The sequence below is a fragment of the Agromyces sp. NPDC057865 genome (genome assembly GCF_042796995.1).
Classification (GTDB): domain Bacteria; phylum Actinomycetota; class Actinomycetes; order Actinomycetales; family Microbacteriaceae; genus Agromyces.
Genome location: NZ_JBHVMJ010000007.1, coordinates 1 through 47,454, shown reverse-complemented (window position 1 = coordinate 47,454; position 47,454 = coordinate 1). Strand labels below are relative to the sequence as shown.

Below are 47,454 nucleotides of genomic sequence, written 5' to 3'. Positions count from 1 at the left end.
AAGGAATCCCACCAGGCCAAAACCTGGACGGGGTTCAAAAATTGGCATTGAACATAGTGCACGCTGTTGAGTTCTCAAGGAACGGACGCACCCGACGTCAGGACCCTTGGGGCCGATCAGTCGGAGCTGTTTCGTTCTCAACCGGTCATCCCATGAGGACGGATCCGGGTGCTTCGAGCTCTACGAAGAGATGCTCTTCGAGGCTCGGGATCTTCGTGCCGCTTGAGGCCGAGAGGCTGTGGTTCTGATGAACCCTGCCGCTCTCTCGCTCCTGTGGGGCAACAGATGAATACATTACGTCGATCGCAGAGGTCGTGCAACTCGGCGTTGCATCCCGGGCGTGTCGCGGCTCGGAACCCCGGATTTCCGCGGATCCGGGCACTCGACCCGGAGAACGACGAAGGCCCCGATCGGTCCACTTGCGTGGAACGATCGGGGCCTCCGGCCGAGGCATCCGTCGGCTATTCGACGAAGACGCCGGCGAGGGTCTTCTTGCCGCGGCGGAGCACCGCCATGCCGCCGGGGGGCACGCGCCCCTCGAGGGTCGCGGTCTCGTCGTCGACGCGCACGTTGTCGAGCGAGACGCCGCCCTGCGCGATCGCGCGTCGGCCCTCGCTCTGGCTCGCGACGAGTCCGGTGTCGGCGAGCAGCTGCGCGATCGAGGCGTTCGGCGACGTGGTCGTGTTCGGCAGCTCACGGAGCGCCGACTCGAGCGTGTCGGGATCGAGCAGCGTGAGGTCGCCCTGGCCGAAGAGCGCCTGCGAGGCCGCGAGGACGGCCGCCGTGGCATCCGGCCCGTGCACCAGGGTCGTCACCTCATGTGCGAGCACGCGCTGCGCCTCGCGCTTGAACGGCTCGCGCTCGACGAGCTCCGCGAGCTCCTCGATGCGCGCTCGACTCAGGAAGGTGAACACCTTGAGCCGCGAGATCACGTCGTCGTCGTCGGTGTTGAGCCAGAACTGGTAGAAGCGGTAGGGGCTGCACATCGCGGCATCCAGCCAGATGGCGTTGCCCTCGCTCTTGCCGAACTTGGTGCCGTCGGAGTTCGTGATGAGCGGCGTGCCGATCGCGTGCACGTGCTCGCCCTCGACGCGATGGATGAGGTCCGTGCCGCTCGTGAGGTTGCCCCACTGGTCACTGCCGCCGGTCTGCAGCCGACAGTCATAGAGCCGGAAGAGCTCGAGGTAGTCGAACCCCTGCAGGATCTGGTAGCTGAACTCGGTGTAGCTGATCCCGGCGTCGGAGCTCAAGCGGGACGCGACGGCGTCCTTCTTGAGCATCGTGCCCACGCGGTAGTGCTTGCCGATGTCGCGCAGGAAGTCGATGGCGGAGAGTCCGGCCGTCCAGTCGAGGTTGTTGACCATGCGCACGGCGTTGTCGCCCTCCCCTGAGAGGAAGCGGCTGACCTGCCCGCGGAGGTAGCCGACCCACTCGGCGACGGTCTCCTTCGTGTTCAGCGTGCGCTCCGCGGTCGGGCGTGGATCGCCGATCAGGCCGGTCGATCCGCCGACGAGGCCGAGCGGCTTGTGGCCGGCCAGCTGGAGGCGTCGCATGGTGAGGATCTGCACCAGGTTGCCGAGGTGGAGGCTCGGCGCGGTGGGGTCGAACCCGCAGTAGTACGTGATCGGCTCGCCGGCGAGGAGCTCCTTCAGCGCAGCCTGGTCGGTCGAGACGTGCACGAGGCCGCGCCAGACGAGCTCCTCCCAGACGTCTTCGAATGAGGCGTCGTTCTGCTGGGAAGCGAGGATCTCGGGGTCTGACACGCCAGCAAGGCTATCAGCGGCATGGGTACCGACGACTTCAAGGCACATCTTTGATTTTCTGCTCTCAAGTCTGTATCCTTGATCACACGAAGTTCAGGTCGAGTCATTGATCGCCCCGATTCAAGCCCGCGACCTGAAGGCCGTCGAGAGGAGGCCTGAAGTGTTCGTCATCACCGCCGACCAGGTGGCCAGCCGACGCGACGCCGATCGCACCGGCGCGCTCGTGCAAGTGCTCACCGAGCGGTACGGCGACCAGCTCGTGCTCCCGGCCGACCAGACCGCCGGCGACGAGATTCAGCTCGTCACCCGCTCCGCCGCTACGGCCCTCGCGATCGTGCTCGACGCCACCCGCACCGGCCGATGGAGCGTCGGGCTCGGCGTGGGCGCCATCCGGATGCCCCTCCCCGACGCCGCCCGCAAGGCCTCCGGCTCGGCGTTCATCGCGGCGCGCGAGGCGGTCGGCACCGCGAAGCGCGCCGACGGCCGGTTCGCCCTGCGGGCCGAGGGCGACCCGCGAGCGGCCGCCGACCTCGAGGCCCTCGTCCGGCTCCTCCTGCTGCTCCGCGAGCGCCGCACCGAGCCCGGCTGGGAGGTCGTCGAGCTCATGCGCGCCGGCCACCAGCAGAAGGAGGCCGCCGCGCTCCTCGACGTGAGCCCGGCCGCGGTGAGCGCCCGCCTGAAGGCCGCCATGTGGCGGGCCGAGGAGGAGGCGCGTCCCGTCCTCGAGCGGCTGCTCGCCGAGCTCGACGCCGAGCTCGATTCCGGCCTCCCCACCGACCTCGCCGGCGAATCGGGAACCGCCGCGGCGGAGTGACCGCGGCATCCGGCGGTGCCTCGCTACACTGCTCGAAGCCGCGGCCTCCCGGTCGCCGCTCGGAAGGAGCACCGTGAACCTCGTCGCCGTCGCCGATGCCATCTCCTGGTCGGCGCTCCTGCTGTTCCTCACGGCGGCGACGGCCCTCTCGGTGCTCGCGTTCCTACGTCCGCGGCCCGCGTTCGTGTGGTTCGCCGCGGGCGCGCTCGGCGTCGCACTGCTCGCGGCCGCCTCGATCTCCGAGCCGACCGGGCGCACCGGGTTCGGGCCGCTCGTGACGATCCTCGCGTTCACGGCGGCCGTGTTCGGCGGCAGCCCCGCCGCGGCCACGGCCCTGAACCTCGCGATGGGCGGCACGGTGGCGCCCGGCATCCACGGCGGCATCATCGTCGCCGAGCGGCCGACCCCCGCGGAGCAGCGCCAGGGCGTGACGACGGGAGCGCGCCGCGAGGTGCTCCGAGGGGGACTCACGATCGGCATCCTCGAGCGCATCGCGACCGCGGGCACCATCATCGCCGGGTTCCCCGAGGGCCTCGCGATCGTCGTCGCCGTGAAGGGCGTCGGCCGGTTCACCGAGCTCGAGGCGCCCGAGGCGCGCGAGCGGTTCATCATCGGCACGTTCGCGAGCCTCATCTGGGCGTGCGCGGCCGCACTCGTCGTGCACCTCGCGCTGCGCTGAGCCGTTCGGCGGCGGAACGCTCCGCGGCGTCAGTCGTCGGAGCGGGCGTGCCGCCGGTACGGCGAGACGCCCGGCTCCCCGGGAATCCAGAATCGCCACGGGAACGCCGCTCCCCCGCCGGCGCCGCTCACGCCCGTGCGCGGGCCCGACTCGAACGGCTGCGGCTGCGTCGGCACCGCGAGCGCGTAGGGCGGCGCGAGCAGGTCGTCGCCGCTCGCCGACAGCGGCACGCCGAGCGCGACCGCGAGCCGGGCCGGTCCACGAGCCAGGTCGCGGTCGGATGCCCCGGGCCGCCGCAGCCGCGCGAGCTCGATCCCCTCGACCACCGTGGCCCCGCGCAGCAGCACGGCCGACGACGACCCCGGATGCCCCGCGACGACGTTGAGGCACGTGTGCATGCCGTACGTGAAGTACGCGTAGAGGTGCGCGGCCTCGCCGAACATCACCGCGTTGCGCCGGGTCATCCCGCGGAACGCGTGCGAGCCGGGGTCCTCGCCGACGCCGCGATACGCCTCGACCTCGGAGAGGCGGATGGCGACGCGGCCCTCCTCGGTGTCGTGCGCGAGGACCGCCCCGAGCAGGAGCGGCGCGAGCTCGACGGAGTCGCGCGCGAACCAGTCGCGTCCGACGGCGACGAGGGCGTCCGACATCCGCTCGCTCAGCGACCGCGCCCTGTGGCCGGCAGGCCGGCGACGAGGTGCCGCACGCGGTCGGTGAGCCGGGGGAACTGCTCGTCCACCCGCACGGGCGCCGTGCCGCCGATGCCGTCGCGGCTCGCGACCGAGCCCTCGACGGTCAGCACCTCGCGCACGTCGGGCGTCAGGTGCGGCGAGATCGCCGCGAGCGCGGCGTCGTCGACGGCGTCGAGCTCGAGGTCGTGCTCCTCCGCGTAGCGCACGAGTGCCCCGGTGATCTCGTGAGCGTCGCGGAACGGCACATGGCGCTTCACGAGCCACTCCGCGACATCCGTCGCCAGCGAGAAGCCGGCGGGCGCGAGCTCGGCCATGCGGTCGGTGTGGAACTCGAGCGTCGCGATCATGCCCGTGCAGGCGGGCAGGAGCACCTCGAGCGTCTCGACCGAGTCGAACACCGGCTCCTTGTCCTCCTGCAGGTCGCGGTTGTACGCGAGCGGCAGCGCCTTGAGGGTGGCGAGGAGGCCCGTGAGGTTGCCGATGAGGCGGCCCGACTTGCCGCGCGCGAGCTCGGCGATGTCGGGGTTCTTCTTCTGCGGCATGATCGACGAGCCGGTCGAGTAGCCGTCGTCGAGCGTGACGAAGCCGAACTCGCGCGTGTTCCAGAGGATGACCTCCTCGGCGATGCGCGAGAGGTCGATGCCGATCATCGCCGCGACGAACGCGAACTCGGCGACGACGTCGCGGCTCGCGGTGCCGTCGATCGAGTTCTCGGCCGGCGCCGCCAGGCCGAGGTCGCGGGCGACGGATGCCGCGTCGAGGCCGAGCGTGGACCCGGCGAGCGCTCCCCCGCCGTAGGGCGACACGTCGGCGCGCTTCGTCCAGTCGACGAGCCGTTCGAGGTCGCGGGACAGCGCCCAGCCATGCGCGAGCAGGTGGTGTGCGAGCAGCACGGGCTGCGCGTGCTGGAGGTGCGTGCGGCCGGGCATGACGGCGGTGCGGTGCGCGTCGGCCTGCGAGGCGAGCGCGTCGACGAGGTGCACGAGCTGCTGGCCGATGACGGCCGCGTGGTCCTTGAGGTAGAGCCGCACGAGCGTCGCGATCTGGTCGTTGCGGCTGCGGCCGGCGCGGAGCTTGCCCCCGAGCTCGGGACCGACGATGCCGATGAGGGCCGCCTCGAGCGCGCCGTGCACGTCCTCGTCGGACTCGGCCGCGACGATCTCGCCCGACGCGACCCGAGCCTCGAGGGTGTCGAGGCCGGCGAGCATCGTGCCCAGCTCGTCGTCGTTCAGGTAGCCCGCCGCGGCGAGCGCGCGGGCGTGCGCGCGCGAGCCTGCTAGGTCGTAGGGCGCGAGCTGCCAGTCGAAGTGCGTCGACTTCGAGAGGCGCGCGAGCTCGGGCGACGGGCCGCTGGCGAAGCGGGCGCCCCAGAGGGCCCCCTCGTTCGTGCCGTGCTCGGCGGTGCCGCCGTCGGGGCCGCTCGCACCGCCGGTGCCGGGTGCGTCGGTCATCACGCGTCCTTTCGCTCGAGCAGCCACACGAGCAGCGCCTTCTGGGCGTGCAGGCGGTTCTCCGCCTCGTCCCAGATGATCGACTGCTCGCCGTCGATCACGTCGGCGGTCACCTCGTAGCCGCGGTCGGCGGGCAGGCAGTGCATGAACACCGCATCGGATGCCGCGAGGGACATGAGCTCGCGATCCACCCGGTAGGCGCCGAAGGTCGCGACGCGGTGCGCCTTCTCGTCCTCCTTGCCCATCGAGACCCAGGTGTCGGTGACGATGACGTCGGCGCCAGAGGCCGCCTCCGCGGCATCCGTGTACAGCGTGACGGAGCCACCCGTCGAGGCGGCGATGCGGTCGGCATCGGCCACGACGGATGCCGCGGGCGCGAACTCCTCGGGCGAGGCGACGCGCACGTGCATGCCCGCGGTCACGCCCGCGAGCACGTACGACTGCGCCATGTTCGAGGCGCCGTCGCCGAGGAACGTGACGATCAGGCCCGGGAGGTCGCCCTTGTGCTCGCGGATCGTGAGCAGGTCGGCGAGCAGCTGGCACGGGTGGAAGTCGTCGGAGAGCGCGTTGACGACGGGGACGGTGGTGCCGGCGGCCATCTCCTCCAGGCCGGCCTGCCCGTAGGTGCGCCAGACGATGGCGGACACCATGCGCTCGAGCACGCGGGCCGTGTCGGACGGGGTCTCCTTGCCGCCGAGCTGGCTGTTCGCGGTCGAGATGATGAGCGGGGAGCCGCCGAGGTCGGCGATGCCCACCGCGAACGACACACGCGTGCGGGTCGACGACTTGTCGAAGATGACGGCGACGGTCTGGGGCCCGGCGAGGGGTTTCGTGCCCCAGCGGTCGGCCTTCAGCCGCTCGGCGAGGTCGAGGATCTCGGCCTGTTCGGCGGGCGTGATGTCGTCGTCGCGGAGGAAGTGGCGGGTCATGCGGTTCCGTTCGTGTCGGGTCGGGGAGGTCAGTGACGCGACGCGACGGCGTCGAGTGCGAGGGAGAACTTGTCGGCGAACTCGTCGACCTCGGCGTCGCCGATGTTGAGCGGCGGCGCCATGCGGATGGTCGAGTCGTTCGCGGCGTTGACGATGAGGCCGGCGCGCATCGCCTCGGCGGCGAGGGGCATGGCCACCGGCTCGGAGAGGGCGACGCCGAGCAACAGTCCGCGGCCGCGGGTGCCCGTGACCAGCGGCGAGTCCATGGCCTCGACGCGCTCGCGGATCTGGGCCCCGCGCGCGGTGGCGTTCTCGACGAGCCCGGTCGTCTCGATCTCGTCGAGCACGGCGTTGGCGACGGCCGTGGCGAGTGGATTGCCGCCGAAGGTCGAGCCGTGCTGGCCCTTCGAGTACAGCGACGAGGCGCGCCCGAACGTGACGAGGCCGCCGATCGGGAAGCCGCCGCCGATGCCCTTCGCGACCGTGATCGCGTCGGGCGTGATGCCGGCGTGCTGGAACCCGAACCACTGGCCGGTTCGTCCCGCCCCCGTCTGAATTTCGTCGACGACGAGGAGCGCGCCGTGCCGCGCGGTGAGCTCGCGCGCGGCCTCCATGAAGCCGTCGGGCAGCTCGACCACGCCGGCCTCGCCCTGGATCGGCTCGACGAACAGCGCGGCGACCGACTCGTCGATCGTCGCCTCGAGCGCCTCCACCGTCGCGGGAATGTGCTCGACGCCGCCCGGCAGCGGCTCGAACGCCTCCCGCATGTGCGGCTTGCCGGTGAGCGCGAGCGAGCCCATGGTGCGGCCGTGGAAGCCGTCGACGAGCGCCACGACTCGCGAGCGGGCGCCGCCCGAGTTGTTGAGCCGTGCGAGCTTGAACGCGGCCTCGTTCGCCTCGGCGCCGGAGTTGCCGAACCAGGCGCGGCCGTGCTCCCCCGCGCCGGCGAGCCGGATGAGGCGCTCGGCGAGCTCGAGGGCGGGCTCGGTCGTGAAGTAATTGGATACGTGGGCGAGCCGCGACGCCTGCGCGGTGACCGCCTCGACGAACACGGGATGCGCGTGGCCCAGCGAGTTCACGGCGATGCCCGCGAGGAAGTCGAGGTACTCGTGCCCCGTGTCGTCCCAGACGCGAGCGCCCTTCCCATGGTCGAGCTTCGCGAGCGGCATGCCGATCGAGCGCATGATGCGCCGGTCGAAGCGGCCCTGCCAGTCGTCGAGCACCTCGATGTCGGTCATGCGGGCACCACCTCCGTGCCGATGCCCGACTGGGTGAACACCTCGAGCAGGATCGAATGCGGGATGCGTCCGTCGATGATGGCCGCCTTCGCGACCCCGCCCTCGACGGCCTCGAGGCACGCGGTCATCTTCGGGATCATGCCCGACTCGAGGTGCGGCAGGAGCGCGATGAGCTCCTGGACGTCGATGACCGACACGAGCGAGTCGCGGTTCGGCCAGTCGCGGTAGAGGCCGGCCACGTCGGTGAGGATCACCAGCTTCGCCGCGCCGAGGGCGACCGCGAGGGATGCCGCGGCGGAGTCGGCGTTCACGTTGAGCGACTGGCCGGGATTCGCGGCGTCGGGTGCGATCGACGACACGACCGGGATGCGTCCGGCGTCGAGCTGCGCGTGCACGGCCGCGGAGTCGACCGCGACGACGTCGCCCACGAGCCCGAGGTCGACCTCGGCGCCGTCCACGACCGCGCCGCGCCGGCGTCCGGTGAACAGGCCGGCGTCCTCGCCGGAGAGGCCCGCCGCGAGGGGGCCGTGCCGGTTGATGAGCGAGACCAGCTCGCGATTCACCTGTCCCGAGAGCACCATGCGCACGACGTCCATGGCCTCGGGCGTGGTCACCCGGTAGCCGCCGCGGAACTCGCTCTCGATGCCCAGCCGCGAGAGCATCGACGAGATCTGCGGCCCGCCGCCGTGCACGACCACGGGCTTGATGCCCGCGTACCGCAGGTACACCATGTCCTCGGCGAACGCGCGCTGGAGCTCGGGGCTCACCATCGCGTTGCCGCCGAACTTCACGACGATGGTCTCGCCGTGGAACCGCTGCAGCCACGGCAGCGAGTCGATGAGCACCTGCGCCTTGGCGTGGGCGCTGTCAGCGTCGAGGGTGTCGTCGGGGACCTCGGTCCCTGAGCTCGTCGAAGGGTCGGTCACCGAGCGTGTCGAAGGGTTGGTCCCTGAGCTCGTCGAAGGGTCGGTCATGCTCAGCTCGCGTAGGCGCTGTTCTCGTGCACGTAGTCGTGCGTGAGGTCGTTGGTCCAGATGGTGGCGGATGCCTCGCCGGCATGCAGCTCGATCAGCACGTGCGTCGCGCGCGGCGTGAGGTCGACCTGCTCGCGCGGCGCATCGGGCCGACCGGCGTGACAGACCCGGACGCCGTTCATCGACACGTCGACGAGGTAGGGGTCGAACGGCGCCTGCGTCGTGCCGATCGCGGCGAGCACGCGGCCCCAGTTCGGGTCGTTGCCGAAGATCGCCGCCTTGAACAGGTTGTTGCGGGCGACGGAGCGGCCCACCTCGACCGCGTCGTCCTCGGTCACGGCCCCGTGCACCTGGATCGCGATGTCGTGGCTCGCGCCCTCGGCGTCGGCCTGCAGCTGGAGGGCGAGCGACCGGCACGCCTCGGTCACCGCCTCGGCGAACGCGGCAGGTTCGGGCGTCACGCCCGACGCCCCGGATGCCAGGAGCGTGACCTGGTCGTTCGTCGACATGCAGCCGTCGGAGTCGAGCCGGTCGAAGGTCACGCGGGTCGCGGCGCGCAGCGCCTCGTCGAGGCGGGCGGCCGGCACGACCGCGTCGGTGGTGAGCACGACGAGCATCGTCGCAAGCCCCGGCGCGAGCATGCCCGCGCCCTTCGCGATGCCGCCGACGCGCCATCCGTCGCCCTCGACCACCACGGTCTTGGGCGTCGTGTCGGTCGTCATGATGGCGCGCGCCGCGTCCTCGCCGCCCTCCGCGGTGAGCCGGGCGATCGCCGAGAGCACGCCCTCCTCGACGACCTCGCCGTCGAGCTGCTCGCCGATGAGCCCCGTGGAGCAGACGAGCACGTCGCCCGACGAGACGCCCAGCGCGGCGCCCGCCGCCTCGGCGGTGCGGTGCGTGACCTGGAAGCCTTCGGGGCCGGTGAAGCAGTTCGCGCCGCCGGAGTTCAGCACGATCGCGGCGACCTGCCCGTCGACGATCGCCTGCTCGGACCACAGGATGGGGTTGGCCTTCGCGCGATTCGACGTGAAGACCGCCGCGGCCGCGTTGGACGGTCCGCGGTTCACGATCACGGCGAGGTCGAGGGCGCCCGAGCGCTTGATGCCGGCGGCGATGCCCGCGGCCTCGAAGCCGGCGGGTGCGGTGACGGTCACGGTGCGACTCCGTTCACGGGGAGGCCGGTCGACTCGGTGATGCCGAGGGCGATGTTGGCCGACTGGATCGCGGCGCCCGCGGTGCCCTTGACGAGGTTGTCGACGGCCGCGACGACGACCACGCGTCCGGCGGCCTCGTCGACCGCGAGCCCGAGTAGGGCCGTGTTCGCACCGAGCACGTCGGCCGTGCGCGGGAACTGCCCGGGCGGGAGGAGCTGCACGAACTGCTCGCCGGCGTACGCGTCCTCCCACGCCGCACGCACCGTCGCGGCATCCGTGCCGGGCACGATGCGCGCGGTCGACGTAGCGAGGATGCCGCGGGACATCGGCACGAGCACGGGCGTGAACGAGATGGTGGGCTCGGACGCGCCCGCCCAGCGGAGCGCCTGCGCGATCTCTGGGATGTGCCGGTGCACGCCGCCGACGGAGTACGGGTTCGCGGAGCCGAGGATCTCGCTCGCGAGCAAGTGCGCCTTGAGGCTCTTGCCGGCGCCGGAGGGGCCGACCGCGAGCACCGACACGAGGTCGCGGTCCTCGATGACGCCCGCGCGAATGCCGGGGGCGAGCGAGAGTGCGACGGTCGACGCGTTGCAGCCGGGGGCCGCGATGCGGCGGGCACGCGCGAGGCGGTCGCGCTGCGTGCCCGACAGCCGCGGCAGCTCGGGGACGCCGTAACTCCAGGCGCCGTGGTGGTCGCCGCCGTAGAAGGCCGCCCAGTCGGACTCGCGCTCGAGCCGGTGGTCGGCGCCGCAGTCGATGACGAGCGTCGAGTCCGGCAGTTCTGCAGCGATCGCACCGGATGCCCCGTGCGGAAGCGCGAGGAAGACGACGTCATGGCCGGCGAGCGTCTCGGCGCTCGTCGCCTGGAGCGTCAGGTGCGTGTACGCACGGAGGTGCGGCTGCACCGCGACGAGCGGCTGGCCGGCGTTCGCGTGCGCCGTGACGGTGCGCACTTCGAAGTCGGGGTGATCGGCGAGGAGACGGAGGATCTCCCCTCCGGCATAGCCGGACGCGCCGGAAACGGCGACGGAGTACGTCATGAATCCACCTTAGGGTCTGCGGGGTCGGGGCGATGGTCCGGCGACGCCCCGCGAGACCGGCCGCTCAGGCCGCTGCAGGGGTCGCCGGGATTCGGCGGACGCCACGACGTCGGAGGCCGCGCTCGACGCCACGCGCGAGGCGTGTGGAGCGGTCGATCCGAGTGGTGGACATGCCCACGACCCTATCGAGCGGCCCCGCGTCGAGGCAATTCGACGCGTCATCGGGTGACGCGCACCGGCACCGCCGGCCCGCGGCGCCGATTGGACGATCACCGACCGTGCTGCAGCTGAGACTCGCCTAGGCTCGGGTCGACGACCGCGTCGGCGTCGTCGGTCTCGTCGGACGAGGAGGACCCATGTCCCTGCGCGTGCTGTTCATCGGCGGCAACGGCATCATCAGCTCGGCGTCGAGCGCGCGCGTGATCGCCCGCGGCGACGAGCTCACCCTGCTCAACCGCGGCACGAGCACGACGCGGCCGCGCATCGAGGGCGTGCGGCACCTCACGGGCGATGCCGGCGACCCCGCATCGATCGCCGCCGCGATCGGAGGCGAGACGTTCGACGTCGTCGCGAACTTCCGCTCGTTCACGCCCGACCAAGTCGCTCGCGACCTCGAGCTGTTCGAGGGGCGCTGCCGCCAGTACGTCTACATCTCCTCGGCATCCGCGTACCAGAAGCCGATCGGGCACCTGCCCATCACCGAGTCGACACCGCTGCGCAACCCCTACTGGCAGTACTCGCGCGACAAGATCGCGAGCGAGGACCTGCTCGTCGCGGCCTACCGCGAACGCGGCTTCCCGGCCACCATCATCCGCCCCTCGCACACCTACGACGCGACCCTCGTGCCGCTCCTCGGCGGCTGGACGGCGATCGACCGGATGCGCCGCGGGAAGCCGGTCGTCGTGCAGGGCGACGGCACCAGCCTCTGGACGCTGACGCACACGCGGGACTTCGCGGTGGCCTTCACCGGCCTGCTCGGCAACGAGCGGGCCGTCGGCGAGGCGTTCCACATCACGTCGGACGAGGCGCTCACCTGGGACCAGATCGGCGCGGTGCTCGCTCGCGCGGCCGGCGCGGAGTTCCGGCCGGTGCACATCGCGAGCGAGGCGATCGCTCGCGAGCTCCCCGACGAGGGCCCAGGTCTCGTCGGCGACAAGGCTCACTCCGTGGTCTTCGACAACGCGAAGGTGAGGTCACTCGTGCCCGAGTACCGTGCCGTCATCCCGTTCTGGCGCGGCGCGCAGGAGATCGTGGACTGGCACGACGCCGACGCGTCGCGTCGCGAGGTCGACCCCGAGCTGGATGCCGCGTTCGACCGGCTGATCGACCGCCACGGAGCCTGAGCCCGGGGGTCGAGGAGCGCAGCGCACTTCCCCTCGCTCGCCTTGACGCGCCTGGTCTCGCCGTCTTGGATCGTCGGCGCGCCGACATCCTCCCGATCATCTGGACGGCCGGTGGTCGCAGGGCCTCATCGGCAGGGATGGGAGTTCCCCTCCGCAGAATCGGTGAACCCGTCAACTCAGCGACAAATGAACCGGGCGACAAATCAACTCCTCGACAAGTCGACAAGTCGACAAGTCGACAAGTCGACAAGTCGACGAGTCGACAAGTCGTCTCATCGACAGGTCGACGAATCCACCGATTCTGCGGAGACGTACTCTCCCGGGGCTGCTGCGAGCTCTCCCGGGGCTGCTGCGAGCAACCGCGGGCGTGCAGGCGCCGCCCGCCCGCTACTCCCGGATCGCGGCGCCCGTGCGCTCTCGCGCGACCGCTGCGCCCGCGAGCTTCGCCTCGCTCGCCTCGGCGGCCGTGAGCGTGCGGTCGTCAGCGCGGAACCGCAGCGCGAACGTCAGGCTCTTCGACCCGTCGGGCACCCCGGCACCGCGGTAGTCGTCGACGAGGTGCAACTCCTCGAGCAGCCCGCCTGCGCCCTCGCGGACCGCACCCGCCACGGCCGATGCGGGCACGTCCGCGTCGACGAGGAGCGAGAGGTCCTGCGTCGCCGCCGGGTACGTGCCGATCTGCCCCGCCTCGAGACCCGGCTCGGTGAGCGCGATGACCGCGTCGAGGTCGAGCTCGACGACGGCGACGACGCGCGGCAGGTCGTTCTCCTCGGCGACCGACGGCAGCAGCTCGCCTGCAAACCCGACCGACCGTCCGGCCACGCGCAGCTCAGCGGTGCGACCCGGGTGGAGCGCCTGGTGCGAGCCCTGCGCCACCTCGATCTCGGCGCCGACCGCGAGCGCGACCTGGCGCACGACGTCGAGCGCGTCCACTACGCCGGCGGGGACCGCGGCCTGACCGGGCTGCTTCGTCACGACGTCGCCCACGAGGAGCGCGCCGATGTGCCGTGGCTGCGGCGGGATGCCCGCCTGCAGCGCCTGGAGCTCCGCCTCGGTCGGACGACGGTCGCCGACCGGCAGCTCGGCGCTGCCGTAGGTGACGCCCGCTTCGGGCAGGAACACGAGTCCGAGCTCGAACAGCGAGACGTCGACGAGCCCGCGCGAGCGGTTGCGCTTGGCGGCGGCGATGAGCCCCGGCAGCAGCGAGCGCCGCATGAGCGCCGTCGAGGCGTCGAGCGCGTTCGCGAGCTTCACGGATGCCACGGCGGAGCCGTCGGCGCTGCCGAACAGCGCGTTCTCGTCCTCGGTCGCGAAGGGGAACGAGAGCACCTCGGTGGACCCGGCCGCGGCGAGGGCGTCGGCGACCCGGCGGCGGATGCGCTGCGAGCGCGTGAGGCCGCGCCCGGGCGGGGCGACGGGCAGCACCGACGGGATGCGGTGGTACCCGGCGAGGCGCGCCACCTCCTCGGCGAGGTCGGCCTTGCCGGTGAGGTCGGGGCGCCACGACGGCGGCACGACCTCGAACCCGTCGGAGGTGCGCGTGATCGCCCCGCCGATCTCTGCGAGCGCGTCGTGCACCTCCTCGTCGGTGTACTCGACGCCGATGAGCTCGGTCACGTAGCCGTCGGGCAGCAGGATCGCCTCGCGCTCGGGCGCCTCGTGGATGAGCGAGCCGCCGGCGTCGGCGGTGCCGCCCGCGAGGTCGACCATGAGCTGCGCGACGCGCGTCGCCGCCGCGGCGGCGATCTGCGGGTCCACGCCGCGCTCGAACCGCTTGGACGCCTCGCTCGGGAGCTTGTGGCGCCGCGCCGAGCGCGCGATCGACACCGGGTCGAAGTTCGCGGCCTCGATGAGCACGTTGCGCGTGGCATCCGACATCTCGGTGTCGGCGCCGCCCATGACGCCGGCGATGCCGATGGCGCCGCGGTCGTCGGTGATGAGGAGGTCCTCGGGGTCGAGCCGGCGCTCCTTGCCGTCGAGCGTCGTGATCGTCTCGCCCGGCGTCGCGCGGCGCACGACGATCCCGCCCTGCAGGCGGTCGAGGTCGTAGCCGTGGATCGGCTGGCCGAGCTCGAGCATGACGTAGTTCGTGATGTCGACGAGCACCGAGAGCGAGCGGATGCCGGCGAGCTTCAGCCGCGCGATCATCCATGCCGGGGTGGGCCGGGCGGGGTCCACGTCGCGCACGATGCGCGTCGCGAACACCGAGGAGCCGACGCGGCCGCGGATGGGCGCCTCGTCGCGGATCTCGACGGGGAACACGTCGCCGGAGGCACCTTCGGCCGGCTCGGGGACCCCCGCCGGGCTCGACAGCTCGACCGGGTCGCGGTAGCGGGCGCCGGTCGCGTGCGCGTATTCGCGGGCGACGCCGCGGATGGAGAACGCGTAGCCGCGGTCGGGCGTCACGTTGATCTCGACGGCGGCGTCGTTCAGGCCGAGCAGCTCGATGGCGTCGGTGCCGACGGGCGCGTCGATGCCGATGGTCGACAGGCGCAGGATGCCCTCGTGGTCGTCGCCGAGGCCGAGCTCGCGCGCCGAGGCGATCATGCCGTCGGACACGTGCCCGTAGGTCTTGCGCGCCGCGATCGGGAACGGGCCGGGCAGCACCGCACCCGGCAGCGTCACCACGACCTTGTCGCCGACGAAGAAGTTGCGGGCGCCGCACACGATGCCGTGCACCGCGTCGCCGCCGTCGGCCGCCGTCTCGCCGTCGGGCGCGACGCGCACCTGGCACCAGCGGATCGTCTTGCCGTTGGACTGCGGCTCCTCGGTGAACTCGAGGACCTCGCCCACGACGATCGGGCCCTCGAGCTCGAACGTGTGCACGTCCTCCTCCTCGAGGCCGACCTGCACGAGGGCGGCGTGCACGTCTTCGGGCGTCGAACCCGGCACGAGCTCGACGTATTCGGCGAGCCAGCTGAGGGGCACTCGCATCGGTCAGACCACCATTCCGAACTGCTGGGAGAACCGGACGTCTCCCTCGACCATCTCGCGCATGTCCTGCACGCCGTTGCGGAGCATGAGCCCGCGCTCGATCCCCATGCCGAACGCGAAGCCCGTGTAGACCTCGGGATCGATGCCCGCGGCCTTGAGCACGTTGGGGTGCACCATGCCGCACCCGCCCCACTCGATCCAGCGCGGCCCGTCCTTGAAGGTCGGGTGCCAGAAGTCGAGCTCGGCGCTCGGCTCGGTGAAGGGGAAGAAGCTCGGTCGCAGGCGCACCTTCGCCTCCTCGCCGAAGATCGACTTGACGAAGTGGTCGAGGGTGCCGCGCAGGTGCGCCATGGTGAGGCCCTTGTCGACGGCGAGGCCCTCGAACTGCATGAAGACGGGCAGGTGCGTGGCGTCGAACTCGTCGGTGCGGTACACACGTCCCGGCGCGAGCACGTAGATCGGCACCTCGCGCTCGAGCATCGAGCGCACCTGCACCGGGCTCGTGTGCGTGCGCAGCACGAGGTGCGCCTCGGGCGGGTCGACGAAGAACGTGTCCTGCATGGCGCGCGCCGGGTGGTCGGCGTCGAAGTTCAGCGCGTCGAAGTTGAACCACTCGCTCTCGACCTCAGGGCCCTCGGCGATCTCCCACCCCATGCCGGTGAAGACGTCGCACACTCGGTCTTGCAGCAGGGCGAGCGGATGCCGCGCGCCGGCCGTGTACCGCGACGGCAGCGCCGTGACGTCGACGGTCTCCGCCTCGAGCTGGGCGGCCGCCTCGGCCTCGAGGATCTCGGCCTCGCGCACCGCGAACGCCTGGTTCACGCGACCGCGCGCGCCGCCCACCAGCTTGCCGAGGGCGGCCTTCTGGTCGTTCGGCACGTTGCGGAGCTCGGCGTTGAGCTGCGCGAGGGTCGACTTCTCCCCCGTGTGCTCGGTGCGGACCTGCTTCAGCGCGGCGGAGTCGCCCGCCGCGGCGATCGCCGCGAGTGCGGCGTCGACGGCCGCCTGGACGGCCTGCTCGGTGATTTCACGGGGCTCGGACACAAGGAACGAGTCTAGCGGGCGGGCACGCGCGGTTCCGGCCCGGCCGCGGCCGGATCAGGGAGGGCCCCCGCCGGTGCCGCGTGCCTCGGCACGCGCCTCGGTGAGCAGCATCCCCTGGTTCGGATCCTCGGGTGCGGGTCCGCCGCGCTTGGCCCCCGTGCGGTAGCGGCGGTCGCCGCGCCGGGCAAGCCAGCGGGCGAACCACGACAGGCTGAGGTTCATCACGAGGTAGATGAGGAACGTGATGAGCCACAGCGGGAAGAGGTAGCGGTTGCCGAAGAAGCTCGAGAGGTTGTTCATCGTCGTGCGCAGCAGTTCGGGGTAGCCCACGATGAAGCCGAGCGACGTGTCCTTCAGGAGCACGACCAGCTGGGCGACGATGATCGGCAGCATCTGCCGGAAGGCCTGCGGGAACTCCACGAGCATCTTCGACTGCAGCTGGCGCATGCCGAGGCTGAGCGCCGCCTCCCGCTGCCCGCGCGGCAGCGCGGCCAGGCCGGCTCGAAGGGCCTCGCCAATAAGCGCGCCGTTGTAGATGGCGAGCGCCGCCACGACCGCCCAGTAGTCGCCCGTCGCGAACACCAGCAGGATGAACAGCATCATCAGCAGGACCGGCATGCCGCGGAAGAACTCGATGACGACGGCCGTCGGGATCCGGATCCACGGGTTCCGGGCGCTCCGCAGGAGCGAGAGCACGACGCCGAGCGCGACCGCGAGCACGGACGCGACGAGCGCGGCTCGCAGGGTGTTCAGGACGCCCTGCCAGATGAAGCCCCAGACCTCGGGGTCCGCGAAGACGTCCCAGCGCGACTCGTCGAACATGCCCGGCAGGGTGATCCCGCCGGACTCCTTGGGGGCGTTCAGCACCAGGAACATCCAGAGCAGCCCGCCGGCCACGAGCAGCGCCGTGATGACGGAGAGCGTGCGCGAGAGCACCTTGGCGCGGGGGCCAGGCGCGTCGAACAGCACGTTGGCGTTGCTCATCGCTGCACCACCCACTTCCGCTCGAGTTGGACCGCGAGCAAGCCGAGCGGAACCGTGATGATGAGGTAGAAGGTCGCCACTCCGAGCAGGATCGGGATGACGGCGTCGCCGTTGTCGTTCGCGAGCTGCTTGCCGACGGCGAACAGCTCGACGACGAAGAACCCACCGGCGACGGACGTGTTCTTGGTGAGGGCGATGAAGACGTTGATGAGGGGCGGGATGGTCATCCGGAACGCCTGGGGGAAGATGACCAGCGAGACGGTCTGCCGGAATCCGAGGCCGACGCTGCGGGCGGCCTCGGCCTGGCCGACCGGGACGCCGTTGATGCCGGAGCGCAGCGCCTCGGCGACGAACGGCGACGTGTAGACCGACAGCGCGATGATCGCCGTGATGAGGTACGGCAGTCGCGAGCCCAGGTACGGCAGCACCAGCGCGCAGAAGATCAGCACGAGCGTCAGGGGCGTGTTGCGCACGATCTCGGTGTAGACCGTCGCGACGACCCGCAGGGTCGCGACCGGCGAGATGCGCATCGCCGCCACGACGGTGCCGATCACGAGCGCCGAGAGCCCGCTCACGATCAGGAGCAGGACGGTCGTGCCGAACCCGTTCAGGTAGGTCGGCAGGTTGTCGATGACGGCGTCCACGGATTCCCTTCGCCCGTGCGGTGCGGATGGACCCGGGCCGGCCGTTCAGGCCCGGCCCGGGTCATCCATCGGTCAGTTCTCGTAGCGGTCGACAGCAGGCGGGTCGACGAACGGTAGCACCGTGCCGGCCGTCTCGTTCCACGCCTCCTCGTAGCGGCCGTCCTCCTCGGCCTTCTCGAGCACGTCGTTGATCCACATGCGGAACTCGGTGTCCTCGAGCGCGAGGCCGATGCCGTAGGGCTCCTCGGTGAAGGGCTTGCCCACGACCTTGAACTCGCCCTCGTTCTGGGCCGCGAGGCCCGCGAGGATCACGTTGTCGGTCGACACGGCGACCACCTGGCCGCTGCGCAGCGGCTCGAGGCAGTTCGAGTACGTGTCGGTGAGCACCGGGTCGGCGCCGATCTCGGCGAGCTTCGCGGCGGGCGTCGAGCCCGTCACCGAGCAGACCGGCTGGCCCACGAGGTCGTCTTCGCTCTCGATGTCGTCGTTGTCGGCGAGCACGAGGATCGACTGTCCGGCCATGTAGTACGGACCCGCGAAGGAGACGACCTCCTTGCGCTTGTCGTTGATCGTGTACGTCGCGATGACGATGTCCACCTGGCCGTTCTGGATGAACGGCTCGCGGTTGGCCGACACGGTCTCGACCCACTCGATGTTGTCCTCGGAGATGCCGAGCTCGGACGCGATGATCTTGCCGATCTCGACGTCGAAGCCCTCGGGCTCGCCCGACGGTCCGACGAGGCCGAACAGCGGCTGGTCGAACTTGGTGCCGATCGTGATCTTGCCCGCGTCGGACAGCTCCGCCATGGTCGTGCCGGCCTCGAACGTGGGGGCGGCCGTGGGCGTCTCCTCGGCCTCACCGCCGGAGTCGCCGCCTCCGGCGCAGCCCGCGAGGGCGAGGGCCGTCGCGGCGCCCGCCGCGACGAGTGCGAATCTCATCCGTTTCATGTGTCTCTGCCTCTTCTCGTATGGGTGTTCCCTCGCCGCTCGTGGCAGCGCAGGCTTCTCAGTGCTCGAGGATCTTCGAGAGGAAGTCCTTCGCGCGGTCGGTCTGCGGGTGGTCGAAGAACTGCGCGGGCGTCGCCTCCTCGACGATGCGCCCGTCGGCCATGAACAGCACGCGGTCGGCCGCCCGACGGGCGAAGCCCATCTCGTGGGTGACGACGATCATCGTCATGCCCTGCTCGGCCAGCCCGACCATGACGTCGAGCACCTCGTTGATCATCTCGGGGTCGAGCGCGCTCGTCGGCTCGTCCATGAGGATGAGCTTCGGGTTCATGGCGAGCGACCGGGCGATCGCGACGCGCTGCTGCTGGCCGCCCGAGAGCTGTGCGGGCAGCTTCTTCGCCTGGTTCGCGACCCCCACGCGCTCGAGCAGCTCCATGGCGCGCGCCTCGGCGTCCTTGCGGGACATCCGCTTCACCCGGACCGGCGCCAGCGTCACGTTCTCGAGCACGCTCTTGTGCGCGAAGAGGTTGAACGACTGGAACACCATGCCGACGTCGGCCCGCAGCTTCGCGAGCGCGGCGCCCTCCTCTGGCAGCCGCTCGCCGTCGATGGTGATCGACCCGGAGTCGATGGTCTCGAGGCGGTTGATCGCCCGGCACAGCGTCGACTTGCCGGAGCCGCTCGGCCCGATGACGACGACGACCTCGCCGCGGTTGACGACGGTGTTGATGTCGTTCAGCACGTGCAGATCGCCGAAGTGCTTCTCGACGTGCTCGACGACCACGAGGGGTTCGCCGCGGCGCACCGAGATGTTCGACGTCGCGGGCGCCTGCTGGGTTGGCTCCATCCCCCCAAACTAGGGCCCCTCGCGGAGGGGCCACAAAGGGGCGACGCCGGTGGTTACCTATTCGTGATGCGCGCTGCGCTGCGCGAACGCGCTCTCATACAGGCACACGGATGCCGCGGTCGCGAGGTTCATCGATTCGGCGTGTCCGTAGATGGGAACCGTGACCACGCGGTCGGCGAGCGCGAGCTGCTCCTCGGGCAGCCCGTGCGCCTCGTTGCCGAAGAGCCACGCCGTCGGACGCTCGAGCACGCCCTCGGTGCGGGCGGCCAGGAGGTCCTCGCCCTTCACGTCGGCGGCGAGCACCGTGAGACCGGCGGCACGGGCGCGCTCGAGCACGTCCTCGAGGTGGCCGCCGACGGCGACCGGGAGGTGGAAGATCGATCCGGTCGAGCTGCGCACGACCTTGGGGTTGTACAGGTCCACGGTGCGCCCGGTGAAGACCACGGCGTCGGCGCCCGCGGCATCCGCGGCCCTGACGATGGTGCCCGCGTTGCCGGGGTCGCGCACCTCCTCGAGGATCGCGATGAGGCGCGGCCCGGCCGCGAACACGTCCTTCACGGCGGTCGGGAACTGATGGCAGACGGCGACGAAGCCCTGCGGCGTGACCGTGTCGGCCATCGCGTCGAGGACCTCCTCGGTCACGAACTCGACGTCGACGCCCGCGTCGACGGCCGTCTGCGCGATGTCGGTGTAGCGCTCGAGGGCCGTGGGCGTGGCGTAGAGCTCGACGACGAGCTGCGGGCGGAAGGTGAGCGCCTCGGCGACGGCCTGCGGGCCCTCGAGCAGGAACAGCCCGCTCTCGACGCGAGCCGGCTTCTTCGCGAGCTTCGCGACGGCGCGGACGCGCGGCGACCTCGGGTTCTCGAGCATGCAGCCAGTCTAGGGACGACGGATGCCGCGGCGGACATGCGAAACGGCCCGGCACCCCGGGGATCGGGGGTGCCGGGCCGTCAGGGCCGAAGCAGTGGCTACGCCGCGGTCTTCGGGGCCGAGGTGTCGGCCGGGAGGGCCTGCTTGGCGCTCTCGACGAGCGCCGCGAAGGTCGCGGGCTCGTTCACGGCGAGCTCGGCGAGGATGCGACGGTCGACCTCGATGCCCGCCAGGCCGAGGCCCTGGATGAAGCGGTTGTAGGTGAGGCCGTTCTGACGCGAGGCCGCGTTGATCCGCTGGATCCAGAGGCGACGGAAGTCGCCCTTCTTCTTGCGGCGGTCGTTGTAGGAGTAGACGAGCGAGTGGGTGACCTGCTCCTTCGCCTTGCGGTAGAGGCGCGACCGCTGACCGCGGTAGCCCTCGGCGCGCTCCAGGATGACCCGACGCTTCTTGTGGGCGTTGACCGCCCTCTTCACTCTTGCCATTGCTCTGTTTCTTCCTTACGGGTCTCGCGGCTCAGCGGCCGAGAAGCTTCTTGACGACCTTGGTGTCGGGGGCCGACAGGACCTTGTCCGCGTTGAGGCGGCGGGTGCGCACCGAGGACTTGCCCTCGAGGTTGTGGCGCATGCCGGCCTGCTGCTTCTTGAGCTTCCCGGTACCGGTGATCTTGAAGCGCTTCTTGGACCCGGAGTGGGTCTTCTGCTTCGGCATCTCGTGTTTCTCCTTGGTTCTGCCGCCACCGGGGTGGCGGACGGGGGTGCTAGGCCTGGTCCTCGGTGGACTCGGCCGCCTGCGTCTCGGGCTCGCCCGCGGCATCCGCCGCCGGCCGCGCCTTCGCCGCAGCACGCTGTGCATTCGCCTCGGCCTTGGCCTCGGACTTGTTCTTCAGAGGAGCGATGACCATGACCATGTTGCGGCCGTCGATCGTGGGGTTGTGCTCGACGGTGCCGAACTCCACCACGTCTTCCGCGAAGCGCTGCAGGAGGCGGACGCCCATCTCGGGACGCGACTGCTCGCGGCCTCGGAACAGGATCATCGCCTTGACCTTGTCGCCGGCCTTCAGGAAGCCGACGGCGCGCTTCATCTTGGTCTCGTAATCGTGCTTGTCGATCTTGAGGCGGAACCGGACCTCCTTGAGGATCGTGTTCGCCTGGTTGCGCCGAGCCTCCTTGGCCTTCTGCGCAGCCTCGTACTTGTACTTGCCGTAGTCCATGATCTTGACGACCGGCGGACGCGAGTTGGGCGCGACCTCGACGAGATCGAGGTCGGCCTCCTGCGCGAGCCGCAGGGCCACCTCGATCTTCACGACGCCGACCTGCTCTCCGCCAGGTCCCACGAGGCGGACCTCGGGAACGCGGATACGGTCATTGGTACGCGGATCGCTGATGCGTGTTCTCCTCTACTCAAGCTGTGCTCGAACGGGAGGCGGATGCCGCCCGTCGACGAGAGCGGAAGATCCACGCAGGCTCGCATGGAATCACACCATGCGGCACTACGGCACCCTGTCTACTTCCTGCCTGAGCCGGTGGCTCGGTGGCGTGGAAGCGGAGTGCAATCGACCCGGTAACCTTGATGAAGCGGTATGCGCGGGTGGGAGAATCTCCACTTTCGTACCGGGGACTGGCCCCGGGCCCGCAGTAGTCTAACAGAGGATGTCTGTGAGCAACAGTTCAGACGAGTCCACCGTCGCCGACGCCACCCGCGACATCGCCGAGGTCCCCGCCGTGGAGGTCATCACGACCGCCGCCGTGCACCTCATGAGCGCCGCCGCGGTGAAGGTGGGCCTCGCCGACGACCCCGAGTCGCAGGTCGACCTCGACGAGGCGCGCAAGCTCATCAACGCCCTCGCCGGGCTCATCACGGCGGGGGCGCCCGAGATCAGCGACATGCACGCCCGCTCCCTGCGCGACGGACTGCGCTCGCTCCAGCTCGCGTTCCGCGAGGCCTCGCCGATCCCCGACGCCATCGGCCAGGGCCCCGGCGAGAAGTGGACCGGCCCGGTCACCTAGGCCTGGCAGCTCGGGCACCACCAGGTGTCGCGAAGCTCGACGTCGTTGCGGCCCAGCCGGCCGTGCTCGATCGTCGTACCGCAGCGACGGCACGGCTCGCCGCCGCGCCCGTAGACCCAGAGCCGCTCACCGCGTCGGTCGTTTCCCGTGGTCGTGCGTGCGATCCGGTCGCGGTTCGCGACGATCATGCGCCGCGCGACGTCGACCAGCGGCGGCACGTCGACCGTGCCGGTCGCGCGATCGGGTCGGATGCCGCGCAGGAAGCACGCCTCGTTGACGTACACGTTGCCGAGGCCGGCGAGGTTGCGCTGCTCGCCGAGGGCGACCGCGATCGGCACGTCGGGCCGCGACGCGATCCGCGCGATCGCCTCCGCGGCATCCCAGTCGGGTCCGAGCAGGTCGGGCCCGAGGTACGCCATGCGGTCGGCCTCCTCGCTCGCCGGGAACACCTCGAGCACCCCGAGGTCGAATCCGACCGCCACCGCGCCGGGCACCTGGACGACCGCGCGCGCCTGGAAGCCCGGGCGTGTCCACCGCTGCCCGGGGCGGTAGACGCGCCACTCCCCCTCCATCTTCAGGTGCGAGTGCACGACCTGGTCGCCGATCCGCATGAGCAGGTGCTTGCCGCGGCTGCCCACCGAGTGCACGGGCTGCCCCGCGAGGTCGATGGTGGCGTAGGCCGGCACGCGGAAGTCGGTGCGCTCCACGGTGCGGCCCGTGAGCGCCTGGTCGAGCCGACGGGCGGCCTGGTAGACGGTGTCACCCTCGGGCATCGAACCGCAGTCCCCTCGGCGTCTCGCGGAAGCCGGCCGCGCGCAGCGCGGGGTCGAGCACCGAGCCGTAGACGTTGTCGCCGTTGACGGTCTCGACGCGCAGGCGCTCGGCCCGCGCGCGGCGGAGCGCGTCGGCCAGCGCGGTCGCGGAGGCGCCGAGCACCTCCGCATCGTCGGTGAACGCGAGGGCGGTGCGCCCGCCGCGCTCGAGGTAGAGCGTCGCCGCGCCGTCGACCATGGTGACGAAGGCGCCCGCCTTGCGGGCGGGCCGGTGCGAGCCGTCGCCGGGCGGCTCGGGCCAGTCGAGCGCGGCGCCGAACGGGTTGGCGGGGTCGGTGGCCGCGAGCGCGATCGCTCCGCTTGCGGGCTGGGCACGGAGCCGGTCGACCGCGGCGGTCGTCGCGAACTGCGCACCGCCCAAGCCGTCGACGAAGTACCCGCGGCGCACCCGTCCGGAGTCCTCGAACGCGGAGAGGGACCGGTACGCGAGGGCGAACCCGCCCACGATCCCCTCGGCCACGACGGAGCCTCGCGTGACGACGCCGTAGCGTTCGAGCAGCGTCTCGCCGAGGGCCTGGGCGCGCGGCGTCGCGGCCGAGGTCGCGAGCGGCACGACCGACCATCGTCCGGCCGCGTGCGCGGGGTTCGCGGCGGCGCGGGCCGCGCGGTCGGACGTGACGGACGCCGCGAGCGCCCGGCGCGTCAGCGACCGGCCGCGCATCCTCGCCCGCGGCGCGGGCGCGCGGGTCTTGTGCGCGCCGCCGCCGGCGAGCAGGCCGCGCACCGGTGCGAACGTGTCGTTCGTCACGAGTCCGGCCCAGACGAGCCGCCAGAGCGCCTCGATGACCGCGCGGTCGTCGTCGGCGCCGACGGCCTCGACGAGCTGGCGGAAGAAGTATCCGCCCCCGCCGCCGAGCACGGCGAGCAACTCGGCCTCGAGCGGGTCGAGCGGACCCGCCTCGGGCGGGGGCAGGGTGAGCGCTGCGGTCTCGGCGAGGTGCAGGCTGATCCAGCCGTCGTCGCCGGCGAGCGTGCCCGCCCCGGCCCAGAGCACCTCGCCGGACGCCGTGAGCTCGTCGAGCATGCCGGGTCGGTAGTCGTCGACGCGCGCGGGCAGCACGAACGCCTCCCACGCCGACGCCGGGATGCGCACGCCCTCGAGCTGCTCCACCACGGCGGCGACCCCGTCGACGCCGTGCAGGCGGCCGCCGACGTGCTGCCACTCGGGGAGGAACCGCGCGAGCTGGCGGGGCTCGACGGGCTCGACCTCTTCACGCAGGGCGGCGAGCGAGCGACGGCGGATGCGCCGGAGGACCCCCGAGTCGCACCATTCGAGCCCCGCTCCGCCGGGCAGGAACTCGCCCTCGACGAGGCGTCGCTCGGCCGCGAGGCGCCCGAGCGACGCGCGGGCGACGGCCTGGCCGATGCCGAAGCGCTCGGCGACCTGCTGCGTGGTGAACGGGCCGTGCGTGCGGGCGAAGCGGCTCACGAGGTCGCCGAGCGGATCGCGCACCGACTCCTCGAACGCCTCGGGCAGTCCGGGCGGGATCGGCACGCCGAGCGCGTCGCGCAGGCGCGAGACGTCTTCGACGGCGACGATCCAGTCACGGCCCGCGAAGCGCACGCGGGCGGCACGGCGGGCGGCGACGAGCGCGTCGATCGCCGCCGCGGCATCGGTCTCGTCGTCGACCCGCTCGCCGACCTCGTCGGCGGTGATCGGCCCGAGCCCCTGGAGCAGGTCGGCGACGCCCTCGTCGCCCCGGGCCCGACGTTCGGGATCGAGGCGCTGCAGCATCCGCTCGGTCTCGACCACCACCTCGGGGTCGAGGAGCTCGCGCAGCTCGACGGTGCCGAGCAGCTCGGCCAGGAGTGCCGGGTCGAGGGACAGGGCCGCGGCGCGGCGCTCGGCGAGCGGGGCGTCGCCCTCGTACATGAACGCGCCGACGTAGCCGAACAGGAGGCTCGCCGCGAAGGGGCTCGGCGACTCCGTGCTCACTTCGACGAAGCGCAGCTGGCGTCGCTCGATGCGCTCGGCGATGCGAGTGAGCGCGGGCAGGTCGTAGACGTCTTGCAGGCACTCGCGCACGGCCTCGAGCAGGATCGGGAAGTCGGGGTAGTCGCGCGCGACCTCGAGGAGCTGCGACGCCCGCTGCCGCTGCTGCCAGAGCGGCGAGCGGCGGCCGGGGTTGGTCTTCGGCAGGATGAGCGCCCTCGCCGCGCACTCGCGGAACCGCGATGCGAACAGGGCGGACCCGCCGACGTGCTGCGTGACGATCTGGGCGAGCTCTGCGGGCTCGAACGTGAAGAGCTCGGCCCCGGGCGGGTCGTCACCGGTGTCGGGCATGCGCAGCACGATGCCGTCGTCGCTCGCGACCGCGTTCGCGTCGACGCCGAGCTCCTCCTGCACGCGCGCGCCAATGGCGAGCGCCCACGGCGCGTGCACGCGCATGCCGTAGGGCGAGTGCAGGACGATGCGCCAGTCGCCGAGCTCGTCGCGGAAGCGCTCGACCACGAGGTTGGCGCCGTCGGGCACGACGGTGGTCGCCGCGCGCTGGTCGTCGATGAACGCGACGAGGTTCTTCGCGGCGCGCTCGTCGAGCCCGGCCGCGCGGCTGCGCACGAGCGCGTCGGCCGTGGGCGCGCCGGCGAGCTCGGTGATGAACCCGCCGATCGCCTCGCCGAGCTCGGCCGGACGCCCGATGCCGTCGCCCTTCCAGAACGGGAGCCGGCCCGGCTCGCCCGCGGCGGGCGCGACGAGCACCCGGTCGTGCGTGATCTCCTGGATGCGCCAGCTCGTGGCGCCGAGGGCGAAGACGTCGCCCACGCGGGACTCGTAGACCATCTCCTCGTCGAGCTCGCCGACCCGGCGGCCCGGTCCGGCCTCGCCGATCATGAACACCCCGAACATGCCGCGGTCGGGGATCGTGCCGCCGCTCGTGACCGCGAGCCGCTGGGCACCGCGGCGGCCGACGATCGTGCCGGCGTCCCGGTCCCACACGATGCGCGGTCGCAGCTCGCCGAACCGGTCGGACGGGTAGCGGCCCGCGAGCAGGTCGAGGGTCGCGTCGAAGGCCGATCGGGGCAGGGCCCCGAACGGCGCCGCGCGACGGACGAGCTCGAACCAGTCCTCGACGTTCCACTCGTCGAGCGCGGCGGCGGCGATGGTCTGCTGCGCGAGCACGTCGAGCGGGTTCGCCGGGATGCGCAGCTCCTCGATCGCGCCCGCGATCATGCGCTCGGCGGCGACGGCGGAGTGCAGCACGTCGGCCCGGTGCTTCGGATAGATGAGCCCCTTCGACACCTCGCCGACCTGGTGGCCAGCGCGCCCGATGCGCTGCAGGCCGCTCGCGACCGACGGCGGCGACTCGATCTGCATGACGAGGTCGACGGCGCCCATGTCGATGCCGAGCTCGAGGCTCGAGGTGGCCACGACGCAGCGGAGGCGCCCGCCCTTGAGGTCGGCCTCGACGAGCGCGCGCTCCTCCTTGCTGACCGACCCGTGGTGGGAGCGGGCGATGATCGGCTCGGCGCCGCCCGTGAGCCCCGAGGCGCCGGCCATCTCGGCGGGCGGTCGGCCGGGTCGGCCGGCGGCGGGCCAGCCCACGGATGCCGCGGCCTCGACGACCTCGGCGGGCGCGTTGCGCTCCTCCCAGAGCTCGTTGAGCCGCGCGGTGAGGCGCTCGGCGAGCCGGCGCGAGTTGGCGAACACGATGGTGGACCGGTGCGCGAGCACCTCGTCGAGGATCGCCTCCTCGACGTGCGGCCACACCGTGCCCGAGCCCGTCTCGCCGGCGAGGTCGGAGAGGTCGTCGACGGGCACGCGCACCGCGAGGTCGAACTTCTTGCCCGACGGCGGCGCCACGATCGCGACCGGGCGCGTGCCGGCGAGGAAGCGCGCCACCTCTTCGTGCGGTCGCACGGTCGCCGAGAGCCCGACCCGCTGCACCGGCCGGCCGACGAGGGCGTCGAGCCGCTCGAGCGAGAGCGCGAGGTGCGATCCGCGCTTGGTGCCCGCCATGGCGTGGATCTCGTCGACGATGACCGTCTCGACGCCGCGCAGCGTCTCGCGCGCAGCCGACGTGAGCATGAGGAAGAGCGACTCGGGCGTGGTGATGAGGATGTCGGGCGGGTTCGTCACGAGCGTGCGGCGCTCGGCCGGCGGGGTGTCGCCCGATCGCACGCCCACCGTGACCTCGGGCACCTCCACCTCGAGCGCGGCCGCCGTGCGGGCGATGCCCACCAGCGGCGCCCGGAGGTTGCGCTCGACGTCGACCCCCAGTGCCTTCAGCGGCGAGAGGTAGACCACGCGAGTGCCGTGCGAGCCCACGGGCTCCTCGAGCCGTTCGTGGTGGAGCCGGTCGATCGCCCACAGGAACGCGGCGAGCGTCTTGCCGGAGCCCGTCGGCGCGACCACGAGCGCGTGGTCGCCGCGCGCGATCGCCTGCCACGCCCCGCGCTGCACCTCGGTGGGGGCGGCGAAGGATTCGGTGAACCACGCCCGCGTCGCGGGCGAGAATGCCTCGAGCGCCTCGGCCATCCCTCCATTCAACCGGATGCCACCGACACCTCGGCTGGGAACCGATCGACTCGTGCGCGAGGCGCGCCGGACCTACCCGCCGGCGCGCACCGCGGCGAGCGCCCGCTCGACGGCGTCGACCGTGCGTCGGACCTGCGCGGCATCCGTCTGCCAGTTGCTCACCGAGAAGCGCACGACCGCCCGGTCGTGCCACCGCGACGTCATGGCGAGCACCTCGCCCTCGTCCCACAGGCGTTCGCTGAGCGCCTCGGTCGCGGCGTCGTCCTCGAGCGCGATGCAGACCTGGGTGAAGACCACGTCGTTGAGCACCTCGACCCCGGGCAGCCGGCCGACGCCCTCGGCGATGCCGCTCGCGGCATCCGACAGCTGCTCGACCAGCGCCGCGACGCCGGTGCGGCCGAGCGTGCGCAGCACGGCCCAGGTCGGCACGCCGCGCGCACGCCGCGAGAGCTCGGGCGCCTTCTCGTGCGGGTCGGCGCCGATGTCGGTCGCCTGGAGGTAGCTCGCGTGCATGCTCATGGCGCGGTGCATGGCGTTCGAGTCGCGCACGATGGCGAGGCCGCAGTCGTACGGGACGCTCAGCGTCTTGTGCGCGTCGGACGACCAGGAATCGGCCTCGTCAATGCCCGCGACGAGGTGCTGGAGCTTCGGCGACGCCGCGGCCCACAGGCCGAACGCGCCGTCGATGTGCACCCACGCGCCGGCGTCGTGCGCGACGCGGATCGCCGCGGTGAAGTCGTCGTAGGCGCCGGAGTGGATGTTGCCCGCCTGCAGCAGCACGATCGCGGGTCCGGTGCCCTCGGCGAGGGTGCGCTCCAGCTCGTCGACCCGGATGCGGCCCTGCTCATCGCTCGGCACGATGATCGGGCTGCCGAGGCCGAGGTAGCGCGCGGCGAGGTCGTTCGTGCCGTGCCGCTCCTCCCCCGCGATGAACCGCACCTTCGGGCCGCCGGCCATGCCCTGGGTCTCGACGTCCCAGCCGGCGCGGCGCAGCACCTCGTCGCGTCCGGCGGCCATGCAGGTGAACTGCGCCATCGTAGCGCCCGTCACGAAGCCGACCTCGCTGCCGGCGGGGAGCCCGAGCAGGTCGACGAGCCATTCGCCGGCGAGTTCCTCCACCGCGACGACCGCCGGGGTGACCACGCGCAGGCCCGTGTTCTGGTCCCAGGCGGAGACGATCCAGTCCGCAGCGAGCGCGACGGGCTGCGTGCCGCCGATGACCCAGCCGTAGAAGCGCGGCGACCCCATGGCCATGAGGCCGGGCTCGGATGCCTCGGCGAGCAGGTCGAGCACCTCGGTGGCCGACTCCCCCGACTCGGGGAGGTCGCGACCGAGCCGCTCCTTCACCTCGTCGGTGCCGAGCCGCGGCGGGATCGGCCGCTCCCGGATGCCCGAGACCCACGCCCGGGCGTGGCGTTCTGCGACGTCGAGCACCTCGTCGTACGGCGAGGGCTCGGCGGGCGAGGATGCTGCGAGCGAGGGCTCTGCGATGCGACCGGAGTCGCCGGGCTCGACCATGAGACACCTGTCCTCCGCGCGCCTGGCGCGCGCCTTTCGATTCTGCTCCGACGCCCGAGGACGGTCAACGACCCGGACCGGGGGCACCCGGCGAGGCGCTCAACAGGTCACGTCGCCCGGCGGCACCACGCCGTCGACGAGGTACGACTCCACCGTGGCATCCACGCACGCGTTGCCCTTGTTGTAGGCCGTATGGCCGTCGCCGTTGCGGGTCACGAGGATGCCGCTCTCGAGCTGCGTCGCGACCGCCACCGCCCACGCGTACGGCGTCGACGGGTCGTTGGTCGTGCCGAGCACGAGGATGGGCGCGGCGCCGGGCGCCGCGATCGCGGCCCGCGGCTGCTCGGCGTGGTACGGCCAGGACAGGCACGACAGGTCGCCGAACGTCAGGTAGATGCCGAGGTACGGCGCGACGGTGTTGAGCTCGCGCGCCTGCTCCTTCATCTGCGCGACGTTGTTCTGGTACTCGAAGTCGAGGCAGTTGACGGCCCGCAGCGCCTCCATCTGGTTGGTCGCGTACGCCCCGTCGGCCGTGCGCCCGTAGTAGCCGTCGACGACGGCGAGCGCGGTGTCCGCCTGCATGGCGAGCACGGTCGCGAACACCGAGTCCAGCACCGGCCACGTGGTCGCGTTGTAGAGCGGCGCGGCGATCGCGATCACGAGCGTCTCGGCCGTCAGCACGCGACCGTCGCTGGACGGGATCGGGTTCTTCCTGACCGCGTCGAGGATGCCCCGCACCGCCGCCATCGCGTCGTCGACGGTGCCCTGGAAGTACGGGCAGGTCCCACCCGGCATGCACGAGGCGAAGTACGAGCGGAGCGACGCCTCGATCCCCTGCGCCTGCGCGAGGGTCATCGCCGCGTGCCCGATGCCCGGGTCGATCGCGCCGTCGAGCACCATCCGGCCCACGCGATCGGGGAACGCCCCGGCGTACACCGTGCCGAGGTACGCGCCGTAGGAGTACCCGAGGTAGTCCAGCTGCTCCTCGCCGAGCGCCGCGCGCAGCATGTCGAGATCGCGGGCGGTGCTCAGCGTGTCGACGTTCGCGAGCAGCGGTCCGGTCTTCGCGAGGCAGGCCTGGCCGAACTTGTGGGTGAGGTCGTTCTGCGTCGTGATCCACTCGTCGGAGCCGCGCGAGCCGCGCGGATTGCCGTAGAGCAGCTTGTCGAGGTCCGCGGGCCCGAAGCACGAGACGGCCGTCGACCGGCCGACCCCGCGCGGATCGAAGCCCACGATGTCGTACCGGTCCTGCAGCGCCTCCGTCGCCGTCACGTCGATCGCGCGGGCAACGGCGTCGAATCCGGATGCCCCGGGGCCCCCCGGGTTCACGAGCAGCGTGCCCGCCTTCTCGGTGCGCGCGGGCTGGCGGATCAGCGCGAGCTCGATCTCGCCGGCTCCCGGGTCGTCCCAGTCGAGCGGCGCGATCGCCGTGGCGCACTGGAACTCCTCGCACGCGTCCCAGGCGATCACCTGCCCGTAGAACGGCTCCAGTGCGGCCTCGACGTCCTCGCCGGTCGGGGTCGACTCGTCGACCACCGGGAAGAACAACGACAGGCCGCATCCGCTCACGCCCACGCTCATCGCGATCGCGAATGCCACGGCGAGCGCGACGCCCCCCTTCCGCGCCCCCATCATGGCCCCCAGTATCGCCGGGCACCCGCCGTCGCGAATGCCCCTCGTTCGGGGGGTCATGATTTCCTCGGCGTGCTGTCCCCCCGTAGCGGCCCGGAATGACGCGGATCTTGCCGCGAGGAGCGCGCCCTGTACCCCGAATCGGGGGTGTCAATCCCATTGCCGCCCCCCGGTGGCCGCGGGATACTCGACACGTTGTGGCAGGGGGATCCGCGACCCTACGGCGGGCTGCCACGCGTGAGGGGGCGCAGTCGAGTGAGAGCGTTCGTGCTCGGGATCGACATCGGCACGAGTTATACGGCCGCGGCCATCGGCCGACGAGGCAACGACGGGTCGATCGCCTACGAGGCGCTGGAGCTCGGCACCCGGAAGGCCGCCGTGCCGACGGTGGTGTACCTCGGCGAGGACGGCGGCGTCGTCGTCGGCGAGCCCGCAGAGCGGCGGGCGATCGACCATCCCGACCGGGTGGTCCGCGAGTTCAAGCGGCGGATCGGCGACGAGACGCCGATCATCGTCGGCGACCTCGGTGTCGCGCCCGAGGACCTCTTCGCGGTGCTCGCGCAATGGGTCGTCGAGCGTGCCGAGGAGCACGAGGGCGGCGCGCCCGACGTGATCGCGGTCTCCCACCCCGCCTCGTGGGGCGAGCACCGGGTCGGCCTGGTCCAGGAGGCCCTCGCGGGCGTCGGCCTCGCCGGCGTCGTGCTCGTGAGCGAGCCCGAGGCCGCCGGGCTGCACTACCTCGCGCACGAGAAGGTCGACGACGGGGCGGCGGTCGCGGTGTACGACCTCGGCGGCGGCACGTTCGACGTGGCGCTCCTGCGCAAGCGCGAGGACGACGCGTTCGCCCTGATGGGCACTCCGACGGGCATCGAGCGCCTGGGCGGCGCCGACTTCGACCAGCGGATCTTCGAGCACGTGCGGGAGCTCGCTCCCGGCGTCTTCGCCGACGTCGACGAGACGGCGCCCGACGGCGCCCTCGCGCTCGCCCACGTGCGCCGCGAGTGCACCGACGCCAAGGAGGCCCTGTCGTTCGACGCCGAGACCGTGGTGCCCGTGCTGCTGCCGAACGGCCAGGCGCGGGTCCGCCTCGTGCGCTCGGAGTTCGAGCAGATGATCGACGGCTCGCTGCGGTCCACGGTGGCGACGCTGCGGGCGGCCATCGCCGACGCGGGCCTCGAGCCCGAGGACGTCAGCGCCGTGCTGCTCATCGGCGGCTCCTCCCGGATCCCCGCCGTCGCACAGCTCCTCTCCGCCGAGCTCGAGCTCCCCGTCGCGGTCGACGCCGACCCGAAGGCCTCGATCAGCCTCGGCGCCGCGGTAGCTGCCGCGAGGCTGCTCGAGCCCGACGCATCCGTCGTCGCGGCCGCCGCGCCCGCGGCCTCCGCCGAGGCCGCCGCGGCCGACGCCGCGCAACCGGCGGTTCCCATCGCCGCAGGCCCGGACACCGAGTCGCATGGCCTGTCGATCGGCCTCCGCGCGGTCATCCTGGCCGGCGTCGCCGCGGCCCTCCTGGCCGTCCTCATCCCGATCACGCCGCTCGCCGCCGGGGACAAGGACGAGCAGGGCGGCGAGCCCGGCGGCTCCGGCGAGCCGAGCGACGGCGCCCCCGCCGGCCGGTACGTCTTCGGCTCGGCCGTGCCACTCGCCGCGGTCGGCGGAAGCACCGACGACGGCGCCGACGGCACGGATACCGCGCCCGACGCCGATCCGGCGGCACCGCGACGAGCGGTCTCCCAGGCCGACAGCGCGACGCCGGCGACGCCGTCGAGCGGCAGCCCCGCCACGGGCGGGTCGTCGTCGCAGGACGACCTCTCCCCCGCAGGTTCCGGCTCCACGGATCCCGCACCGACCCCTCAGCCCGACCCGACCACGCCGCCCAGCCCCTCACCCGAGCCGACGCCGGAGCCGTCCCCCGATCCGACGCCGCAGCCGACCCCCGACCCCTCACCCGAGCCCTCCCCCGACCCGTCGCCCGCACCCGTCGCCGACCCGTCGCCGGAGCCCCAGCCCGCGCCCGACCCCGCGCCGGAGCCCCCGCCCGCGCCCGAGCCGGCGCCGTGACGGGGCCGTCCTCGCAGGACGCCCGCGGCCCGGCCGCGAACGACGCCGCGGTGGAGGCCGACGCCCTCGCGCGCCGCATCGTGGGCGGGGCGCATCCGGTACACGTCGGCATCACGGGTCCCGGCGGCACCGGCAAGACGGCGCTGCTCGGCGACCTGGCCGCGACGCTCCGCGCGCACGGGCTCCACGTGGTCGACGACGTCGAGTCCGCCGAGGTGCTCGAGCCGACCGAGCGCGTGGCGTTCCTCATCGATGACGCGCACGACCTCGAGGATGATGAGCTTGGGCGCCTGCGCGGCCTCGTCCGCGACGCCGGCCCGCACGTCGTCGTCGCATTCCGTCCCTGGCCGCGGTCCGCGGCGATGACGAAGCTCGCCGACCGGCTCGGCAAGCGCGGCACGGTGCTCGCGCTGCATCCGATGAGCTCGTCGCAGATCCGCCGGCGCCGTGCCGAGCTCCTCGGCACGGCGCCGACGGCCGACACGGCGTCCCGCATCCTCGAGCTCACTCGCGGGAACCCACGACTCGTCGACCTCGCACTGGGCGCGGGCGCCGATGACGATGAGACCGGTGGCGCCGTCCTCCCGGGCGGGGTGCTCGAGCCGCTGCGCGAGGAGCTGGACGGGCTCGTCGCCGAGCTGCACGAGTACCTGACCGCCCTGGCCGTGGGCTTCTCGCTGGCGGGGCCGGCGTTCGCCACGGCGCCCCGCTTCGCGGAGGCCGACCTTCGAGCCCTCGCCGCCGCCGCGCGGGCGAGCGGGCTCGCCTCGCCCGACGGATCCCTCGTCCCGTTGGTGCAGGCGGTGATCCTGCAAGGCACGCCGCCGCACGAGCTGTGGACGCTGCGGCGCGAGCTGGTCGACGCCATCGAGGCGGCGGGAGCGCCGCTCGGCGAGGCGGCGCTCGACCTGGCCCACCAGGACTTCCGCGACCCTCGGGTGCAGGACGCGCTGCGGGTGCAAGCCGATGAGCTGCTCGACGTCGATCCCCACGCCGCCCGCGAGCGCTACGTCGCGCTCGTCGACCTCGGCGCGCAGGTGCGTCCGCTCGCCGGACGGCTCGCCGCGGCGGCGTGGGCGGTCGGCGACGTCGGCGAGGCCGAACGCCTGGTCGACCTCGGGCTCGGCGGCGATGAGCCCGCCGATGTCGCCCGCACCGTCGCCGTCGCCGCCGCGACCTGGGCGCGCAAGGGCATGCTCGAACGCAGCGCCGACGTGTGCCGCACGCTCGCGGCCGCCGACGGGTCCATCGCGCCGCTCGCGACGATCTGCCTCGCCGGCGTCGGCGACGTGGCGGGGGCCCGTGCGGCGCTGTCGTACGCACCCACCGTCGAGTACCCGACGTCGGGCCAGGTGGCGCTGCAGCTCACGGCCGACGGCATCCTCGACGCGCTCGAGGGCTCCTCCGACCCGGCGCTCGCCTCCCTCCTGCAGGCGTCGAGCCTCCTGAACGACTCCGGAGCTGCCGGTCCGCTCCCCGAGGTCCCCGCCGTGCTCGCCGCTCAGGTCGCCCTCAACGCCGGGCAGCTCGACCTGGCCGGCGACGTGCTGCAGGCCGCGATCGACGCGTCGCAGGGCGGCCCGGCCTTCCACGCGCGGCTCCGCCTCATGCAGGCGTTCGTCGCCCTGCGCGCCGATCGTCCCGTCCGTGCGCGCGACCACCTCGAGTCGGCGATGTCGACCCCGGTGCCGCTCGGCCTGCGCGACGAGGTGCTCGCGCACGCCGTGCGCATCGGGCTCGCCCGTCGCACCGACGACCTCGCCGCGCTCCTGCGCGGCTGGGCGGCCGCGCGCGAGGCGATCGCCAGGATGCCGATCGATCTCTGCGCCCTGCCGGCGCTGGCCGAACTCTCGGTCGCCGCCGCCCGCCTGCACGAGACGCACCTGCTCGACTCGCAGGTCGCGGCGGGGTGGGACCTCCTGGGACGCGCCGGCCGGCCGGCGTGCTGGTCGGCCAGCCTGCACTGGGCGGCCATCGAAGCAGCCATCCTGCGCAATGACCCCGAGTCGGTCGAGCGGCATGCGAGGGCACTGACGGATGCCGCGCCGGGGAACCGGACCGCCCAGCACCTCGCCCGGGCCGGCCGGACCTGGGCGGCGGCGATCGCCGGTCACGTGGTCGTCGAGACCGTGGAGGCGGCCGTGCGCGACCTCGCCGCCGCGGGCTACCCATGGGATGCGAGCCGGCTCGCGGGCCATGCGGCCGGGCGAGCATCTGAGCACCGGGACACCCTGCAGCTGCTCGCCCTCGCGCGCAGCCTGCACCCCGACGAGGAGCGATCGGACGCCGGCGGTGAGCCCGACGCCGGCGGAGGCGCCGCCCAGCGAGACGACGGCCTGCTGAGCGCGCGCGAGCGCGAGGTGGCGCGACTCGTGCTCGAGGGCCGGACCTACGCGGAGATCGGGACCGCGATCTTCATCTCGCCGCGGACCGCGGAGCACCACATCGCGCGCATCCGCCGCCGCCTCGGCGTCACGACCCGCTCGGAGCTGCTCGCGCGACTGCGCGTGGAGCTGGAGGAGGATCCCGGGCAGTAGCGCGATCCGGACCGGCGCCGGCGGGCGTGTCCCCCGTTCCGCATGCCCATCGCACCTGATCCCGTGCGTTCCGGATGCCGGGTCCCCCATCATGTCCCCCGGAATCCCCTAACGCCCCGCGCCGAAACCCCCATCGGCGCGCGACGACGTTGGGGGGCGCGACCCGATGCCGAGACGGATCCCGCGCGACAGGCTTGCTCGTGGGGGCCGGCGCTGGTGTCGGTCACGGAACCTGAACCTCGATGAGGAGGGGAACACACCATGACGAACATCACGACGGCATTGCTGGACTTCCTGATGGACCTGCTGAAGAGCCCGCAGGCCGGCGCGGACTTCGCGGCGGACCCTGACGGCGCGCTCCAGAGCGCCGGACTGCAGGGCATCTGCGCGGCGGACGTCGACGCGGTCCTGCCGGTCGCGCTCGACTTCTCGCCGGTCGGCAACCGCGAGTACGACACGGGCGGCAACGTCAGCGTCGCCGGTGGCGGCGGCGGTGGCGGCGGCGGCTGGTCCGGCGGCGGCGGCGGTGGTGGCTGGAGCGGGGGCTCCGGCGGTCACAGCGACGGCGGTGGCGGCGGCTGGTCCGGCGGTCACAGCGAGGGCGGCGGCGGCGGTGGCGGCGATTACGCCGCAGCCAAGGCGAAGCTGGTCAGCGTCGTCAACAACTACTCGTACATCGACGACCGCGACGTCATCCAGGACCAGTCGGTCAACCAGAACATCTGGGCGAACGGCGACGTGACCCAGTCGTTCGAGAACGAGGCCAACAACATGGGCGATGGCAACATCGTCGCCGGCGGCAGCGTCGCGGTGGGCAACACCGAGTACGACCTCGACGTGGACATCGACGACTCGTTCAACGACGACCACTCGACCGACATCGACATCGAGGACTCGCTCAACGACAACTCCGACAACTCGACGGACAACTCGACGAACGTCGTCATCGAGGACTCCTTCCAGGACAACTCGGTCGAGATCGAGGACTCCTTCCAGGACAACTCGACCGACGTCGACATCGAGGACTCCTTCCAGGACAACTCGGTGGACGTCGACGTGGACATCGAGGACTCCTTCCAGGACAACTCGGTCAACGACTCGATCGTCGACTCGCTGAACGACAACAACGTCGCCGTCGACTCGTTCAACGGCAACGTCGTCGACTCGCTGAACGACAACAACGTCGCCGTCGACTCGTTCGACGACAACGTCGTGGTCAACGACTCGCTGAACGACAACAACGTCGCCGTCGACTCGTTCGACGACAACGTCGAGGTCGACGTCGACGTGGAGGACTCGTTCCAGGTGAACGACAACTTCAGCCCCGACACCGACATCGAGGACTCGTTCCAGGCGAACGACAACTTCAGCGACAACAACGTCGAGACGGGCCCCGGCGACCAGGTCGCCGACAACGAGGTCGACGTGGAGCTGTGACGTCCTGATCACACGGGTCGGCCCGGTGCGGAGCATTCCGCGCCGGGCCGACTTCACTGCGTTTCTGATTGAATCATAGGAACTCGAAGGGGAGGCATCGGGTGCAGCAGCTGATCGAACTCGTGGACCAGGGCATCGCCCTGGCCGGCAGCGGTGATCGGGCCGACCTGCGGCGACGACTGGAGCAGACGAAGGAGCGGCTCCTCGATCCGAGCGTGCGGGTCATCGTCGTCGGCGAGTTCAAGCAGGGCAAGAGCCAGCTGATCAACGCCCTCGTGAACGCGCCCGTGTGCCCGGTCGACGACGACATCGCGACCGCCGTGCCCACGAGCGTCCGGCACGGCGAGACGTCGGCCGCGTGGGTCGTGCCCCAGCGATCCGACGGCGGTCCGTTCGACGCGGACGGTCGGCCGCAACGCGTCCCGGTGCCGATCGGCGACCTCCCGCGCTACGTCTCCGAGCGCGCGAAGACGGGCTCGGACCCCGACGTCCAGGCTGCGGAGGTCGAGCTGCCGCGCAAGCTGCTGCGCGGCGGGCTGACGCTCATCGACTCCCCCGGCGTCGGCGGTCTCAACTCCGCGCACGCGCTCACCACGCTCGCCGCGCTCCCGTCGACCCACGCGATGCTCTTCGTCTCCGACGCCTCGCAGGAGTACACCGAGCCCGAGATCCAGTTCCTCCGGCACGCCATGCGGATCTGCCCCAACGTCGCCTGCGTGCTCACCAAGGTGGACATGTACCCGCAGTGGCGACAGGTCGAGGAGCTCGACCGCGCGCACCTCGCGGCCATCGACCCCGGCATCCGGCTGTTCCCCGTCTCGTCGAACCTCCGCCTCGCCGCGATGAAGGCCGAGGATGCCGAGCTGAACGCGGAGTCCGGTTTCGCGGACCTGACGACGTACCTGCGCCGCGACGTCGTCGGCCAGGCCGAGCTCCTGCAGCGCCGCTCCACGGCGGTCGACCTGGTCTCCACGACCGAGCACCTCCGGCTGTCGATCGACTCCGAGATGAGCGCGCTCGTCACTCCCGAGAAGACGCCCGAGATCATCGCCGAGCTCGAGGCGACCAAGGGCCGCGCCGACGAGCTCCGGCGCAACTCGTCGCGCTGGCAGATCACCCTCAACGACGGCGCCACCGATCTCATCTCCGACATGGAGCACGACCTGCGCGACCGGATGCGGCAGATCCAGCGCGAGGCCGAGGACGCCATCGACGAGGGCGACCCCGGGCCCGTCTGGGAGCAGATCGTGGAGTGGTTCGAGCAGCGCGTCTCCTCGGCCGTGACCGACACGTTCGTGTGGACGCAGGAGCGCGCGCAGTGGCTCTCGGCCAAGGTGGCGAGGCACTTCACCGAGGACGAGATCTCACTGCCCACGATCCACGTCGACGACACCCGCGACGTGCTCGATCCCGTCGGCGAGATGGCCACGCTCGAGTCCGGCCGCCTCGGTGCGATGCAGAAGTTCTACATCGGGCTGAAGGGCTCCTACGGCGGCGTGCTCATGGTGGGCATCATCACCGGCATCGTCGGCATGTCGATCATCAACCCGCTCTCCCTGGCCGCGGGCGCGGTGATCGGCCGCAAGGCGTACAAGGACGACACGGCCGCCAGGCTGCTCCGTCGCCGCACCGAGGCGAAGGCGCTCATCCGGCGGCAGGTCGACGACGTCGTCTTCCAGGTCGGCAAGCAGCTGAAGGACCGCCTCCGCCTGGTGCAGCGGATCACCCGCGACCACTTCACCACCATCGCCGACGAGCACCACCGCTCGCTCGCCGACTCGGTACTCGCCGCGCAGAAGGCCGCCTCGATGTACGCCAACGAGCGCGACCGCCGGGTCACGGAGCTCAAGCGGGACCTGCAGCGCGTCGACGCGCTGTACGCCCGTGCGCGTGCCATCGAGACGGCCGCGGCCGCCGCCCAGGCCGGATCGGGTGGACCGGCGCCCGCCGGCCGTGTCGGCGCCGCCGCGGCATCCGCCGGCTCGTCGACCCGGTCGACGATCGAGGTCGGGCGGGCGTGACCGCGGGGCTCCTCGAGCAGACCAGCGCGCTGCTGGATGCCGCGGCCGACGAGTATCGCGACGACCCCGCGGCGCTCGCCCAGCTCGACGAGCACGCCATGCGCCTGCGAGAGCCGCTTCGCGTCGCGATCGCGGGCATGGTCAAGGCGGGCAAGTCGACGCTGCTGAACGCGATCATCGGTGAGGAGATCGCACCGACGGATGCCGCGGAGTGCACCAAGGTCGTCGTCTGGTACCGCCACGGCGCGACGCCCCGCATCACCATGCACCTGCGATCGGGCGCCGAGCGCACCCTGCCCGTGCGACGGGTCGAGGGCCGCCTGCAGATCGACCTCGACGGGACGCCGCACGCCGACATCGAGCGGATCGTCGTCGAGTGGCCGTCGCGGCGCCTCGAGGAGGTCACGCTCATCGACACCCCGGGCATCGCATCGCTCTCGACCGAGATCTCGGCGCGGTCGGCGGCCTTCCTCACGCCGAAGGAGTCCCCGCCCGAGGCCGACGCGATCGTGTACCTGATGCGCCACCTGCACTCGGCCGACCTCGGGTTCCTCTCGGCGTTCCACGACACGACGGTCGGGCGCTCGCGCACGGTCAACGCGATGGCCGTGCTCTCGCGCGCCGACGAGATCGGCGCCGGACGCATCGACGCGCTGCTCTCCGCGCGGACGATCGCCGAGCGCTACCGCACCGACGGCGCGCTGCGCTCCCTCGCGCTCGACGTCGTGCCGATCGCGGGGCTCGTCGCCCAGTCCGCCCGCACCCTGCGCGAGCACGAGTTCGAGGCGCTGCGCGAGCTCGCCCGGCTGGGCCGCGACGCGCGCGAGCGCATGCTGGTGTCGGTCGACCGGTTCGTGCGCGCCGATGCGGGCATCGACGTGAGCCCCGACGCGCGGCGCAACCTGCTCGATCGCTTCGGAATGTTCGGCATCCGCATGTCGACGGTCGCGATCCGGTCGGGATGCGACGACTCGACCGAGCTCGCCGACGAGCTCTACCGGCGCAGCGGCCTCGAGGAGCTCGTGCGGCTCGTCGGCGACCAGTTCCGCTCGCGCGCCGACGTGCTGAAGTCGCGCACCGCCCTCGCCGCCCTCGGCGCCCTCGTGCGCGACCGGCCGCGCGAGGCGGGATCGCGTCTCCCCGCCGCGATCGAGCGGCTCGAGTCGAACGCGCACGAGCTCCGCGAGCTCGCCCTCCTCTCCACGGCCCGTACGACGGGCCTCGACCTGCCGCCCGAGGAGTCCGCCGAGGCCGAGCGGCTCATCGGCGGCGCGGGGACCGCTCCCGAGCGGCGCCTCGGACTGCCCGACGATGCCGGCGCCGACGACGTGCGGACGGCCGCCGCGACCGCGCTGCAGCGATGGCGCGCCCTGTCGGGCAGCCCGCTGCTCGATCGTGCCGCGGCCGAGGCCTGCGACGTCGTGACCCGCTCGTGCGAGGCGCTCGTGGTCGCGACGGCGCCGGCCTCAGTCGAGCGTCGCCAGCTGCGCCTCGTCCTTCATCCGGAACCACCGGTGGGCGGAGGGGGCGAGTGAGCACACCCACGCGGCGAACGCGACCACGAACCCCGCGACGAGCAGGAGCTCCACAGGTACCGCCACGGCGCCGACCGCGAGGAACGCCGACCCCATGAGCACGACCGCGGCGTGCAGCACGAGCACGATGAGCTGCAGCCACCTGGCCCCGCCCCGCCGATTCATCACGAAGGCGAGCAGCGCCGCCTCGACGGCCACGACGATGGCGAGTCCGGCGAGGCTCGCCCAGTAGACGAGGTTGACGAGCGAGTCGACCTCCGACTCGTCGTAGGTCGGCGAGAGCCGCCCGATGAGCTCGGTCAGCTCGGTCGTGACGGCCTCATGCGAGAGGAAGGCCACGAGCACGCCGAACGCGCTGAGCACGAAGCTGAGCAGCCAGAGCGAGCGCGAGGTGCGGATCGACCGCGGCGGCGGAACGGGGCGCAACACCGGCGGGCGGGTCTGGTCGGACATGACCGGCCGCGCGGGCGGCGGCACCGAGTCGGGGTCGTCGTCGGGCACGAGCGGCCGATAGCGCGGGTCGTCGGGGTCGGTCTCCCGCGGGGCTCCCGCCGCGTCCGCCTCGTCCGCCGCGTCGCCCGCCGCGTCGAGCGGCGCGTCGTCGTCGCCCGCGAGGTCGTGCTCAGGATGCCTCGATGCGCCGTCCCCCATGGACCTGTCCCCCATGTGCGCCAGCCTACGGCAGCGCGGGCATCGTCACGCGGAGGCGTCGCCGACCGGGTCGGCCGGTCCCGTGAGCCGCACGGCCAGGGAGTCCACGAGCGTCGCGATCGCGTCGTCGGATGCCCATCTCGCGGCCAGTCGCTGCAGCACGGCGTCGAGCTCGGCGCGCGTGAGACCGCCGACGAGCTCCAGTCGCACGACGAGCTCGGGTCCGGCGAGCCGTGCGCCGGGGTCCCCGGCGGACAGTTCGACGCCGAGCACGGCCAACTCCGTGCCGATCGATCGCTCGAACGCCTCACGTACCGCGTCGGACTCGAACGACGGCGTCCACGCCTGCGACTGCGCGACGGCCCAGACGGCCGGCCGCCGCAGCACGAACTCGCCCGCGGAGCCCGGGTCGAGCACCACGAGGTCGGTGCCGTCGTCGGCTGCGGCGAGCGCAACCCGGACGCCGTCGGCCGGGACCGGACGTGCGACGGGGTTCCAGGCCGACATCGCGTCGACGGAGGCGAAGACCGGGAGGACGCGGCGACCGTCGGGACCCTCGACCGTGACGATCGAGAGCTCCTGGCTCTTGTCGACGGCGAGGCCGTGCGCCCCCACCTCCGCGCCGCCGTCACCGAGGTCTGCGAGGAGCGGGATCAGCAGGCGCGCGGGGCCGAATGCGGCGACGACCTCGGCCTGTCCGCCCTCGCCCGCGCGGAAGCGCCGGACCGCGGCGGCGAGCGCCTCGGGCGCGCGTCCATCGTCGGCGGCGTGCGGATTGGGCTGGAACGATCGCCCGGCCCATGGCACGCCGGCGGAGTCGGTCGCGGCCGCGTCGTGGTGGGCGGCGTGGTCGCCATGGGCGGCGGATGCGGCATCCGCTCGCCCGTCGACCGGATCAGCGGCCGGCGACATCCAGGGCCTCGGCCAGCGTGAACGCGCCCGCGTAGAGCGCCTTGCCGACGATCGCGCCCTCGAGGCCGAGCGGCACGAGCTCGCGCAGTGCGGCGATGTCATCGAGGCTCGAGACGCCGCCCGACGCGACCAGCGGGCGGTGCGTGCGGTCCATGATCTGGCGGAGCAGGTCGAGGTTCGGGCCCTGCAGCGTGCCGTCCTTCGTGACGTCGGTCACGACGTAGCGCGCGGCGCCGGCCTCCTCGAGGCGGTCCATGACCTGCCAGAGGTCGCCGCCGTCCTTCGTCCAGCCGCGGGCCGCGAGGGTCGTGCCGCGCACGTCGAGGCCGACGGCGATGGCCTCGCCGTACTGCGCGATGACGGACGCCGCCCACTCGGGGTTCTCGAGCGCCGCGGTGCCGAGGTTGATGCGCTTCGCGCCGATCTCGAGCGCGTGCTCGAGCGACGCGTCGTCGCGGATGCCGCCCGACAGCTCGACGTTCACGCCGCGCACCTGGCGGATGACCTTCTTCAGGATGCCGGCGTTGGAGCCGCGGCCGAAGGCGGCGTCGAGGTCGACGAGGTGGATCCACTCGGCCCCCTGGTCGGCCCAGTCGGCGGCCGCGTCGACCGGGTCGCCGTAGTTCGTCTCGGTGCCGGCCTCGCCCTTCGTCAGGCGGACGGCCTTGCCGCCCGCGACGTCGACTGCCGGAAGCAGCACGAGACGGGGCGTCTTGCTGAACTCACTCATCACTGTCCTCGTATCGGTGGCTGTGAAGCACCACAGCGGCACAGTCACAGCATCCTAGTCGTGTCGAACGCAGGCGGCCTGCGGATGACGCCCGGTGCCGATTCCCGAGCCGGCCGCAGGTTCAGCCGAGTGTCCCCAGCCAGTTCGCGAGCAGCCGGATGCCGGCGTCGGAGGACTTCTCGGGGTGGAACTGCGTCGCCGAGAGCGGCCCGTTCTCGACCGCCGCGAGGAACGGTCCGCCGTGCTCCGACCAGGTGAGCCTCGGCTGCGGGAACGGCGGGATCACGTCGAGCAGCCACTCCTGCGCGGCGTACGAGTGCACGAAGTAGAACCGCTCGTCCTCGATGCCGTCGAACAGCGCGCTGCCGACGTCGGGCTGCACGGTGTTCCAGCCCATGTGCGGCAGCACGGGCGACGGGAGCTCGGTCACGACGCCGGGCCACTCGCCCAGTCCCTCGGTGTCGACGCCGCGCTCGACGCCGCGGTCGAAGAGGACCTGCATGCCGACGCAGATGCCGAGCACCGGTCGTCCGCCGGCGAGCCGGCGGTCGATGACCTCGTCGCCGCGGACCGCCCGGAGCTGGTCCATGACGGCCTTGAACGCGCCCACGCCCGGGACGACGAGCCCGTCGGCCTCCATGGCGGCGGTGCGGTCGGCCGTGACCTGCACCTCGGCGCCGGCGCGCTCGAGCGCCTTCGCGGCGGAGTGGATGTTGCCCGAGCCGTAGTCGAGCAGCACCACGCGGCGCGTGGCGGTCACAGGGCGCCCTTCGTCGACGGGATGCCGCTGACGAGCGGGTCGAGGGCCTTCGCCTGGCGGAACGCGCGGGCGAACGCCTTGAACTCGGCCTCCGCGATGTGGTGCGGGTCGCGTCCACCGAGCACAGTGACGTGCACGGTGAGGCCGGCGTGGAAGGCGATCGCCTCGAAGACGTGGCGCACCATGGAACCCGTGAAGTGGCCGCCGATGAGGTGGAACTCGAACCCGGCGGGCTCCCCCGTGTGCACGAGGAACGGGCGCCCCGAGATGTCCACCACGGCCTGCGCGAGCGCCTCGTCGAGCGGCACGAGCGCGTCGCCGTAGCGCGAGATGCCGCGCTTGTCGCCGAGCGCCTCGCGGATCGCCTGGCCGAGCACGATGCCGACGTCCTCGACGGTGTGGTGCACGTCGATCTCGATGTCGCCACGTGCGCGCACGGTGAGGTCGGTGAGCGAGTGCTTCGCGAACGCGGTGAGCAGGTGGTCGTAGAACGGCACCGAGGTCTCGATGTCGCTGATGCCCGAGCCGTCGAGGTTCAGCGACAGGTCGATGCTGGACTCGCTCGTCTCGCGCTGCACGCGTGCGGTGCGCGGGGCGCCGGCAGTGGTCATGTGGTCATCCTATTCGGGCACCCTCGGCGCTCGTCGGGGCGCCGAGGCGCCGGTCGTGGTTCAGGAACCCGCGGCGGCGGGTGCGAAGACGGCGATCGCCTCGAGGAAGGCGCTCGTCTCCGCCTCCGTGCCGGCGGTCACGCGCAGGCATCCGGTAAGGCCGATCTCGCGGATCAGGATGCCGCGGTCGAGCAGCGCCTGGAACACCGCGTGCGGGTCGTCGACCCCGCCGAAGAGCACGAAGTTCGACCCGCTGCGGTAGGGGTGGAAGCCGAGCCGGGCCAGCTCGGTGGAGATCCGCTCGCGCTGCGCGCGGATCTCGCCGACCATGGCGAGCATCTCGTCGGAGTGCGCGAGGGCGCCGAGGGCCGCCGCCTGGGTGAGCGCCGAGAGGTGGTACGGCAGGCGCACCAGGCGGAGCGCGTCGATGATCGCGGGATCGGCCGCGAGGTAGCCGACCCGCGCGCCGGCGAAGGCGAACGCCTTGCTCATGGTGCGCGACACGAGGAGGCGCGGCCGGCCCTCGAGCAGCGTGAGCGCACTCGGCGTGCCGGGATCGGCGAACTCGATGTACGCCTCGTCGACCACGACGATGCCGCGCGCGGCATCCGCCACCGCGATGATCGTCTCGAGCGACAGGGGCGTGCCCGTGGGGTTGTTCGGCGCGCAGAGCAGCACGACGTCGGGGTCGTGCTCGCGTACGGCGGCCACGGCCGTCTCGGGCGAGAGCTCGAACTCGTCGTCGCGCTCGGCCGTGATCCACTCGGTGCCGGTGCCCGAGGCGAGCAGCCCGTACATGGAGTACGTCGGCGCGAAGCCGAGCGCGCTGCGACCCGGTCCGCCGAAGGCCTGCAGGATGTGCTGGAGCACCTCGTTCGAGCCGTTCGCCGCCCAGATGCGGTCGATGTCGAGCCCGTGACCGAGGTAGTCGGCGAGGGCGCGACGAAGCGCGGTGAACTCACGGTCGGGGTACCGGTTGAGGCTGAGGATCGCCGCCGCCACGCGAGCCACGATGTCGTGCGCGACGTCCTCGGGAATGGGATGCGTGTTCTCGTTGACGTTGAGCGCGACCGGGACGGACTTCTGGGGCGCACCGTAGGGCGTGCGGCCGCGGAGGTCGTCGCGGATGGGCAGGTCGTCGAGGCTCGTCACCAGTCCATGCTAGCCACGGGCGCGGGCGCGCCCCGCGGCCGTGACGTCATGGGACGACTGGGAGCGCGAGCCGCTGTCCGGGCTCCACCACGGCGTCGTCGAGCCCGTTGAGGCGGATGATCTCGTCGATCAGGACGCGAGGGTCGCCATCGGGCGCGAGCGACTCGGCGATGGCCCAGAGCGAGTCGCCCTGGCCGATGGTGACGTACTCGAACGAGGAGGCGGGCGCCGACGAACCGCCCTCGGCCGCGGCGCCGCCCGAACCGAGGACGGTGACGAGGGCCCAGACCACGAGCGGCAGCGAGGCGAGCGCAGTGAAGACGATGCGTCCGCGCCGCGTCAGCCGGAGCCGAGTCGCGGTGCGCGGTGCGGACTCCACCGTCATGGTGCGGGTCGGTACGATCGCTGCGCTCATCTCACACCTCCTGGACGAGTCGCACCCGGCCCTCGGCCGGGAGGGCCGGATGCGAAGCTCTGTTCCGAATATATCTTCGAATGTTCGAAGCTGCAAGCATCCGATTCGCTGGAATGCGGCCGCGGATTCCGCGACACACTCGAACGAATGTTTGCCGCACCGACATCAGCCGGATACAGTTTCGAATGTTCGACCACAGTCGATCAGAGACCACCGACATCCGGTCGCGAAGGGCCGAAACGAGGGGCGGAGACCGTGAGCACCGACATCGACGACGTGCGGGAGCAGGGCCGGGCGCGCCGCCGCAAGAGCCTCAGCGCCAAGCAGGTCGCCATCCTCGAGGCCATCCAGCGCTCGGTGTCGAGTCGCGGCTACCCGCCGAGCATGCGCGAGATCGGCGACGCGGTCGGCCTCTCGTCCCTCTCGAGCGTGACGCACCAGCTCAACCAGCTCGAGCTGGCCGGTTACCTGCGCCGCGACCCCAACCGGCCCCGCGCCCTCGAGGTGCTCATCGAGCTGCCCGGCTCCGCCGATCGCGCACCCTCCGCCGGCGAGCCGGTGCCCGTCGGCGACGCCGCGATGGTCCCGCTCGTGGGTCGCATCGCCGCCGGCATCCCCATCACGGCCGAGCAGCAGATCGACGAGGTCTTCCCGCTCCCCCGCCAGCTCGTCGGCAAGGGCGAGCTGTTCATCCTCAAGGTCGTCGGCGACTCGATGATCGACGCGGCCATCTGCGACGGCGACTGGGTCGTCGTGCGCTCCCAGCGCACCGCCGAGAACGGCGAGATCGTCGCGGCCATGCTCGACGGCGAGGCCACGGTCAAGGTGTTCCGCCAGCGCGACGGCCACACGTGGCTGCTCCCCCGCAACAGCGCGTTCGAGCCGATCCTCGGCGACCACGCCGAGGTGCTCGGCAAGGTCGTGGCGGTCCTCCGCGCCGTCTAGGCGACGACCGCCAAGGCCGGCTGGGGCTGCGCCTTCGCGACCCCGCGGAGCCAGTCGACGACGGTGTCCATGAAGCCGGCGTGATCGTCGCGGAACACGGTGTGGCCCGTGCCCTCCATGGTCTCGACGGTCATGCCCTGCCGGCGCAGCTGCGCCGCGACGCGCTCCGTGATGAGCAGGCTCTTCTCGGCGAGCACGACGAGGCTCGGCGCGACGAGGCGCGCCGGCGGCACGAGCGGTCGAGTGTCGGCGAAGCCGAGGATGGTACGCCGGTCCCAGTCCCGCAGCGTCGCGAGCTCGATGTCGACGTCGGCCGCGCTCCACTTCGGGTTCATTCGCACGAGCGCCGAGCGCTTCGGTCGCGGTGCGACGGCGAAGAACGCCTTGAACGCCCAGCCGCGGATGCCGGTCGGGAACGAGAACGCCGGGTCGATGTAGATCGCGGCCCGCGGCGCCATCCGGTCGGCGACGAGGCTGGCCACGAGGCCCCCGAGCGAGTGGCCCATGACCACGTCGGGCGGCCCGTCGATGAGGGGCGTGAGGGTCTCGACGACGTCGTCGGCCCAGGCGGCGGGCGAGTACCGGCTGGCGCGCGGGCTGCGGCCGTGCCCGGCCAGGTCGACGGCGAGCACGCGGAACCCGTGCTCGCGGAGCTCGGCGGTCACGCGGTGCCAGGCTCGCGAATCCGACATGATGCCGTGGATGAGCACGGCGGTCTTCGAGCCGCTGCCGGATTCGTTCACCGCGAGACGCATGGGCCGACCGTACGCGATCCACCTGTGCGATCGCCCGACGGCAGCCGAGGGGTTGCCACATGCCCGGCCATGTGCGTGCGACGACGAGGGGCGGATGCCGCGAGCCCGCGGCATC

At 72.2% G+C, this 47,454-nt stretch carries 40 protein-coding genes; 10 read left to right on the top strand and 30 right to left on the bottom strand.

The features are described from left to right. Positions 1 to 461: 461 nt before the first annotated feature. The gene (gene tyrS, locus ACFVN5_RS19545) at positions 462 to 1,763 is read right to left on the bottom strand and encodes a tyrosine--tRNA ligase (protein WP_376957556.1); all 1,302 of its coding nucleotides are present in this window, start codon (positions 1,761 to 1,763) and stop codon (positions 462 to 464) included. 160 nt (positions 1,764 to 1,923) lie between these two features. On the opposite strand from tyrS, the gene ACFVN5_RS19540 reads away from it, so the two are divergent. Further along, entirely contained in the window at positions 1,924 to 2,577 is a 654-nt protein-coding gene (locus ACFVN5_RS19540) for a DNA-binding protein (protein WP_376957553.1), read from the top strand. A 73-nt stretch (positions 2,578 to 2,650) separates the two neighbouring features. Then, positions 2,651 to 3,256, top strand: coding sequence for a hypothetical protein (locus tag ACFVN5_RS19535; RefSeq protein WP_376957551.1), 606 nt, complete (start codon positions 2,651 to 2,653; stop codon positions 3,254 to 3,256). 29 nt (positions 3,257 to 3,285) lie between these two features. Here ACFVN5_RS19535 and ACFVN5_RS19530 read toward each other — a convergent pair whose 3' ends face one another. From ACFVN5_RS19530 to argC, 7 genes are read right to left on the bottom strand one after another with little or no spacing between them, the layout of a single operon-like run. Continuing rightward, complete coding sequence (locus ACFVN5_RS19530) at positions 3,286 to 3,906, bottom strand: DNA-3-methyladenine glycosylase (protein ID WP_376957549.1); 621 nt, start codon at positions 3,904 to 3,906, stop codon at positions 3,286 to 3,288. A gap of 8 nt (positions 3,907 to 3,914) precedes the next feature. Then, entirely contained in the window at positions 3,915 to 5,399 is a 1,485-nt protein-coding gene (gene argH / locus ACFVN5_RS19525) for an argininosuccinate lyase (protein ID WP_376957547.1), read from the bottom strand. Beyond that, positions 5,399 to 6,328, bottom strand: a complete 930-nt coding sequence (gene argF, locus ACFVN5_RS19520; protein WP_376957545.1) for an ornithine carbamoyltransferase — start codon at positions 6,326 to 6,328, stop codon at positions 5,399 to 5,401. Before argF ends, argH begins: the two co-directional genes overlap by 1 nt. Positions 6,329 to 6,357: 29 nt before the next feature. Then, positions 6,358 to 7,566 carry an acetylornithine transaminase gene (locus tag ACFVN5_RS19515; protein ID WP_376957544.1) on the bottom strand — a complete coding sequence of 403 codons (1,209 nt, stop codon included), beginning with the start codon at positions 7,564 to 7,566 and terminating at the stop codon, positions 6,358 to 6,360. After that, a complete protein-coding gene (argB, locus tag ACFVN5_RS19510) occupies positions 7,563 to 8,540 on the bottom strand; it encodes an acetylglutamate kinase (RefSeq protein ID WP_376957543.1) in 978 nt (325 codons plus the stop codon). The genes ACFVN5_RS19515 and argB overlap by 4 nt, the downstream gene beginning before the upstream one ends. Positions 8,541 to 8,542: 2 nt before the next feature. Then, positions 8,543 to 9,694, bottom strand: coding sequence for a bifunctional glutamate N-acetyltransferase/amino-acid acetyltransferase ArgJ (argJ, locus tag ACFVN5_RS19505; RefSeq protein ID WP_376957541.1), 1,152 nt, complete (start codon positions 9,692 to 9,694; stop codon positions 8,543 to 8,545). Continuing rightward, a complete protein-coding gene (gene argC, locus ACFVN5_RS19500) occupies positions 9,691 to 10,734 on the bottom strand; it encodes an N-acetyl-gamma-glutamyl-phosphate reductase (RefSeq protein ID WP_376957540.1) in 1,044 nt (347 codons plus the stop codon). The genes argJ and argC overlap by 4 nt, the downstream gene beginning before the upstream one ends. A gap of 356 nt (positions 10,735 to 11,090) precedes the next feature. On the opposite strand from argC, the gene ACFVN5_RS19495 reads away from it, so the two are divergent. Then, positions 11,091 to 12,077 carry an NAD-dependent epimerase/dehydratase family protein gene (locus tag ACFVN5_RS19495; RefSeq protein ID WP_376957538.1) on the top strand — a complete coding sequence of 329 codons (987 nt, stop codon included), beginning with the start codon at positions 11,091 to 11,093 and terminating at the stop codon, positions 12,075 to 12,077. A 387-nt stretch (positions 12,078 to 12,464) separates the two neighbouring features. On the opposite strand, the gene pheT is transcribed toward ACFVN5_RS19495, so the two are convergent. The 10 genes from pheT to infC all read right to left on the bottom strand — a co-directional run bounded on the left by pheT (position 12,465) and on the right by infC (position 21,735). Beyond that, positions 12,465 to 15,011 (bottom strand): phenylalanine--tRNA ligase subunit beta, encoded by a 2,547-nt coding sequence (gene pheT, locus ACFVN5_RS19490; protein ID WP_376957536.1) that lies wholly within the window; start codon positions 15,009 to 15,011, stop codon positions 12,465 to 12,467. 3 nt (positions 15,012 to 15,014) lie between these two features. Next, entirely contained in the window at positions 15,015 to 16,055 is a 1,041-nt protein-coding gene (pheS, locus tag ACFVN5_RS19485) for a phenylalanine--tRNA ligase subunit alpha (RefSeq protein WP_376957534.1), read from the bottom strand. A gap of 54 nt (positions 16,056 to 16,109) precedes the next feature. Continuing rightward, a complete protein-coding gene (locus ACFVN5_RS19480) occupies positions 16,110 to 17,039 on the bottom strand; it encodes an amino acid ABC transporter permease (RefSeq protein WP_376957532.1) in 930 nt (309 codons plus the stop codon). After that, positions 17,036 to 17,683 (bottom strand): amino acid ABC transporter permease, encoded by a 648-nt coding sequence (locus tag ACFVN5_RS19475; protein ID WP_376957530.1) that lies wholly within the window; start codon positions 17,681 to 17,683, stop codon positions 17,036 to 17,038. Before ACFVN5_RS19475 ends, ACFVN5_RS19480 begins: the two co-directional genes overlap by 4 nt. Positions 17,684 to 17,755: 72 nt before the next feature. After that, positions 17,756 to 18,631 carry a glutamate ABC transporter substrate-binding protein gene (locus ACFVN5_RS19470; RefSeq protein WP_376957528.1) on the bottom strand — a complete coding sequence of 292 codons (876 nt, stop codon included), beginning with the start codon at positions 18,629 to 18,631 and terminating at the stop codon, positions 17,756 to 17,758. 58 nt (positions 18,632 to 18,689) lie between these two features. Further along, positions 18,690 to 19,478 carry an amino acid ABC transporter ATP-binding protein gene (locus tag ACFVN5_RS19465; protein ID WP_376957526.1) on the bottom strand — a complete coding sequence of 263 codons (789 nt, stop codon included), beginning with the start codon at positions 19,476 to 19,478 and terminating at the stop codon, positions 18,690 to 18,692. Between the two features lie 57 nt (positions 19,479 to 19,535). Next, positions 19,536 to 20,348: a TrmH family RNA methyltransferase gene (locus ACFVN5_RS19460; RefSeq protein WP_376957524.1), complete on the bottom strand. Its 813-nt coding sequence runs from the start codon at positions 20,346 to 20,348 to the stop codon at positions 19,536 to 19,538. A 98-nt stretch (positions 20,349 to 20,446) separates the two neighbouring features. Next, a complete protein-coding gene (rplT, locus tag ACFVN5_RS19455; RefSeq protein WP_148731619.1) occupies positions 20,447 to 20,833 on the bottom strand; it encodes a 50S ribosomal protein L20 in 387 nt (128 codons plus the stop codon). A 31-nt stretch (positions 20,834 to 20,864) separates the two neighbouring features. Beyond that, entirely contained in the window at positions 20,865 to 21,059 is a 195-nt protein-coding gene (gene rpmI, locus ACFVN5_RS19450; RefSeq protein WP_148731620.1) for a 50S ribosomal protein L35, read from the bottom strand. Between the two features lie 49 nt (positions 21,060 to 21,108). Next, positions 21,109 to 21,735, bottom strand: a complete 627-nt coding sequence (gene infC / locus ACFVN5_RS19445) for a translation initiation factor IF-3 (protein ID WP_376957560.1) — start codon at positions 21,733 to 21,735, stop codon at positions 21,109 to 21,111. 271 nt (positions 21,736 to 22,006) lie between these two features. On the opposite strand from infC, the gene ACFVN5_RS19440 reads away from it, so the two are divergent. Next, positions 22,007 to 22,357, top strand: coding sequence for a DUF1844 domain-containing protein (locus ACFVN5_RS19440; protein WP_376957522.1), 351 nt, complete (start codon positions 22,007 to 22,009; stop codon positions 22,355 to 22,357). Here ACFVN5_RS19440 and ACFVN5_RS19435 read toward each other — a convergent pair. The 4 genes from ACFVN5_RS19435 to ACFVN5_RS19420 all read right to left on the bottom strand — a co-directional run bounded on the left by ACFVN5_RS19435 (position 22,354) and on the right by ACFVN5_RS19420 (position 30,820). Continuing rightward, positions 22,354 to 23,130 carry a DNA-formamidopyrimidine glycosylase family protein gene (locus ACFVN5_RS19435; protein WP_376957520.1) on the bottom strand — a complete coding sequence of 259 codons (777 nt, stop codon included), beginning with the start codon at positions 23,128 to 23,130 and terminating at the stop codon, positions 22,354 to 22,356. The two genes, ACFVN5_RS19440 and ACFVN5_RS19435, sit on opposite strands and share 4 nt — an antisense overlap. Beyond that, a complete protein-coding gene (locus ACFVN5_RS19430; RefSeq protein WP_376957518.1) occupies positions 23,117 to 27,667 on the bottom strand; it encodes an ATP-dependent helicase in 4,551 nt (1,516 codons plus the stop codon). The genes ACFVN5_RS19435 and ACFVN5_RS19430 overlap by 14 nt, the downstream gene beginning before the upstream one ends. Before the next feature lie 72 nt (positions 27,668 to 27,739). Next, on the bottom strand, positions 27,740 to 29,185 hold the full coding sequence (locus tag ACFVN5_RS19425; protein WP_376957516.1) for a pyridoxal phosphate-dependent decarboxylase family protein: 1,446 nt from the start codon (positions 29,183 to 29,185) through the stop codon (positions 27,740 to 27,742). A 99-nt stretch (positions 29,186 to 29,284) separates the two neighbouring features. After that, entirely contained in the window at positions 29,285 to 30,820 is a 1,536-nt protein-coding gene (locus tag ACFVN5_RS19420) for an alpha/beta hydrolase (RefSeq protein ID WP_376957514.1), read from the bottom strand. 252 nt (positions 30,821 to 31,072) lie between these two features. On the opposite strand from ACFVN5_RS19420, the gene ACFVN5_RS19415 reads away from it, so the two are divergent. The 5 genes from ACFVN5_RS19415 to ACFVN5_RS19395 all read left to right on the top strand — a co-directional run bounded on the left by ACFVN5_RS19415 (position 31,073) and on the right by ACFVN5_RS19395 (position 40,408). Then, on the top strand, positions 31,073 to 32,878 hold the full coding sequence (locus ACFVN5_RS19415) for an Hsp70 family protein (protein WP_376957512.1): 1,806 nt from the start codon (positions 31,073 to 31,075) through the stop codon (positions 32,876 to 32,878). Beyond that, the gene (locus ACFVN5_RS19410) at positions 32,875 to 35,415 is read left to right on the top strand and encodes a LuxR C-terminal-related transcriptional regulator (protein WP_376957511.1); all 2,541 of its coding nucleotides are present in this window, start codon (positions 32,875 to 32,877) and stop codon (positions 35,413 to 35,415) included. The genes ACFVN5_RS19415 and ACFVN5_RS19410 overlap by 4 nt, the downstream gene beginning before the upstream one ends. 261 nt (positions 35,416 to 35,676) lie before the next feature. After that, positions 35,677 to 36,852, top strand: a complete 1,176-nt coding sequence (locus ACFVN5_RS19405) for an IniB N-terminal domain-containing protein (RefSeq protein WP_376957509.1) — start codon at positions 35,677 to 35,679, stop codon at positions 36,850 to 36,852. Positions 36,853 to 36,953: 101 nt separating this feature from the next. Then, positions 36,954 to 38,873, top strand: coding sequence for a dynamin family protein (locus ACFVN5_RS19400; protein WP_376957507.1), 1,920 nt, complete (start codon positions 36,954 to 36,956; stop codon positions 38,871 to 38,873). Then, positions 38,870 to 40,408: a dynamin family protein gene (locus ACFVN5_RS19395; protein ID WP_376957505.1), complete on the top strand. Its 1,539-nt coding sequence runs from the start codon at positions 38,870 to 38,872 to the stop codon at positions 40,406 to 40,408. Before ACFVN5_RS19400 ends, ACFVN5_RS19395 begins: the two co-directional genes overlap by 4 nt. Here the strand turns inward: ACFVN5_RS19395 and ACFVN5_RS19390 are convergent. From ACFVN5_RS19390 to ACFVN5_RS19360, 7 genes are all read right to left on the bottom strand, one after another. Beyond that, the gene (locus tag ACFVN5_RS19390; protein ID WP_376957503.1) at positions 40,340 to 41,074 is read right to left on the bottom strand and encodes a hypothetical protein; all 735 of its coding nucleotides are present in this window, start codon (positions 41,072 to 41,074) and stop codon (positions 40,340 to 40,342) included. The genes ACFVN5_RS19395 and ACFVN5_RS19390 overlap by 69 nt on opposite strands. A 30-nt stretch (positions 41,075 to 41,104) precedes the next feature. After that, a complete protein-coding gene (locus ACFVN5_RS19385) occupies positions 41,105 to 41,971 on the bottom strand; it encodes an SseB family protein (RefSeq protein ID WP_376957501.1) in 867 nt (288 codons plus the stop codon). Then, on the bottom strand, positions 41,955 to 42,701 hold the full coding sequence (gene priA / locus ACFVN5_RS19380) for a bifunctional 1-(5-phosphoribosyl)-5-((5-phosphoribosylamino)methylideneamino)imidazole-4-carboxamide isomerase/phosphoribosylanthranilate isomerase PriA (protein ID WP_376957499.1): 747 nt from the start codon (positions 42,699 to 42,701) through the stop codon (positions 41,955 to 41,957). The genes ACFVN5_RS19385 and priA overlap by 17 nt, the downstream gene beginning before the upstream one ends. A 121-nt stretch (positions 42,702 to 42,822) precedes the next feature. After that, positions 42,823 to 43,461: an imidazole glycerol phosphate synthase subunit HisH gene (gene hisH / locus ACFVN5_RS19375; RefSeq protein ID WP_376957497.1), complete on the bottom strand. Its 639-nt coding sequence runs from the start codon at positions 43,459 to 43,461 to the stop codon at positions 42,823 to 42,825. Further along, a complete protein-coding gene (gene hisB / locus ACFVN5_RS19370; protein WP_376957495.1) occupies positions 43,458 to 44,072 on the bottom strand; it encodes an imidazoleglycerol-phosphate dehydratase HisB in 615 nt (204 codons plus the stop codon). Before hisB ends, hisH begins: the two co-directional genes overlap by 4 nt. 60 nt (positions 44,073 to 44,132) lie before the next feature. Continuing rightward, the gene (locus ACFVN5_RS19365) at positions 44,133 to 45,224 is read right to left on the bottom strand and encodes a histidinol-phosphate transaminase (protein ID WP_376957493.1); all 1,092 of its coding nucleotides are present in this window, start codon (positions 45,222 to 45,224) and stop codon (positions 44,133 to 44,135) included. A gap of 46 nt (positions 45,225 to 45,270) precedes the next feature. Further along, entirely contained in the window at positions 45,271 to 45,639 is a 369-nt protein-coding gene (locus ACFVN5_RS19360) for a LysM peptidoglycan-binding domain-containing protein (protein WP_376957491.1), read from the bottom strand. Positions 45,640 to 45,906: 267 nt separating this feature from the next. On the opposite strand from ACFVN5_RS19360, the gene lexA reads away from it, so the two are divergent. Beyond that, entirely contained in the window at positions 45,907 to 46,584 is a 678-nt protein-coding gene (gene lexA, locus ACFVN5_RS19355) for a transcriptional repressor LexA (RefSeq protein WP_376957558.1), read from the top strand. Here lexA and ACFVN5_RS19350 read toward each other — a convergent pair. Next, positions 46,581 to 47,339, bottom strand: coding sequence for an alpha/beta fold hydrolase (locus tag ACFVN5_RS19350; protein ID WP_376957489.1), 759 nt, complete (start codon positions 47,337 to 47,339; stop codon positions 46,581 to 46,583). The two genes, lexA and ACFVN5_RS19350, sit on opposite strands and share 4 nt — an antisense overlap. Positions 47,340 to 47,454: the final 115 nt, after the last annotated feature.

Excerpts from the sequence above, each read along its gene's own strand:
- rplT (WP_148731619.1), bottom strand. The coding sequence starts at position 20,833 with ATGGCAAGAGTGAAGAGGGCGGTCAACGCCCACAAGAAGCGTCGGGTC.
- argB (WP_376957543.1), bottom strand. The coding sequence starts at position 8,540 with ATGACCGACCCTTCGACGAGCTCAGGGACCAACCCTTCGACACGCTCG.
- ACFVN5_RS19435 (WP_376957520.1), bottom strand. The coding sequence starts at position 23,130 with ATGCCCGAGGGTGACACCGTCTACCAGGCCGCCCGTCGGCTCGACCAG.
- pheT (WP_376957536.1), bottom strand. The coding sequence starts at position 15,011 with ATGCGAGTGCCCCTCAGCTGGCTCGCCGAATACGTCGAGCTCGTGCCG.
- rpmI (WP_148731620.1), bottom strand. The coding sequence starts at position 21,059 with ATGCCGAAGCAGAAGACCCACTCCGGGTCCAAGAAGCGCTTCAAGATC.
- argH (WP_376957547.1), bottom strand. The coding sequence starts at position 5,399 with ATGACCGACGCACCCGGCACCGGCGGTGCGAGCGGCCCCGACGGCGGC.
- ACFVN5_RS19515 (WP_376957544.1), bottom strand. The coding sequence starts at position 7,566 with ATGACCGACATCGAGGTGCTCGACGACTGGCAGGGCCGCTTCGACCGG.
- ACFVN5_RS19350 (WP_376957489.1), bottom strand. The coding sequence starts at position 47,339 with ATGCGTCTCGCGGTGAACGAATCCGGCAGCGGCTCGAAGACCGCCGTG.
- argC (WP_376957540.1), bottom strand. The coding sequence starts at position 10,734 with ATGACGTACTCCGTCGCCGTTTCCGGCGCGTCCGGCTATGCCGGAGGG.
- ACFVN5_RS19360 (WP_376957491.1), bottom strand. The coding sequence starts at position 45,639 with ATGAGCGCAGCGATCGTACCGACCCGCACCATGACGGTGGAGTCCGCA.
- ACFVN5_RS19530 (WP_376957549.1), bottom strand. The coding sequence starts at position 3,906 with ATGTCGGACGCCCTCGTCGCCGTCGGACGCGACTGGTTCGCGCGCGAC.
- ACFVN5_RS19470 (WP_376957528.1), bottom strand. The coding sequence starts at position 18,631 with ATGAAACGGATGAGATTCGCACTCGTCGCGGCGGGCGCCGCGACGGCC.
- ACFVN5_RS19405 (WP_376957509.1), top strand. The coding sequence starts at position 35,677 with ATGACGAACATCACGACGGCATTGCTGGACTTCCTGATGGACCTGCTG.
- ACFVN5_RS19480 (WP_376957532.1), bottom strand. The coding sequence starts at position 17,039 with ATGAGCAACGCCAACGTGCTGTTCGACGCGCCTGGCCCCCGCGCCAAG.
- ACFVN5_RS19460 (WP_376957524.1), bottom strand. The coding sequence starts at position 20,348 with ATGCTCGAGAACCCGAGGTCGCCGCGCGTCCGCGCCGTCGCGAAGCTC.
- ACFVN5_RS19420 (WP_376957514.1), bottom strand. The coding sequence starts at position 30,820 with ATGATGGGGGCGCGGAAGGGGGGCGTCGCGCTCGCCGTGGCATTCGCG.
- ACFVN5_RS19465 (WP_376957526.1), bottom strand. The coding sequence starts at position 19,478 with ATGGAGCCAACCCAGCAGGCGCCCGCGACGTCGAACATCTCGGTGCGC.
- hisB (WP_376957495.1), bottom strand. The coding sequence starts at position 44,072 with ATGACCACTGCCGGCGCCCCGCGCACCGCACGCGTGCAGCGCGAGACG.
- ACFVN5_RS19390 (WP_376957503.1), bottom strand. The coding sequence starts at position 41,074 with ATGGGGGACAGGTCCATGGGGGACGGCGCATCGAGGCATCCTGAGCAC.
- argF (WP_376957545.1), bottom strand. The coding sequence starts at position 6,328 with ATGACCCGCCACTTCCTCCGCGACGACGACATCACGCCCGCCGAACAG.
- ACFVN5_RS19495 (WP_376957538.1), top strand. The coding sequence starts at position 11,091 with ATGTCCCTGCGCGTGCTGTTCATCGGCGGCAACGGCATCATCAGCTCG.
- ACFVN5_RS19425 (WP_376957516.1), bottom strand. The coding sequence starts at position 29,185 with ATGGTCGAGCCCGGCGACTCCGGTCGCATCGCAGAGCCCTCGCTCGCA.
- ACFVN5_RS19385 (WP_376957501.1), bottom strand. The coding sequence starts at position 41,971 with ATGTCGCCGGCCGCTGATCCGGTCGACGGGCGAGCGGATGCCGCATCC.
- ACFVN5_RS19430 (WP_376957518.1), bottom strand. The coding sequence starts at position 27,667 with ATGGCCGAGGCGCTCGAGGCATTCTCGCCCGCGACGCGGGCGTGGTTC.
- priA (WP_376957499.1), bottom strand. The coding sequence starts at position 42,701 with ATGAGTGAGTTCAGCAAGACGCCCCGTCTCGTGCTGCTTCCGGCAGTC.